This is a genomic window from Mycobacterium shottsii (assembly GCF_010728525.1).
Classification (GTDB): Bacteria; Actinomycetota; Actinomycetes; order Mycobacteriales; family Mycobacteriaceae; genus Mycobacterium; species Mycobacterium marinum.
The window spans coordinates 346027-403697 of the sequence record NZ_AP022572.1 but is presented as its reverse complement, the minus strand read 5'-3'; the positions used below and the strand labels follow the sequence as shown (position 1 = coordinate 403697).

Here is a 57671-nt window from a genome sequence, read left to right as displayed (position 1 = left end):
CCGGCATCACCGACGCCACCGGCGGGTACATCCCGGCGGACGCGAATTGGTCGCTGTTCACCCGGCTGATGCCGATTCTGCCGACCACCGAGACCTCCAGTGGCGCCGGAATGGCCGATCCCTCCGTCGTGGCGGGCGTGATCGCGATGTTGGTATCCGAGGATGGCGCCTTCATCACCGGCACCGGGATCCGCATCGATGGCGGAACTCACGCCTGACTCGGGCTTGGGCGTGTCTGCTTAATGTGAATGGTGTTTTGGCTGATGCTGTTTGGGTGATGCGGACGCATGCGATTTCTGATGATTTGTGGTCGCTGATCGTGGCGGTGTTGCCTGCGGGGCGGCGGCGTGGCCGGCCGTGGAACGATCATCGACGTACTCTGGAGGGCATTATCTGGCGTTACCGTACGGGATCTCCGTGGTGTGACCTGCCCGAGCACTTCGGTCCCTGGCAATCGGTGGCCGAGAGGCATCTACGCTGGTCGGTCGATGGCATCTACGCGCGGATCTTCGCGGCGATCGCCTCTGACCTCGACGCCGAGGACGCCGACCTGGGCGCACTGTTGTCGGTCGATTCGACCAGTGTGCGCGCCCACCGACACGCAGCCGGAGCGCGCTCCGGGCGCCGCACAGGGGGATCTGTCGAATTACAAGAAATATCTCGATGAGCCCGATGACCACGCCATTGGGCGTTCCCGCGGCGGGCTGACTACCAAGATCCACGCCTTGACCGACCAGCTGTGCAGTCCGGTCACCCTGGCACTGTCGGCCGGTCAAGCCGGTGATAATCCGATGCTTTGGCCATTGCTGGCCGCCCGGTGCAGCAACTCATACGCCCCGTTTCACCTGCTGGCGGACAAGGCGTACTCCTATGACTCGACGCGGGCACAGCTGCGCCGGCTCAAGATCGCCCATACCATCCCCGAGCGCAGCGACCAGATCACCCGCCGCAAAGCCAAAGGCCGCAACAGAGGACGGCCTCCGGGGTTCTCAGGCCGAATCTACAAGCACCGCAACACCGTCGAGCGAAGCTTCAACCGGCTCAAACACTGGCGCGCGGTCGCCACCTGCTACGACAAATACGCCCTGACCTACCTCGGCGGTGTCACCCTGGCCGCCATCATCACCTACCACCGCGTCCGCAATTAGCAGACAGGACCTAGTTGACGCAGGGAACTCCGCCGCCGTCGATCGGCTGTCCGTGGTCTGGCGCCGGATAGCTGGAGCTGTCGTCGCCCCCGTTGTAGTACGCGTTGGGCTTGGGGTAGGTGGTTGTGTCGTCGTCGGAATCGTCGGGCGCCGGCATCGAGAAGTTGGTGTCCACCGTTACCTGGATATGTCCGGGTTCGATGCTGGCATCCGGTTGCTTCGGGGCGTCGATACCCAACAGGGTGCCCAGGTTCATCGCGTCGGCCTGCGCACCGGGGCCGTACTTGATCGTGGTGGCCGCCGGGTCTCCGGACTTGCGGTCGCGGACCTGATCGGTGGTATAGCCGCGCTTGCGCAGTGCGTTGGACACCTGGCTGGCCAACCCGCTTATGCTGCCCGCGTTGACCACGTCAACGACGGTGGACGGGCTGGGTTTGGCCGGCGTCGTGGTCGCCGTGGCGGCGGTTGATGTGCTGCCGATGGCTGCTGCTACCTCGGCCTTGATCGCCGCGGGATCGACGATGTTGACGTCCTGGCCGTCGATGTTGTCGTACCGCACCACCGGTAGCGTCCGGAACTCGATGTCGGCTCCGGCCAGCTCACCCATGCGGCGAATCAGGTCCTCATCCCAGCCCCCGGACAACACGAGGTCTTTGCGTGCCACCGCCATCAGGCTGTCCAGCCGGTCCAGGTTGGTGAAGGTGCCCGAATCCTGCAGATCGCGCATGACCGACGATAGGAAAGCCTGCTGGCGGTGGGTGCGATCCAGGTCCCCGTTGTCTAGACCGTGGCGCTGGCGCACAAAGGCCAGTGCCTGGGCGGCATCCAAGCGCTGGCGGCCGGCGGGGAAGTCGGCTCCCGAGTAGGAGTCGTCAACGGCATGGTTCAGGCAGACTTCCACGCCGCCCAGGGCTTGGGCGAGGTCATAGAAGCCCGCCAAATTGACCTCGGCGAAGTAGTCGATGGGAACACCGGTCAGAGCGCGCACCGCACGCAAAGTTGCGGCCCGGCCGGCTTCGCGGCCGCGGGTCTCGAGTTCGCGCTGGCTGGTCACGCCCTGATCGATCAGCTCCTGCGCGACGTACTGCTTGGTGAGTCCGTAAGCCTCTTTGATCTTGATGTGGTTGTAGCCGGGAACGCCGGTGAACGGCACCCAGTCGTCACGCGGGATCGAGAAGGCGACAACTTTTCCATCGGCGCTGACATGCACCAGGATCAGCGTGTTGGTGTTGTAACCACCTTGATCCGAATCACCCGCGTGCAGGTGCTTCAGGATCGACCACGGCAGGTCGTTGCCTTCTTGGTCCTTACGGGAGTCCAGCCCGATCAGCAGGATGTTCATGTTGTTGCCGGTGGATCGCGGATCCTCGGCGGTCAGGGCCTGGGAGATGGTGATGCCGGTCAGCGCGCCGTGAGCCACCCAATATCCGGCCCCGGTCATTCCCAGCGCGACCACCGACACCAGGGTCATCAGGGTGCGCGACACCCGCCGGCGGATCGGTGACGGTTTTCGAACAGCGCGATGCCGGGCTTTGGTACGTCCCATTACGAGCCTTAGTCCGCTACCGGCCCACCGACCGGCGCTTGGCCAGCGGTTTGCGGGGACATCGCTCGATGCATGCCGTCCAGTATGCGGCAGATTGCTGTGTGGACCCTACTCTAGAAGCTCTGATGTGGGCAGATTCACCCCCGGCGTGGCGCTGATTTCACGGCCGCGACATTTCCCCTAACTGCATGTTCGGGCTACAATTCGCCAAATTCGGAAGTACCGTACAGGTGTCTGGAGGGTATTGGGGGGGGACCCCGGGAAATATGGCTTCTGGCGAGATCGACCCCAACTGGCCGCCACCGGTCTATCAGCCGTCCGACAACGTCGACACCACGCCAACGTCGTCGCAACCTGGAGTGCGGGGCGGATCCGGCCGGGTGATCTGGCTGGTCGTAGCCCTGGTCGACGCCGTGTGCGTCGGCGCGGTGGCGATCATCGCGTACTCGGCCAGGCCCCAGCCGGCCGCGAGTCCGCCGGCCACCACAGCGGCCACCGCACCGGCAACGACGTCGGCCACGACGCCGGTCGCGACGTCGCCCACCAGCGCGCCGCCCGGGTCATGCGGCCCGGATGAGGCGGCGGCGGTGGCGGCGGCGCTGGCCACGCTGCCCCCGGATAAAAAGACCGGTAGGCCGTGGAACCCCACCCCGGAATTCAGCGACTACGACCCCTGCGCGGACCTATCCGCGGTGGTGGTGACGGTGGTCGATGCGACTCGCAGCTCGCCAGACGAGGCGCTGATGTTTCATCGCGGGCAGTTCGTCGGGACGGCGACACCCGAGGCATACCCGTTCACCCAGTTGGAAGCTCCGGCATCCACCGACGATCTGGTGGTCCTCACGTATCGGTCCAGGCAGAGCTGTGACGCTTGCGAGGATGGCGTGCTGACCGTCGTCGGGTTTCAGTGGCAGGGTGACCACGTGCAGATGCTTGATCCGCCGCCAGAGCCATGGGATTCGCCACCGTGATCTGGCCGGCCGACGCGGTTTGAGCTGACCAGTTCCTGACGTTTGAATCGATTGAATGGAGCGTGTGGGTGCCGACTTCACCGCCGGCGGGATGGTATGCCGACCCCGGCGGTTCCGGGGGACGACGATATTGGGACGGTGAGCGCTGGACTGAGCACTGTCGGGCAGCTGCTGGGATAGCGCGCTCGCCGCTGGCGGCCGTTGTCGACGGTGTGCGCCGGGGATGGTCGGCGATGCCGCTGGCGCTGCGGTTGCTGTTGCCCATCGCCTTCGTGCTGATCTCGGCGGGAATCGGCGTTGCGTTTTGGCTGCAATCGCCGCCCGACAACTGGGCGCGACTGCCCAATCATCTCGAATGCCGCATACAGGAGGGGCCAAAGCCGCCGGACCAGATCATCGTGGCCGCGGTGCAGGTCGAACATCCCAGCGCGGGCGTACTCGAGCTGGTGATTCGGTTCGCCGAACCGTTGCCGCAGTCACCCAGCGGTAGTCATGCGTCCGGGTTCGTGGGCTATGTGCTGACATTCAGCGTTGCCAACAACGGCCGCAAGTTCGTCGAGCTGGGTCCCGAAGAGGACACCGACGACCTCGCCATCACCGCCACCCTGACGTCCAACGGGAATGACGTGACCATGCGGCCGGATCGAGACACCAATGCCCGTAGAACCGCGCCCGACACCATTGAAATCAACCTCGACCTCAAGCGACTGGGAATCGAAAACCAACTAGTGGTTCCCACGCTGACCGTCGACTCACAATTCAACACACCGTCGACCACCACGGTGGAGTTCGCGTCGCAAGTTTGTACCTAGTGAATCCGTTGTGGTCGGCAAGCATTCGTGACCGACGTCGAGCCTCGAGCGAGGGCTATTGGACCCTCACGATTTCTTCTCCCGACGTGTAGTAGAAGGGGATATTCGAGCCCGTTGCGCGTTCAATGAGAAAAATGATGAATGGTTCGACTTCGTAGTAACGGTGAACACAGCCACGTGCGTCTACTGCGGTAGCGCACCTGCGGCCCGGTGCGCCGCACCGTTGCTTGATAGGCATGGCGAACGCGGCAACCAAAGGCACGACGGCAATGCAGACCGCAACCGGGACTCTGTTCAATGCGAACCTTTCGCCGGAGCATCACTGCAGGCAGTGTCTTCGGCTCGCGCTCAACCCTCACGCACCACGGTCGTGGCGGCAATTTGCCCTACGCAGTCCGGCCGGCCGGCGGTTTGGCCGCCCGTACCGGCCGCCGCCGCACGGGCGCGCAAGTTGCGGCGCCGCGCGGCGCCGAAGCGAACTCGGCACTAGGTTTCTCTGGCCTGACCCCGATCGGTTGATCCACGGCTTGTGAGAGTCTTGTGGCCCACGTTGTGGGCAGGAAGGCTCGACAAGATCATGGCGACGAGGAAACGGCACAGTCCGGAGCAGATTGTGCGCAAGCTGATGACCGCGGACGGGCTGTTGGCCGAGTGCAAGGACACCGCGGCGGTCTGCCGCGAGCTGGGGGTCTCTGAGGCTACCTACCACCGGTGGCGCAACCAGTTCGGCGGCCTGAAGGCCGAGGACGCTAAACGGCTCAAGGACCTCGAACGCGAGAACGCCGCACTCAAAAGGTTGTTGGCCGATGCCGAGTTGGAGAAGGACGCGCTGTGGGAGATCGCCCGGGGAAACTTTTAGGCCCGGAGCGCCGGCGGGCGGCCGTTCGTCATCTCCAGCGCGTGCTGGGGTCAGCGAGCGGTTTGCCTGCCGCGTCACCGGGCAGCACCGCGCCACCCAACGCCACGAACCGGTTGCGGGCACGCCGGCCGATCCGGACGCCGCTCTGAGGGAGTGGCTACGCGACTACGCCAACAAGCATCCTCGTCGCGGGTTCCGACCGGCCTACCACGATGCCCGCGGCGAAGGCTGGGAAGTGAACCATAAGAAGGTGCAACGGCTTTGGCGTGAGGAAGGACTGCGGGTCCCGCAGCGTCGCAAGTGCAAACGGCACGGCACCTCCACCGCCCCGCCAGAGGTAGTCGCCGATGCACCCGATCGGGTGTGGGCGGTGGACTTCCAGTTCGACGTGACCACCGATGGGCGGCCGATCAAGATCGTGTCGATCATCGACGAGCACACCCGCCAATGCCTCGGCGGTATGGTCGAGCGCAGCATCACCGGTGATCACCTCACCGAGGAGTTGGGCCGCATAGCCGCCGGGCGCGGGCCTTACCCGCGGTGCTGCGGTGTGACAACGGACCCGAATTGGCTTGCAGCGCAATGGCAGACTGGGCCGAGGGCCAGGTCGGACTCCACTTCATCCCGCCCGGCGAGCCATGGCGCAACGGCTATGTTGAGTCGTTCAACTCCCGCATCCGCGACGAGTGCCTCAACATCAATAGCTTCTGGTCGCTGGCCCAGGCCCGTGTCGTCATCGGCGACTGGAAGCACGAGTACAACCATCATCGGCGGCATTCATCGCTGGGCTACCTACCGCCTGCCCGCTATGCTGCCGCCTGTACCCACCGATGAATGACTCTCGTTCGCCGCGGACCAGTTCACGGGGTCAGGCCATCTCAGCTATGGCCGTTACAAATTCGCCCGGTACGCCGTCGCCGCATACTCGCGTCGAGGTGCTGGGCAACATCGGGCCCAACTGGTTTGCCTCGGTCATGGGTACCGGAATCGTGGCCGTCGCCGGCGCGACCCTGCCCGTCCACCTGGTGGGGCTGCGGGCCTTCACCCAAGTCGTCTGGGTGATCGCCGCGGCGCTGCTTCTCGCGCTGATCGTCCTGGTCGGCGGCCACTGGCTGCGACACCCCACCGTCGCGCGCAGTCACGCCCGCAATCCGCAGATGGCGCACTTTTACGGAGCTGCCCCCATGGCGCTCATGACGGTCGGTGCCGGCGCGGTTCTGGCGGGCGGGCCCCTCATCGGCGAGCGACTCGCCGTCGACCTGGATTGGGTGTTGTGGACCGCGGGCACCATCGGCGGCCTGTTCACCGCGGTGAGCATTCCGTTCCTCATGTTCACCCCGCACCGTGTCGAGCCCGATGCGGCATTCGGTGGGTGGCTCATGCCGGTGGTCCCGCCGATGGTGTCGGCCGCGACCGGCGCATTGCTGCTACCGCATATGCCGGCCGGATCCGGCCGCGAAACCATGCTCTACGGCTGCTACGCGATGTTCGGATTGTCGTTTGTGGCGTCGCTGAACATCATCGCGATGATCTGGAGCCGGCTGGTGTTGTACGGCACCTCGGGCACCGCGCGAGTACCCACGTTGTGGATCGTGTTGGGACCCCTGGGGCAATCCATCACCGCCGCCGGACTTTTGGGGGCGGCCGCCGCGACCGGCGCGGTGGACCACGAATTGGCGGAGACCATGCAGGCGTTCGCAATCGTCTTCGGCGTCCCGGTGTGGGGCTTCGCGATGTTGTGGATAGCGCTGTCCACCGCGCTGACGGTGCGCACGCTGCGCCGGGGCATGCCGTTCGCCCTGACGTGGTGGAGCCTGACCTTTCCGGTCGGCACCTTTGTCACCGGCACGTCGCAGCTGGCTCTCCATACGCATTTGCCGGCATTCCGGGTCGCCGCTGCCGCTGCCTACGCCGGCCTGCTGGCCACCTGGGTGCTGGTGGCCATCCGGACCGTGCGCGGGAGTCTGCGTGGCAACCTGCTCAACCTGCCGCCCAGCTCTGCGCCGGTCAAGGCCAGCAAGGATCCGGTTCCTTGAACGAATTCTGTTGTCGCCGGCTTGAGGTTTGGCGTGAATATCGGGGGGCCGGGCGCGTTGTCATGGTCGGTGCGTCCGGTCGATGCGAAAATTGCTGCCCGTGACAGGAAATTCCGGCTCAGTGCTGGCCAGCCTCGTTCCCCTCGCGCTGGTGATCGCGGTCTCGCCAATAACCATCATTCCGGCGGTATTGGTGCTACATGCGCCGCGCCCCCGGCCGACGGGGCTGGCGTTCCTGGGCGGCTGGGTGCTGGGGCTGATAGCGGTGACGGCGATGTTTGTCGCCGGGTCGGAACTGTTCGGTGGTCTGCGTAGGTCCCCACCCGCCTGGGCATCCTGGGCTCGCATCGTCGTCGGGTCGTTGCTCATCTTGTTCGGCATCTACCGCTGGTTGAACCGGCACGGGGAGGTCGAATCACCACGGTGGATGCGGTCGTTCGCCACCATCACGCCACGGAGTGCCGGGATAACCGCGGCCGTGTTGGTGCTGGTGCGCCCCGAGGTGGTGATCATTTGCCTGGCGGCTGGACTGGCGATCGGCACCGGTGGGCTCGGTGTCGCGATGAGATGGATCTGCGGTGCGATTTTCGTCGCCATCTCGGCATCGACGTTGGCCGGTCCGATCCTGGCCTTCGTGGGTGCGGGTGACCGTCTGGAGGATTCGCTGGACCGGCTCAAGGAATGGATGGAAAAGAACCACGCGGGGATGCTCGCGGCCGTCTTGATCCTGATCGGTGTGATGGTGCTCTACAACGGAATTCACGCGCTGTAAGGGATCCGCCCTGGCCACGCGGGTGGGTGTGTGGCTTGCTCGGGGAGCCTCGAGAGCTCGGACTCGGACTCGGACTCGGACTCGGACTCGGACTCGGACTCGGACTCGGACTCGGACTCGGACTCGGACTCGGACTCGGACTCGGACTCGACGTTAGAGCATCTTAGTATCAGCTGTTGGCGACAGCACCCGAGCGGTTCTCGGTTCAGGGGCCCGATGGCGTTCGCATCGTGGCAGATCGCTGCGGTGACCCGCGAGGACGTGCCGTGGTGTTCTTGCACGGCGGCGGACAGACTCGGCGCTCGTGGGGCCGAGTGGCCGCCGTCGTGGCCGAGCGGGGTTGGCAATCGGTCACCGTGGACTTGCGTGGGCATGGTGAATCCGACTGGTCACCGCACGGGGACTATCGCGTTGTCAGCTTCGCCGCGGATATTCAAGAGGTGCTACGAGGCCTGCCCCCGCAACCGGTTCTGGTGGGCGCGTCGTTGGGCGGGTTCACGTCGATGCTGCTGGCCGGGGAACTTTCGCCGGGCATTGCCAGTGCCGTCGTTCTGGTGGACATCGTGCCGAACATGGATCCCTCCGGAGCCAGTCGGATACATGCGTTCATGGTCGAGCGGGTGGAATCGGGGTTCGGCTCGCTGGATGAGGTGGCCGATATGATCGCCGCCTACAACCGCCATCGGCCCAGGCCAACCGACTTGGAGGGCCTGACCACCAACCTGCGCCGTCGCGGCGATCGGTGGTATTGGCACTGGGATCCGCGGTTCATCAGCGGCTCCGCCGCCTTTCCCCCCATCGAAGTCACCGAGCCTCATCGGCTGTACGCCGCCGTCGACACGATCCTGCGCGGCGGCGTTCCCATGTTGCTCATTCGGGGGCAAATGAGCGACCTGGTCAGTCAGGAGCGAGCCGAGGAATTTCTTGCCCGCTTCCCGAATATCGAGTTCACCGATGTCCGCGGCGCCGGGCACATGGTCGCCGGCGACCGCAACGACATCTTCGCAGCGGCCGTGTTGGACTTTCTGAGCCGCCATCTCGACGCTGGGTGATCGATCCCTGGCTACTCGGGAGCGGTTGGCCAACAGGCCCGCGGCAGACCGGAAATGAGGTCAGCCTGCTAGCCCTGGGTCAGCATCTTCTTGATCTCCGCAACGGATGCTTCCAGCTTGCGGATGCGCTCGTTGGAGTCCTCGGCGGTGCCGCGCATGTCGCCGCCGTATGCCCTGAGTACGTCGGCGAGCATCTGCTGGGTTTGGCCAAAAGCCTTGATCGCGTCGACTATTTCCTCGTAGCTGGTCCGCGACGCTTCCAAGGCAGCGATGCGGGCCTTGAGGTCGCGCAGCGTGCTGTCGAGCGCTTCAGATGCTTCAGGTAGGGCCACTCTGAAAATCCTAGGTGTTTTTCCAGCCGAACCGTCTAATTTTTTTGTGGCAATGACGACCTTTTGGTCGACCTCGTGCCAGTACGGGTCTGGCACCGAACCTGCGGGTTCGTTGGCTAGTCAGCTGGGAATGCCGGCATTGACCAAAGTCTGTACGCCGCTGGCGCAACCACGCAGGAAGTCGGGGGCGTAGACGTCCCGGACCTGCTGCACGGCCGCCAGCTGGTTGGCGCAGACCTTGTGCACCTGGCCGGAGACGATGATCGAGTCGGTCGGGAACCCCATTGCCTGCATCCGGCTGATCGTGAAGCGGCCGTCTTTCACGGCCTTGTCGTAGCCGAGTCGGTAGGACGGGCCCGTCGTTTCACCGGCGTCCGCGTATGCGGGTGCAGAGGCGATCAGCGTCACTCCAGCCGCGATACCGACGACGACTCGCGACAGCCGCCCACTGGACAGGCACTGCCTTGCCGGCAGTGGGTGGCTGTAGGTCGCTGCGGCGTCCGTCATGAGATTGGCCCCGATCTGTCGTTTCAGGATCCCACTTCCTGTGGCGGTCTTCTGTGCCGCAATGGACCCTCGCGTCGCTACTGTATGAAATTGGTTCCAAAAAAGGAAGCACCGATCGAAAACGGGCAAATCGTGCCTGGTGTTGGAATGCAGGCTCAGATTTTCGCCAAAGTTGACTCATTCCAAAACAAGCCATACATTGGTGGGGTGCCGAGGTTGAATCCCGCAGGTAAGGACCTTGGCCGCGTCCTAGAGTGGCTGTTGAACCGGGACGTTCCAGATAGTGAAATCGGTTCCGCGCTCAACTTGCCCAAGGCGACCTATTCACGGCGTAAGGATGCTGACGATTTCCCCAGCTACGCGGAGTTGATCGCGGTGGGGGAGTACTTCGACGTCTCCTCGCGCGTACTACAGATTGCGTTCGGCTGGCGCGGGCAGGATGAGTTGATCCTGCTCGACATCGAAGAGATGCGCCAGTACATGGAACAGGCGGGGGCCTCGTTTTTCGGTAATGAACGAATACGTCGCTACATCGAGGAGCGCGAGGGCGCTGACTACCCGTTGGCCGCGGCAATCCTGAAAATGACGGAGCCCCCGGAGTCCGGGGCTAGCTGATTCCCTCGGCCCTCGGCCCTCGGGCCGCGCCGGCCCCACGGTGGCGCGCTATGGCTCAACCTGCAACAACTCGATCCGCGGGGCGGGGCGCTTGGGTAGGAACCACGCCGGAATGGCTGTTGTCGCGACCACGATCATTCCGAGCAAGAAGACCCCGGCGTAGGCCAGCGACAAGTCTTTGGTGAGGTGCTCGGCAAACCCCGGGGTTCGAATCCGCGGCGGCAGGTTGGACACATCCAGTGGCAGATGCTGCCGGAGCGCCTGTTCGCGGATCTCATCCGCGCGGTTGGCCGCCGCGATGTCAGCGCTGCCGTTGAATCGGCTGGTGAGTACGACCGACATCAGCGCCGCGTCCACCGACGCCGCGACGTTGTGGTTGACGTTGAATAGCGTTGAGCCGTGCGCGACTTCGCTGGAATTCAGCATGTGCACGGCCGACCAGGACACCGGAACCATCATGGCGGCGGTACCCACCCCGAACGTGCCGAGCCCGATCAGCAGCGCCGGAAGATGCACGTGCTCACGGCTCATGCCGTAGATAAAGATGCCCATGCCGACCACGGTCAACGCGGTCCCCATCAACACCACATCGCGCGGGCCCCGCTTCTCCATCAGCCGCCCCACGATCGGCATAACCGCGGCAGCGGCCAGCGTCTGGGGGATGAGCAGCAGCCCGGACTGCAGCGGTGTTTTTCCGAGCACCTGCTGGAAGTACGCCGGAAACAACAGGCAGCTGCCGAAAAAGGTGACGGCGAACATGAATCGGGTGGCGTTGGCCGCCGCGACGGCCCGGTTCTTGAGCAGTCGCAGATCGATCAGCGCGTGGTCGCCACGGTGCAGGGCGTGCAGCGCGAAACCGCCGATCAGGATCAAGCCGACCGTGGTCGGCAGCCAGACTTGCGGGTCGCCGATGGTGCCGCGCGCCGGCAGCGCTGATAGCCCGTAGAGCAGCAGCACCAGCGCCGGGGACAGCAGCGCCATGCCCACGAGGTCCAGCGACTCCGCGGGCAGAGAATCGTCACCGGGCAGCACCAACCCGGCCAGTATCAAGGTCAGGGCTCCGATCGGCAGGTTGATCAAGAAGATCCACTGCCAGCCAAACGCGTCGATCAACCAGCCGCCCAGAATGGGCCCGGCGATCGGGGCCATCAACACCGAGATCATGCTGATCGTCAGTACCCGGCCCAAGCGGGCCGGACCCGCCGCGCGCGCCAGAATGATGAGCTGCAGCGGTATGAGTATTCCGCCGCCAAGGCCCTGCGCCGCGCGGAAGGCCACCAGCAGGGTAATGCTCGATGCCATCGCGCACAGCAACGATCCCAGCGTGAACAGCAGCACCGAACCCATGACCAGGCGCTTGGTGCCGAGCCGATTCGCCGCCCAGCCGGTCAGCGGGATCACCGAGGCCAGCGACAAGGTGTAGCCGGTCGATGTCCACGCGACCACCGCCTGGGTGGACGAGAACTCTTCGATGAACGTTCGCTGAGCCACGTTGACGACCGTGGTATCCAGGGTGACCATCACCGGGAGCATCAGGCACGTCGCCGTGGTCATCAGAAGTTCGGCGTCCAGCCTGACGGGATGGTCGTCGGGGCGAGGGTCATCGCCCAGACGCGACTCGCCCGCGGCGTGCGTGCTGGCACCGATCTCTGGCTCGCGCGGCAACCGACCCACCCGGCGGCGCATCGGTTCACTGTATCCGCCGAACTGCCGACCCAACGTCGAAATTATCTGGTCGCCAGTGCGCTGACACCGATGATTTGCGCCGCCCAGGTGGGCTACGGTCGAAATCTGGAAAGGCTGTGTGTCGCCGCCAAACCATCCGACCGGCCCACACATCACGACGGCCCTCGGCAGCCGGCCTTGCCGGAGCGCCAACCAAGCGAGGAGTGATCGGTGAGCAAGACCGCCAAGCGGCTGGGCCCGCAAGACATGTTTTTTCTCTACTCCGAGTCGCCGAGCACCATGATGCACGTCGGTGCCCTGATGCCCTTCACACCACCGGATGACGCGCCCGCGGATTTCTTGCGACAACTCGTCGATGAGAGCAAGGCCAACGAGGTTGTGGAACCGTGGAACCTGAAGCTGAGCCACCCGGACTTGCTCTACAGCCCCACCCAATCGTGGGTTTACGACGAAAACTTTGACCTGGACTACCACGTGCGGCGCTCCGCCCTGGCCAGCCCGGGCGACGAGCGTGAACTCGGAATCCTGGTGTCGCGGTTGCACAGTCACGCGCTGGACCTGAGGCGTCCACCGTGGGAGATGCACTTCATCGAAGGCCTCGAAGGCGGTCGGTTCGCGATCTACATCAAGATGCATCACTCGTTGATCGACGGCTACACCGGCCAGAAAATGCTGGCCCGCAGTTTGTCCGCCGACCCACACGACACCACGCACCCGTTGTTCTTCAACATCCCCACCCCCGGCCCGGCGCCCGCCGACACCGAAGAGTCCGCCGGCGGCGGCCTGATCGGTGGGGCGGGCAATGTGCTCAGCGGGTTGGGCGACGTGGTCAAGGGCCTGGGGGGCATGGTCAGCGGGGTGGGTAGCGTGCTCGGTTCGGTGGCCAGCGCGGGACGATCCTCGCTCGACCTCACCATGGCGCTGGTCAACTCCCAGCTGCGCAGCGACAACGAGTACCGCGACCTGGTCAGCTCGGTGCAGGCTCCGCACTGCATTCTCAACACCCGGATCAGCCGCAACCGCCGGTTCGCCACCCAGCAGTACCCGCTGGCGCGGATGAAAGCGATTGGGGCTCAATATGATGCGACGGTCAACGATGTCGCGATGGCGATCATCGGGGGCGGCTTGCGGCGCTTCCTCGACGAACTTGGCGAGCTGCCCGACAAGCCGCTGATCGCCGTGTTACCGGTCAACGTGCGGCCCAAGGACGACGAAGGGGGCGGCAACGCTGTCGCGACCATCCTGGCCACGCTGGGCACCGACATCGCCGATCCCGCGGAGCGGCTGCGGGCGGTCACCGCGTCCACCCGGATGGCAAAGGCTCAGCTGAAGAACATGGACCGCGACGCGATCCTGGCCTACAGCGCGGCCCTGATGGTGCCCTATGGTATCCAGCTGGCCAGCACCCTCACCGGGGTGAAGCCGCCGTTGCCCTACACCTTCAACCTTTGTGTCAGCAACGTTCCCGGGCCGCAGGAAGTGCTCTACCTGTGGGGTAGCCGGATGGAGGCGTCCATCCGGTCTCCCTGGTGGCACACAGCCAAGCGCTCAACGTCACCTTGCAGAGTTATGCCGGGACACTGAACTTCGGGTTCATCGGTTGCCACGACACGTTGCCACATTTGCAGCGGCTTGCCGTCTATACCGGGGAAGCGCTCGACGAGCTGGATGAACCCGCGGCGTCGTCCGCGGTGAACTGACGCGCCCGGCGCGCCGACACCTAGCCGGCGGGCGGTGTCGCCGGATGCCGGTGCGCCCAGGGACGGGCCTCTTCGAGTTGGGCTGCCAGCGCCAAGAGGTCGCCATCGCTGCCCAGGCCTCCGACGAACTGCACACCCAACGGCAGGCCGGCCGGTGTCCAGTGCAGCGGCACGCTGATGGCGGGTCGTCCGGTCAGATTGGCCAGCTGGGTGTAGGGCACCCAGCCCAGGCTCTCTTGAATGAGATCGTCCATGATCCCGCTGAGCGAGAGCACCTTTCCGGCACGCAACTTGCTCATCAGCCGCGCCGCCGTCTGCAGGCGTGGTGGCGTGGTTGTCTCGCCGACGGCCGGTGGCGGAGTCGCCAGGCTGGGAGTCAGGAAGTAGTCGTAACTCTCATGGAAACTCGCCAGGGACTGGATGTAGTTGTTGCGGTTGTCCAGCGCAAGCAGCGGCGCCAGCACACCGGTGGATCGGCCGAGTTCGGCCATCGCTAGTGTGTCCGCTTTCAAAGTCGCTGTCGCGGGCCCCAATCCGCTTTCGGATATCGGCGACTTGGCAGTGCAGCTGCGCGAACCAGATGGTCAGGAAATCGCGGGCCAGCGCGTCGTCGTCGTAGGGGGGATCGACTTGCTCGACGTGGTGGCCCAGGTCTTCGAGCAGACTCGCCGCGGCCTCGACTGCCGTGACGGCCTCGCGGTCAGGCGCGGCGTTGATCGCAGACGACGCCGAGTACCCGATCTTGAGCGCGCCCGGACGGTTCTTGATGTGTTCGACGAAGGTGGTGTCGGGAAGGGCGACCTGGTAGGCGGCGCGTGGATTGGGCCCGACGATCGCATCGAAGATGGCGGCGCTGTCGCGAACGGTGCGCGAAACCACCCCCTGAGTAACCATGCCGAACAGCGGCTCGCCGGCCTGCGGGCCATAGGGCGACAATCCCCGGCCGAGCTTGAGCCCGACCAGCCCGTTGCAGGCCGCGGGAATGCGGATCGATCCGCCACCGTCGTTGGCACCGGCCACCGGAACGATCCCGGCGGCAACCGCGGCCCCCGATCCGCCCGAGGAGCAGCCCGGGGTGTGCTGCGGATTCCACGGGTTGCGGGCCGGCCCCCAGTAATCGGGTTCGGTGATGCCCTTGGCCCCGAACTCGGGTGTATTGGTCATGCCGAAGACGACCAGGCCCGCGTCCAGGAATCGTTGGGTGACCAGGGCGTGCTGTTTGGCGACATCGTTGGCCAGCGACCGAGATCCACACGAGCTGGGAAAGCCGCGATATTCCTGATCGAGGTCCTTGATCAGGAAGGGGACGCCGGCAAGCGGTCCACGTAGCTCCGGATCAGCGGCCCGTTCCTCGGCGAGGGCATCGATACGACGGATGATCGCGTTCAACCTCGGGTTGACCGCGTCGGCGCGCTGACGCGCCAAAGCAAGTAGCTCGGTAGCGCGGACTTGCTTGCTCGCCACCAGCTCGGCCAGGCCAGTCGCATCCAGCGACATGTACTCGTCAAGATGCATTGGCCGATCTTATGATTGCGGCCCTTGGCCGGCGGGGAAAGGTAGTCATCTTCTTACCGGCCGTGCTCGCGTTGTTTGCCGGGGTTGCGCCGATCTCAGTGCGGGTGGACCGCAAACCCGGATCCGCACTCGCAATTTTTTCTTCGATGTGCGCATCTTTTTCGGCGTTGCCCACCATGATGGCTAGTACGCGACAACACGAGGGGTAGGCGATGTCTTTTGTGCTCGTGGCGCCAGACATGTTGGCGACGGCAGCGGCGGATGTGGTGCAAATTGGGTCAGCCGTTAGTGCCGGCAATCTGGCGGCGGCGATTCCGACGACTGAGGTGATGGCGGCGGCCGCCGATGAGGTGTCTGGGGCCATTGCGGCGCTGTTCGGCGCCAATGCCCAGGAATATCAGGAGGCGGCGGCCCAGGCCGCGACGTTCCACGAGCAGTTTGTCCGTGCCTTGAGTGAGGCGGGGGCGTCGTATGCCAGCGCCGAGGCGACCATCGTCACCGGCTTGAGTTCGGCGGTTGCGGACGGGTTTCAGACCGCGGTCTACGGTCCGATACGCGCGGCCGGCCAGGCGTGGATCAGTAGCCCGGCCGGCGAGGTTATTGATCCGGTCATCAATGCGCCCACCGAAGCCCTGTTCGGGCGTGGCCTGATCAGCAACGGTGCCGCCGGAACGGCCGCACACCCCAATGGTGGCGCCGGCGGGATCCTGTTCGGCGACGGCGGCCCCGGCTACACCCCGACCGGCGGGATGGGCGCCGTCGCGGGCGGTATCGGCGGAGATGCCGGGCTGATCGGCAACGGTGGCCTCGGCGGTAACGGCTTCGGCGGCGGTCCCGGCGGCATGGGCGGTACCGGCGGCTGGCTGATGGGCAACGGCGGGGGCGGCCGGGTCGGCGGGGTCGGCGGTGTTGGTGGCCAAGCCTTGTTCTTCGGCAATGGCGGCGCCGGTGGGGGCAGCGCGCTGGGTGGCCGTGCCGGGCTGTTCATCGGGGAGCCGGGCACCGGCTGGGTTGCTGACCCCGGCAACGGCCAGTCGATCGTGATCGACTTCGTCCGGCACGGGCAGACGGCGAGCAACGTTGCGGAGCTGATCGACACCAACGTGCCCGGCCCGCCGCTGACAGCGGAGGGCCACCTACAGGCGGACATCATTGCCGGCAAGCTTTTCGCGAAGGGCCCCTACGCGGGGATCTTCGACTCGGAGTTGCTCCGTACCCAGCAAACCGCCGCGCCGTTGGCTGCCCTGTATGGGATAACCGACGTTCCGGCGCTGTCCGGACTCAACGAGATCAGTGCCGGCATCTTCGATGGTCTACAGCAGATCACGCCCGCAGGCCTGCTGTATCTGATCGGCCCGATGGCCTGGACGCTCGGATACCCCATCGTGCCGATGCTGACCCCGGGCTCGCTGGACTTCAACGGCGTGGTTTTCAACCAGGACTTCACCCACGCGATGGACACCATGTACAGCGCCGCCTTGGCGAACCCGGTCTTGGCCGCCAACGGCAAGATCACCGACGTCGCCTACTCGAGCGCATTCACCATCGGGGTCGGGACAATGATGAACGTCGACAACCCCGATCCACTCCTGCTGCTCACCCACCCGCTGCCCAACACCGGCGTGGTCGAGGTGCAGGGCAGTCCCGCCAACGGCTGGACGATGGTCAGTTGGGACGGGATTCCTGTCGCACCGGCGACATTGCCGACCCAGCTATTCGTCGACGTGCGGAACCTGATCACCGCGCCGCAATATGCGGGCTGGGACATTTTCTATTCATTGTTCACCGGCAATCCGACGACCATCCTGACCGCGGTGCGCGACGGCATCGAGGAGGTCGGCAGCGCGGTGATCAACTTCCCGATCGAGGTGACCGAGGACGTCGTCAACGCTATCTGCGGCGCGACCGACGGCCTGACGGCGGGCGTGCCCAGCCTGGTCGTATAAGTGTGGGCCACGACAACCACAGCGCATGGAGACGACGGAGAGCCGGTTCGTCAACCTCGGTCGTGACGGCGGCGTGGCCACCGTCGAACTGATCGATTCGGGACCGCTGAACATTGTCGGAACCGCGGCTACCACGGCCCTTACCAATGCATTTCGCAGCATCAACCAAGACAGCGGCGTGCGGGTCGTGGTACTGCGCGCCGCGGGCGAGAAGGCGTTCATCGGTGGCGCCGACATCAAGGAAATGGTCACCCTGGACCGCCTCAGCGCCCAGGCCTTCATCCGCCGACTGGCGGGCCTGTGCGAGTCGATTCGACAGTGCCCCGTTCCGGTCATCGCCCGAATCGCGGGTTGGTGTCTGGGCGGGGGCCTGGAAATCGCGGCGTGCTGCGATCTGCGGATCGCCGAATCCGGCGCCCGATTCGGCATGCCCGAAGTGGCGGTGGGAATCCCGTCGGTGATCCATTCGGCGTTGCTGCCGGCGCTGGTCGGGGCCTCGCGGACAACTTGGCTGCTGCTGACTGGTGAAACCATCGACGCCGACACGGCCGCAAGCTGGGCACTGGTGCACGAGGTCGTCGCGCCCGACGCGCTGGACCTGCGGATCGCCGCACTCGCAACAAAACTTGCCGGATTCGGCCCGCAGGCCCTTCAGCAGCAAAAACGCCTACTGGCCAAGTGGCCCGACATGACGGTGCAGGCGGCGATCGAGGACAGCATCGAGCAATTCGGCCTTGCGTTCCAGACCGGTGAGCCGCAACAGCACATGCAGGCGTTCCTATCTTGCAAGGGCCGCAAAGCAGGAAGCGGCCCGCAAGCCCCGGAGGAGTAGCCGGCCAGGATCACAGGTCGCCACTGCTGCCCTGGGTCACGGCGCGCGTGGCGGGCAATAGTGCGAGCGCGACCGACAGATCAAGGGTGCCGATGTCGATCGTGCGGCCAAGCAATTCCTCGGCCTGGTGGACCCGATAGCTGACCGTGTTGGGATGCACCCCAAGTCGTTGCGCGGCCTTGGCCGGGCTGCGGTTTTCCTCGAGATACACCGCAAGCGTGGTGGCAATCCGATACGTCCCCTCATCGTTGGCGGCCAAAGGCCCCAGGACGCGTCTGACGAATGCCACCGCGTGCCCGCGGTCCGTGCCGGCCAGGGCTGCTACCGCAACGTTGCGGTAGCAGGTCACCACCTCAACGCGAACCCCGAGCAATGAGACGAACCGTTGCGCGTGCGACGCCTCGATATGGGTGCGACGGAAACCGCTTATCCCCCAACCCGGTTCACCGATGGCGACCCGGACGTCCTGCGGTAGGTGGATGCCGCTACCGATGTTGGCCACATCCAGCTCCGCAGCGGTGAATGCCTGCGGCCGGCTCAGCCAGCCGGCAATGGCCTTCGAGCCGGCCGGATGGGCCAGGACGCTTTGGGCCGCGATGGCACGAGTCAGCTGCGTCAGTGCCTGGGTGAGTGTCACTTGGCCAGCGCAGGCGTCCTGGGTCACGTCGCGCCACACGCTGACGCCGACATGGTGTCGGTTGACGTCGTAACGCAGCCGGGTGGAAGCCCGCTGCGCATCGTCTTCACGTTCGGTGAGGATGTCCTCGACCGCCGCCGCGCGTGCGGCGGCCGCACCGGTCAACCAGGCCTCGCGTTCGACTTCGTAGAGCCGTTCGGCCCGAATCAGGACGACGTCGACAGAACCGAACAGCCAGTTGGTGGCCAGGTCGAGCGCCCGGTCGTGGTCGGCCGCTGCCGAACTCGCGGTGATCCGGTCGAACAGCCATTGCCACGTTCGCTCCTGGGCCATCCGTACCGAGCGGAAGAGGTCATTGAGCGCAATGTTTCGTTGCACTCCAGAGCGACCGATCGCGGCGGTGGCCGGCGTCAGGTCGAGCAGCCGCGGCCCCTCCCCGGAGTCGATGCACTCGGCGATTTGGCGGACACTGGCTTCGACGCTGGCAAGCTGTTCGGCCACCGCCGGCGGATCGGGAACGATGCTCGGCAACTCGGACTGGTATCGGTCAACGATGTCACGCGCCAGCTGGGTTGCGCACGTTTGCATTTCGGCGGCTACCGGTCTGAGCACCTGGTGCCATACCCGGCGAGCGCTCGGCTCTTGAAAAGGTGGCCACCTGGGCTCCATGTCGACGAAATCTAATCTCGTCGTGCTCCTGGCACAACGTCCCAGCAAACCGAACTGGCGATAACAGTCCCCGCTCGATGGGGTCGTGGCAGGGTAGTGAGGCAGCGGCTGCGCGAGTTAGCAAGGCAGTAAAGCCAATTGACAAGGAGTTCATGATGGCCAAGGCGGCGAAGAATACCCCAGCCAAGAAATCGTCGACCGGGGCCGCCTCAGACGCGCACCGCGAGCCGCATCTGGCCCGTGAGCACCTGCCCATCCCCGACCCCAAGCACGTGGGATTGACCACCTACGACGCCAAGGACCCCAACACCAAATACCCACCGATCAAGCAGCTGCGCCCGCCGCAGGGGGCGCCGAACGTGCTCATCGTCTTGATCGACGATGTCGGGTTCGGCGCGGCGTCGGCGTTCGGCGGACCGTGTCGCACCCCGGTGGCCGAACGGCTGGCGGCCGGCGGGCTCAAACTCAACCGGTTCCACACCACCGCGCTGTGTTCACCCACCCGGCAAGCACTGTTGACCGGGCGCAACCACCACTCGGTGGGCATGGGCGCGATCACCGAGATGGCCACCTCGGCGCCCGGCAACAACAGCATCAGGCCCAAGGAGAAGGCACCGCTGGCCGAGACCTTGAAGCTCAACGGCTATTCCACCGCACAGTTCGGCAAGTGTCACGAGGTGCCGGGGCGGGAGGTCACCCCGATGGGGCCGTTCCACCAGTGGCCGACGGGTTCGGGGTTCGAGTACTTCTACGGCTTCGTCGGCGGCGAGGCCAATCAGTACTACCCGGGTCTGTACGAGGGCACCACGGCGGTGGAACCGCCCAAGACTCCGGAGCAGGGCTACACGCTGACCGAGGATCTGGCGGATCGGGCGCTCACCTGGGTACGCCAGCAAAAGGCGCTGATGCCCGACAAGCCGTTCTTCATGTATTTCGCGCCCGGTGCGACCCACGCCCCGCATCACGTGCCCAAAGTGTGGTCGGACAAGTACCGGGGCAAGTTCGACGACGGGTGGGACGCGCTGCGGGAGAAGACCCTCAACCGGCAGAAGGAACTCGGGGTGGTGCCCGATGACGCTGAGCTGACCAAGCGCCATGACGAGATCCCGGCCTGGGACGACATGCCCGACGAGCTCAAGCCGGTATTGGCCAGGCAGATGGAGATCTACGCCGGGTTCCTCGAGCAGACCGACCATGAGGTGGGTCGCCTCGTCGATGCCATCGATGACCTCGGTGTCCTCGACGACACGCTGATCTACTACATCATCGGCGACAACGGAGCCTCGGCCGAGGGCGCCATCAACGGGTGCTTCAACGAGATGACCACGCTCAACGGGTTACCCGGGATCGAGACGACGGAGTTCCTGCTATCCAAGACCGACGATTTCGGCACCCCGGATGCCTACAACCACTACGCCGTCGGCTGGGCGCATGCCCTCTGCGCGCCCTACCAGTGGACCAAGCAGGTCGCCTCGCACTGGGGCGGCACCCGCAACGGCACCGTCGTGCACTGGCCCAACGGCCTCACCGCCCAAGGGGGAATGCGCGACCAGTTCCACCACGTGATCGACGTGGCGCCGACCATCCTGGAGGCGGCCGGTTTGCCGGCGCCGCACTCGGTCAATGGAATAGCCCAGGCGCCCCTCGAAGGCGTCAGCATGATGTCGACGCTGCGCGATGCCGCGGCGCCTGAAACCCACGAGGTCCAATATTTCGAGATGATGGGCAACCGCGGCATCTACTTCCAGGGCTGGACCGCGGTGACCAAACACCGCACCCCGTGGAAAGCCGACGCCCCACCGCCGTTCGACGACGACGTATGGGAGCTGTATGCCCCCGGTGACTGGACCCAGGCGCACGATCTGGCCACGCAGAACCCGGCCAAGCTCGCCGAGCTGCAGCGGCTTTGGCTCATCGAGGCCACCAAGTACAACGTTGTGCCGCTCGATGACCGCGGCTTCGAGCGGATCAACCCCGATATCGCCGGCCGTCCGCAATTGGTGCGGGGCAACAGCCAGCTGTTGTTCGACGGGATGCGCGTCAGCGAATGGTGCGTCTTGACGATCAAGAACAAATCGCACTCGGTGACCGCCGAAGTCGAGGTGCCAACAGGCGGGGCCAGCGGAGTGCTCATCACCCAGGGCGGCAGCGCCGGGGGCTGGACGCTGTACGCCCACGAGGGCAGGCTCAAGTACTGCTACAACTTCCTCGGCATTGACCACTACATGGTGGCCGCGACCAAGCCGATCCCCGCCGGCAAGCACCAGCTCCGGATGTAATTCGGCTACGACGGCGGCGGGTTGGGCAGGGGCGGCGATGTCACGCTTTTCTACGACGGCAAAGCGGTGGGCCAGGGACGGGTCGAACGCACCCAACCCATGGCGTTTTCCGCCGATGAGGCCTGTGACGTCGGGTGCGACACCGGATCGCCCGCCTCGCCCGATTACGGCCCCACCGGCAACGCATTCAGCGGCACCATCGCCTGGGTGCAGATCGATCTCGGTGCAGACAGCCATGACCATCTGATCACCGCCGAAGACCGGTTCAACATTGCCATGGCCAAGCAGTGACCTGCCGCAGATGCCCCAATTAGCACGGTTACCGGCATTTCGACGTGCGCGAGCGACGGATCTCAAGGATTCTCTATGGCATGTCGGCTCCCCCCACAAGCCCGGTCAGACGTGTTCATCCGGTCGACGAGGTACTGCTGATCCCCAAGTTGGCGACCTACGGCTTTCAGCACGTCGTAGCGTTCTACGCCGGGGCGGTCGTGGTGCCGATCATCATTGCCAACGCGATCGACCTGCCGCACCAGGACCTGGTCAAGCTGATCACCGCGGACCTGTTCACCTGTGGCGTCGCCTCGATCATCCAGTCCGTTGGCTTCTGGAAGATCGGGGTGCGGCTGCCCTTGCTGCAGGGCGTGGCGTTCGCTGGGGTGTCGCCGGTTATCGCCATCGGACTTTCTCATGGCGGCGGAACGCCTAGCCTGCTCTACGTCTACCGCGCGGTGATCGTCGCCGGTTTGTTCACCATCCTGATCGCCCCGATCTTCACCAAGCTACTGCGATTTTTTCCCCCGGTGGTCACCGGCACGCTGATCACCATCATCGGGCTGTGCCTGGTGCCGGTGGGCGCCGGCGACGCGGTGACCAATCCGCGCACCGGCGAGCACGACCCGACCAACATTCGCTGGCTGCTCTACGCGCTGGGAACGATCGCGATCATCGTGGCGATCCAGCGGGTGTTCAGTGGTTTCATGGCCACCATCGCGGTGTTGATCGGCTTGGTCGTGGGCTGCGTGGTCGCCTACGGTCTGGGCGACATGAGCTTCGCCAAGGTGGACGAGGCGTCGGTTATCGGATTCACCGAGCCGTTCGCGTTCGGTATGCCCAAATTCGACTTCGTGGCATGCCTGACGATGGTCATCGTGCTGATGATCACCTCGGTGGAGTCGACCGGCTCGACGCTGGCCACCGGCGAGATCGTCGGCAAGCGCATCAAGGCCGCCCAAATCGGCAACGTGCTGCGCGCCGACGGCCTGGCCACCGTGATCGGCGGAATCTTCAACTCCTTTCCTTACACCGCGTTCTCCGAGAACGTCGGGCTGGTGCGGCTCACGCGGGTCAAGAGTCGCTGGGTGGTGGCCGCCGCCGGGGTGGTGATGATCGTGCTCGGGTTCCTGCCCAAGGTCGCCGCGGTCGTCTCGGCGGTCCCCAGCCCGGTCCTCGGCGGGGCGGCGTTGACGCTGTTTGCCACCGTCGCCGTGGTGGGCATCCAGACGCTGGGCAAGGTCGACTTCACCGACCACCGAAACCTCATCATCGTGACTACCAGCCTGGCGCTGGCGTTGTGGGTGATGTCCTATCCCGACGTCGCCGAGTCGATGCCGTCGGGCGTGGACCTGATCTTCGGCAGCGGCATCAGCATCGGTGCCGTCGCCGCGATCGTGCTCAACATCGTGTTCTTTCACACCGGCTCGCATGGGCCACGGGTGGCCGGCGGCGGCTCGATTACCCTCCATGAGGTCAACGCGATGACCCGCGAGCGATTCACCGAAGTGTTCGGCCATGTCGTGCAGGACGTCCCCTGGGTGATCGACCGTGCCTACGAGCACCGGCCGTTCGCCGACACCGCCGCGCTTCGCGAGGCGTTCCAGGACGCGGTGCTCACCGGGTCCTCCGAGCAGCAGATGGAGCTACTCAATGCGTTTCACGATCTGGGTGCCGAGGACGAGACCGGACGCGCCCTGGCCGTCGACCACGTGTCGCTATCCAATCTCGACGAGCGGGATCACAACGTAGTGGTGGAGCTTGCCAGCGCCTACCGCGAACACTTCGGCTTCCCGCTGATCATCTGCGCCCGCGAGACCGAGCGCTTCGACCGGGTGCTCAAGAACGGCTGGTCGCGGATGGACAATTCCCCCGCCACCGAGAGGGCGTACGCCCTCATCGAGGCGGCCAAGATCGCCAACTACCGGTTCAGCGATCTGGTCGCCGACGCGAACCCGATTGCGTCGGCCAGGCTCAGCCGACTCAACGAGCTGCACTAGATGACCAAGCCTGCCCTGGGCCTTGATGGCTTCAATCGCCTCACAGATCGCCAACGCATGCACCTGCTGTTCGGCGTGTGCTCGACGACGATCTGGGCGCGCCGGGTGCTGGCCGGCGCGCCGTTCGATGATGTCGATGCGCTGCTGGACCGCGCGGACCGGGTACTGGCCCAGCTGCCCGAGGCCGAGATCGACGCCGCGCTGGACGGCCACCCTCGCATCGGTGCCAGGGCCGACAACGCGTCCTCGGCGCGTCAGCAGGCCCTGGTTGCCGGGGCCGGCGAGGCCGTGCGCGCCGAACTCGCCGAAAAAAATCGCAAGTACGAGGACAAGTTCGGTTACGTCTACTTGGTGTGCGCCACCGGACGATCCGCCGAGGACTTGCTCGAGACGCTCACCGACCGGCTCGACAACGACCCGGAAACCGAACGCCGGGTGATGCGCAACGAACTGGCCAGGATCAACCGGCTGCGGCTGCAGCGGCTGCTGCGTGAGCCCGCGTGAGCGCCGCGCGTGGCTACCGGCCTGGCATGGTGAACCCATGAGCCTTTCGACACATGTGCTGGACGCCGTGAGCGGTCGACCCGCGGCCGGAGTTGCCGTGGAACTCACCGACGCCGCCGGAACACCTCTTGCCAGCGGCCGCACCGACGATGACGGCCGGATCAAGTCGCTCGGTGCGACACTGGCCGCCGGGATCTACCGGCTGCGCTTCGATACCGGCGAATATTTCGACGCGAGCGGCACCGCCGGGTTCTACCCCGAGGTCGTCATCGCCTTCGACCTCACTGACGTCGACGCCAACTACCACGTGCCGCTGTTGTTGTCGCCGTACGCGTATTCGACATACCGGGGGAGTTAATGGATCTCAACTCCGTAGAAATCGTCAATACCCCCAGCCGCCGCGACGAACTCTGGCCGCTGGAGCCCACCGACGCCATTCTCGCCGGCGGGACCTGGCTGTTCTCCGAACCGAACTCACACAAACGCCGCCTGGTCGACATCACCGGCCTGGGCTGGCAGCCGATAGCGTTCGGCGACAACGGTATTGACCTGGCCGCAACGTGCACACTTGCCGAGATCTCGACGCTGTCGGGGCGGCTGCCCGCCGACTGGACGGCCGGTGCGCTGCTGTATCAGTGCTGCACCGCAATGCTGGCGTCGGCCAAGATCTGGCGCACCGCCACCATCGGCGGCAATGTGTGCCTGTCCTTTCCGGCCGGCGCCATGATTTCGCTGCTGTCCGCGTTGGATGCGCGCGTGACGGTTTGGTGCGCCGATGGCAACGACTACACGCTGCCGGTCGCCGAGTTCGTCACCGGACAGGCCGCCAACGTGCTCGTGCCCGGCGACGTGCTGCGCTCCTTTCACCTGCCGGCCGCCGCGCTGCGGGCCCGGACCGCCTTCCGCAAGCTCGCCCCGTCCGCGCTGGGGCGCTCCGGCATCGTGGTGATCGGCCGCCGTGGCGCCGAGTCCGACGGCGGCGGCTTCGTGCTGTCGATCACGGCGGCCACCCTGCGCCCCTTCGTGTTTGAGTTCCCCACCCTGCCCGGCACCGACGAGCTGCGCGCCGCCCACGCCGGCATACCCGATGGCGCCTGGACCCGCGACGCACACGGCGATCCCGATTGGCGGGCAGCGGTGAGCCTGGTGCTGGCCGAGCAGATCCTGGCCGAGCTGGCATGAGGTTCACCGTCAACGGAGCTGACCTGGACGCCACCCCGGCGGCCGGGCAATGCCTGCGCACCTTCCTGCGCGAGCACGGCCACTTCGAAGTCAAGATGGGCTGCGATGCCGGTGACTGCGGCGCTTGCTCGGTCTTGGTCGACGGCGCCGCGGTGCACTCGTGCGTGTTCCCGGCATTTCGCGCGGCGGGCCGCACCGTCACGACGGTGGCCGGGCTGGGCACCCCCGATGACCTGCACCCGATGCAGCGCCGTTTCGCCGAGGCGGCCGCCTTCCAGTGCTGGTTTTGCACGGCCGGTCTGGTGGTCACCGCGTCGACCTTCGGCGATGACGAATTGGCCAATCTGCCACAGCATCTCAAGGGCAACCTGTGCCGGTGCACCGGCTACCGGGCGATCCTGGACGCGCTGGAGGGCAAGGTCAATGTCGAGAAGCCCAGCGGATCCGACGCCGGGCGCTCGATCGGCGCACCGGCGGCATTGCGGGTGGTGACCGGCACCGAGCCCTACACCACAGACGACGCGCCGGCCGGCCTGCTGCACCTGGCCGTGCTCGGCAGCCCGCTCGCGCACGCCCGTATCACCTCGATCGACACCACGGCGGCCGCGGCGATACCGGGTGTCCACCTGATCCTCACCCACCACGACAGCCCACCCGTTGCGTTCTCCACCGCGCGCCACGAGATGCGCACCGAAGACCCCGACGACACCTATGTGTTGGACCGCACCGTGTGCTTCATCGGACAGCGGGTTGCGGCGGTGGTCGCCGACAGCGTGGCGGTCGCCGAAAAAGCTTGCCGGGCGATCCAGATCGAGTACGAGGAACTGCCGGCCGTGTTCGATCCGGAGCAGGCCCGGGCGCCAGGCGCGGTGCTCTTGCACGCCGACAAGGGCGGCCAGGCCCGCATCGCCGACCCGGCGCGCAACCTGGTCGCCGAATTACATGGCGGCACCGGCGATGTCGAAGCCGGCATTGCCGCCGCACAGGCCTCCGGCGGAGCGGTGGTGCGCGGACGGTGGCAGACCGCCCGAGTGCAGCCGGCCCACCTCGAAACCCATGGCTGCACCGGGTGGCGGGACAGCCGCGGGCGACTGGTGATTCGCACCAGCTCCCAGACACCGTTTCTGGTCCGCGACGAACTGTGTCACGTCTTCGGGCTGGACCGCGACCAGGTCCACGTTTTCACCAAGCGGGTCGGCGGCGGATTCGGCGGCAAACAGGAGATGCTCACCGAGGACCTGGTGACGTTGGCCGTGCTGAGACTGGGCCGGCCGGTGCGCTACGAGTTCACCCGTGTCGACGAGTTCGTCCGGGCGACGTGCCGCCACCCCTACCGCATCGACGTCACCGTGGCCGCCGACGGGGATGGGGTGCTGACCGCGCTGGCGGTCGATGCCCTGATGGATGCCGGGGCGTACGGAAACCACACTCGGGGTGTGCTGTTTCACGGTTGCGGCGAGTCGGTGTCGGTGTACCGCTGTGCGAACAAGCGCATCGACGCCGAGGCCGTGTACATCAATAACGTGCCGTCGGGGGCGTTCCGCGGCTACGGCGTGGGCCAGATGGTCTTCGCGGTGGAGTCGGCACTCGACGACCTGGCACAACGACTGGGCATCGACGCGTTCGAGTTCCGGCGCCGAAACATGGTGGTGCCCGGCGACCCGTTCGTCGATGCCCATGCCGGCGAGAATGATCTGACGTTCGGCAGCTACGGGCTGGATCAATGCCTGGACCTGGCTCAGGACGCTTTGCGCCGCGGTGGCAGACCGGCTCCCGACGGCGCGGGCTGGCGAGTCGGGGAGGGCATGGCCCTGGCGATGATCGCGACGCTGCCCCCGGGCGGGCATTTCGGGTCCGCCGAGATCTCGGTCGACGACGCCGGCGTCTACACGCTGTGCGTCGGCACCTCGGAGTTCGGCAACGGCACCACCACCGTGCACGCGCAGCTGACCGCCACGGCGTTGGGCACCACCAGCGACCGGATCGTGATCCGCCAGTCCGACACCGACGTGGTCGAGCACGACACCGGGGCGTTCGGCTCGGCCGGAACCGTGATCGCCGGACGTGCGGCGCTGGCCGCGGCCCAACGGTTGCGCAGCCGGATCATCGCCGCCGCGGCCGAGGTGGCCGGCGCGTCGCCGGCCGACTGCGTGCTGGGCCCGCACGGCGTGCAGTGCGGGCAGCAGCTGGTCGGGTTCGGCCAATTGCCGACGCCGTTGACCGGGCAGGGAAGCCAGGACGGGACACCGCGGTCGGTGTCGTTCAACGTGCACGCCTTCCGGGTCGCGGTCAACACCGACACCGGCCAGGTGGAGATCTTGCAGTCGGTTCAGGCCGCCGACGCCGGGGTGGTGCTGAACCCGGAGCAGTGCCGCGGGCAGGTGGAGGGCAGCGTGGCGCAGGCGATCGGTTCCGCGCTGTATGAGGACCTGAAGATCGGCCCCGACGGCAGGGTGCTCACCCAGACGCTGCGCGACTATCACATTCCGCAGTTCGTCGACGTGCCCCTCACCGAGGTGTACTTCGCCGACACCTTCGACGAGCTCGGTCCGCTGGGCGCGAAATCGATGGCCGAATCGCCCTACAACCCGGTGGCGCCGGCTCTGGCCAACGCGATCGCCCGGGCCTGCGCTGCGCGGGTCACCCGGCTGCCGATGACCGCGGCCCGAGTGTGGCGGGCGATCAACTCAGCGGAGTGAGCGGCCCACCCATGATGTTGGCGACGAGCCCGCGAATGATGTTGGTGCCGTCTTCGTTTCGCAGCTCCTTATACCAGGCTGCGGTGGTATCGGGGTCCTTGGCGTGGATGACGTCGCAGCGCTTACGGGCCCGCAACACCAGATCGTCGGCCCGTTCGGTGCGGCTGGCCTGATAGGCGGCCAGCGCGGCCGCAACGTCGGTGGGGTTGTCCTTGAGCGCCCATTGCAGTGTCACCGCGTCTTCCATCGCCGAGCATCCGCCCTGCCCGATGTCGGGCGTGGTGTTGTGGGCGGCATCGCCAAGCACGGCGATGCGCCCCTTGACCCAGGTGTGGAACGGGTCCAGGTCGAGGATCTCGACGCGGTTGGTGGTCGTCGGGTCGAGCTTGTCGATCAAGGCCTGCACGCCCGGTGCCCAACCGGCGAACTGCTCGCGCAGCACCTCTCGCGCGGTGCCTTTCTCGAAGGGCAGGCCCTCGGGCTCGACCACGTCGAAGAAGAAGTAGAACCTGTCATCGGCGACCGGCATCGCCGACACCCGCTTGCCGTTGCCGACATACATGGTCCACTCGTTGGCGGGGCTGATGGCTTCGTCGACCTCCACCAGCCCGTTTTAGTTGACGTAGCCGGCGTAGCGCCGGGTGACCGGCCCGCCCAGTACGTATTCCCGGGTGATCGAGTTTGCGCCGTCGGCGCCGATGAGGATGTCGGCACTCGCGATGGTGCCGTCGGCGAACGTCGCGGTGGCGGCGCCGTCGCGGTTGGCGACCTCGACCATCTTCATGCCGAAATGGATCTCGTCGATCCCGTAGGCCTCCATCAGCATTTGCTGCAGCTCGGCGCGGGCGATCGGGTACGGGCGCTGACCGACCTGCTCGATGAGCGGCTGCATCGAGATCCGGCACATGGTCTGGCCGGAGTGGGCCTCGGCGTAGCTCATCGTCTCGACGATCCCGCCCAGCCGTGCCGTCTGCTGCTCGAGTCCCAGTTAGTTGAGGCATTTCACCCCGTTGGACCACACCGAGATGGCGGCGCCGACCGGCTTGTTCTCGGTGACACGCTCATAGACCTCGGTGTCAATGTCGATCTGGCGCAGGGCAATCGCGGCACTCATGCCGCCGATGCCCGCACCGATGATCACCGCTTTCACCGGTGTTACCTACTTTGCTCTCCGGGTGCCGTGCGTCGACCGTATGACGGCTGGCCCCGTTTCGCGCGTCGAAGCGGTGCCGGGCGGCTGGGTTGCCGACAACTGGGCAATGGGTTGGATCGCCATGGCGCGCTCGCCAATGGACCCTACCCGGCCATCGAGGCTGGTGCTGCCCCCACGGCGGTTGCTGCCGGGCGCCAGGTGGAGCCCCCTGTCAGGATTGAACTGACGACCGCTCGCTTACAAGGCGAGTGCTCTACCACTGAGCTAAGGAGGCCGGTAAGACCGCTGCCAGCCTAACCCCTCACTCGTCGGCGTCGACCACTCGCTGGGAGCGCACCGGGCGCGAGGACGAACGGCGCGCGGGACGCCGGCCCGGCAGCGGGATGCGCTCGGCGATGCTGCTCAGCGGGTTGACCACCATGGTGAGCGCGACGACGGCGTCTTGCAGGGTCTCGATCGCCGGCTCCAGCGCCTCCATGCCGGGGGCCAGCCGGGCCAGGGTGTCGGCCACATCGGCGAGCTGTTCGAGGGGCCCGTTCTTGGCGGTGAGCTTGTCGACCAGACCACCTTCGGACAGCAGCCGATCGGCCAGCCCGTCCTCGGAAAGGACCCGTTCGATCAAGCCGTCCTCGGCGACCAGTTGATCGGCCAGCCCGCCCGGCTGCAGCGCGCGATGCATCGCGCCGCCCTCGGCGGTCACGCGGTCGATCAAACCACCGGGCGCGGTCAGCAGGTCGACCACCCCGCCCGGGCGCAGCATCCGGTCCATCGGGCCGTTGGGCGCGATCGCCCGCCCCAACGGCGCATCCTCGTCGAGCAGCTTGGCCAGCCGGTTGGCGCGCACGATCGCGTCCTCGATGCCGAGCACGCTGGCCATGGCGTTTTTGCCGGCATCGGTGCTGGTTTCGCCGAGCGCTTGCTTGGCCAGGCCGACGGCGGCTCCCGCGAGGTTGAGGCTGGCCTCAGCGGCGGCGAGACCGGCGCGGGCGGGGGCGGTGGCAAAGGCCACCAGGCTTTGGCCGACGTTCATTCTGTGAGTCTATTCACGACGCGCCGCAATAATTGCGTCCGGGTTCGGGCAGGCACGACTATTCCTGGCAGACTATTAGCAGTTGACTGTCAACGAGCTTTCAGGAAGTACACAATGAACGTTAAGCAAGCTTTCAGCTGCATGTTGCAGGAATTAATGTCATGATAGCCACAACCCCGGGCGAGGCCACCAAACCAGAAGCACGCATCCTCGTTGTCGACGACGAGGACAACATCGTCGAGCTGCTCTCGGTCAGTCTGAAGTTTCAGGGATTCGAGGTGCACACGGCGACCAACGGCGCGCAGGCGTTGGATCGGGCCAGGGAAACCCGCCCGGACGCGGTGATTCTCGATGTGATGATGCCTGGGATGGAGGGCTTCGGCGTGCTGCGGCGGCTGCGCGCCGACGGCATCGATGCACCCGCACTGTTCTTGACCGCCCGGGACTCGCTGCAGGACAAGATCGCGGGGCTGACCCTGGGCGGCGATGACTACGTGACAAAGCCCTTCAGCCTGGAAGAGGTCGTTGCCCGGTTGCGGGTAATTCTGCGCCGCGTCGGCAAGGGCAGCGCAGAGCCGCGCAATTCCCGCCTTACGTTCGCCGATATCGAGCTCGATGAGGAAACCCACGAAGTGTGGAAGGCCGGCCAGCCGGTGTCGCTATCGCCCACCGAGTTCACCTTGTTGCGTTATTTCGTGATCAATGCGGGCACGGTGCTGAGCAAGCCGAAAATTCTCGACCATGTGTGGCGCTACGACTTCGGTGGCGACGTCAACGTCGTCGAGTCCTACGTGTCGTATCTGCGGCGCAAGATCGATACCGGCGACAAGCGGCTGCTGCACACCTTGCGTGGGGTCGGCTATGTGCTGCGGGAGCCGCGATGAGCGTGCTCCCTAGCCCGGCAGGTTAGGGAGGAGCGCCGCGATGGCCGAACGTCTTCCGCGCGCAGTGCCGCTCCGGGTGGGTCTGGTCGCGGCCACCCTCGCCCTGGTGTTGTGTGGCCTGCTGACCTCGGGCGTGGCGGTCACCTCGATCCTGCGACACAGCCTGGTCAGCAGGATCGACTCGACGCTGCTGGAAGCCTCGCGCACCTGGGCGCAAGCCTCCTGGCGGCATTCGATGCCCAGCGTTGAAGGCCCCGACCCGGCCCGGCCTCCGTCGAAGTTCTACGTGCGCAGCATCAGTCCCGACGGTCGGGCCATGACGGCCATCAACGACCGCAACGCCGAGCCGGCGCTGCCCGCCGACAACGACGTGGGTTCGGATCCGACGACGCTGCCCTCGGTGAACGGCTCGAACATCGAGTGGCGGGCGGTCTCGGTGCACGGGCCGCAGGGCGGCCTGACGACGGTGGCCATCGATCTGTCCGACGTTCAGCACACGGTGCGGTCGCTGGTCTGGCTGCAGATCGGCATTGGGGCCGGGCTACTTGTGGTGGTCGGCCTGGCCGGCTTCGCGGTGGTGCAACGCAGCCTGCGGCCGCTGTCCGAAGTCGAGCAGACCGCCGCGGCCATCGCTTCGGGTCAGCTGGATCGCCGGGTGCCAGAACGTGATCCCCGAACCGAGGTGGGCCAGCTTTCGCTCGCCATGAATGGAATGCTGTCCCAGATCCAAGTAGCGCTGGCGGCGTCGGAGGATTCGGCGGAAAAGGCGCGCAGTTCCGAAGAACGGATGCTGCGTTTCATCACCGATGCCAGCCACGAACTACGTACCCCGCTGACCACGATCCGCGGCTTCGCCGAGCTGTATCGCCAGGGCGCGGCGCGCGATGTGGCCATGTTGCTGTCGCGGATCGAGAGCGAAGCCAGCCGGATGGGTCTGTTGGTGGACGATTTGCTGACGCTGGCCCGCCTGGACGTGCAACGGCCGCTGGAGCGCAACCGGGTGGACTTGCTGGTTCTTGCCGCCGATGCGGTGCACGATGCGCGGGCGATCGACCGGAAGCGCGCCATCACCGTCGAAGTCCTGGAGGGCCCGGGCACACCGGAGGTGCTCGGCGACGAGCCCCGGTTGCGCCAGGTGCTCAGCAACCTCGTCGGCAACGCGCTGCAGCACACGCCCGACAGCGCCGACGTCACGGTGCGGGTCGGCACGGCTGGCCAGAACGCGGTCCTGGAAGTGGCAGACAAAGGTCCCGGGATGCCCGCGGAGGACGCGGCCAGGGTATTCGAGCGGTTCTACCGGACCGACTCTTCCCGCGCCCGCGCCAGTGGTGGGACCGGGCTTGGTCTGTCGATCGTCCACTCCCTGGTGAAGGCGCACGGCGGCGATGTCACGCTGACGACCGCGCCGGGGGAGGGGTGTTGCTTTCGCGTCACGCTGCCGCGCGTCAGCGAGGCGGCGGTGGAACTCACCGAGCCGGTCAGTTAGACCGATTCAGGTCAGCTCCGATAGCGCCTTTTTGATTTTGGCTTGCGCTTCGTCCAGTGATTCCGGTGACGGATTGCGGTCGACGGTGGCGAAACCGAAGTCGCTCAAGTGGCGGGTGGGGAACACGTGGATGTGCAGGTGTGGGACCTCTAACCCGGCGATGATGACGCCGGCGCGTTCGGTGCCAAACGCCTTGCACACCGCCTTGCCGATCAGCTGACTGACTTCCATCACCCGGCCGAATACCGCGCCGTCCACGGTCTGCCACTGATCGATTTCGGCGCGCGGGACCACCAACGTGTGGCCCTGGGTCATCGGCTCAATCGTCAAGAACGCGACGACGTCATCGTCCTCGTAGACAAAGCGGCCGGGCAGTTCACGGTTGATGATCTTGGTGAAGATCGACGCCATTGGTTCAGCATATGTGTGCCGTCACTGACCCCAGCGCTGGCCATGGCCAGGACCCCAGCACATCGGCCGCGCTGGGCAGACCGACCAGCGCTCCTTGCGAGAAGTACGGGCCGGCGTTGGGAGTCAGCGAGGAGTATCCGTCGTTGACGATCGGTGCCAGCACCGAGTTGAGGCCCGCGACGATCGGCGCCGGGACACCGATCTGCTCGAGCGGTAATAGCATCGGCAACGTCGGGGACGGGATCAGGTACGTCGTGATCGTGCCTCCCAGCGAGGTGGTCACGCTGGACACTTCGACCGCGTCCGACAGCGAGGCAAACGATGACGTGTTGTGGTAGTAGGCGGCCCCGAACAGGGAGTTCACCCAGGCCGGGAGATTCCATGGCCGGTCGGGCGGATTGCCCCAGAAGTCGTATTGGCCATTGACCACGCTGACGTCGTATTGGGTGTTGGCCAGGCCATGCACCGTGTAGTTGATCAACGGCACGGTCAGGCCATCGGGCAAGTAGATGTGCGCCAAACCGAGCTCAGGGCTGCCGAACAAGGCGAACTCCAGGGCATGGGCCGGTGGCGCGTTGGGGTCGGTTGCCAGGTAAGCCAACTCGCGGTTGGCGACGATGGTGCCCTGTGACAGTGCGGCCACGTGCACCGGCAACCCGCTGCTATTGGTCACCGCGCTCATGATCTGCTCATGGAGCATCCGCGTTCCGATGGCGACGGCCGTGTTGGTGTCGGGGGCGGTCAGACTGCCGCTGAGGATGCCGATGCTGGCCGGATAGTTGATGACCGAAGCGATGGTGTCGGGGAACCAGTTTTCGCCGATCGCATGGTTGATCAAGTCATATCCCTGCAGGATCGACGCCGAACTGGGCCCCGGAATGCCCAGCAGGAGTGCCTGTCCCAGATAGGGCAGCTCGGTGAGGAATCTCGGGTAGTAAAGCGGTCCGGCCCCCGGGACCGTAATCCTGGTGCCTGCCGCCGCGGGCGCCATCGAGGCGCCCCCGGCGGGCGTGGCTGCGGTGCTGGCCGAGGCCGTCGGGTCGGCGCCGAGCAGCGGGTGCTCGAGCAGCGCCGTGGCCGGGGCGTTGATCGCGCCGGCCAGACATCGCTGCGCGTTGGCGATCTCGGTGGTCAGATACGTGTTGGCGTCGGCCGCCAAGGTGAGCACGAACAGCTCGTGAAACTCCGCCGCTTGGGCACTGGCCAGCTGATACTGCAGGCCGTGCGTGCTGAACAACGCCGCAATGTGGGTGGAGACGTCGTCGGCGCCCGCGGCCAGCAGCAGGGTTGTGGATCGGGCGGCCGCTGCGGTGGCCGTGCTGACCGCCGACCCCATCGCGGCCAAATCCTCGGCCGCGGTGCTCAGAAAATCGGGCGCTGCAACGACATGCGACACGGGTCTCTCCTCGAGAGCACGAGGGAGGCGTGCCGATCGTCGGCCCTCGCGCAATCTGTGGCCATGAGGTTACTCGCAGGCCGGACCCTGGCGCCGACTTTTGGGCAGGACTGCCGGGACTTCATAGCCTTGTAGTCCGTCATCGGGTCGGTGCGTCATCGGCTCTCCCGGCCGGATCCAGGGCGCCAAGGGGCACATCTCATTCGTTCTGGCCTGATGGGATTGCCGTGGCGCGCGGCATTCGGAGCGCCGAACCTACCCGGTCGAAATATCCGAAATTACAGTCGCACAGTGATTTTCGGACAACTCAACCATCATGTTACTGGTCACAAGTCTTTTCGAGACAAAATCGTTAACCCGATGTGGCCGTGTCGTTTTCCGCGTTCGTCAAGATCCTCTGTGACCCAATACACGGGAGGGGACCTACGTGCGGTTTCCTGCGGCAGTGCTCGCCATACCCACGGCATTGCTTACCGCGTGTGCCATTTCGGCGCTGCCCGCCGTCTTCCCGCCCGCCACGCACGCCGCCGCCCCATTCGGTCCGCTGGCCCCGCCCAACCCGTTCATGGCGCCGAATGGATTGGCGTCCATGCACAATGACGCCGGATCGGCAGACGCGGGCCCGCTCCCCGGCCCCGGTGCGCGGCTGGCGCCGATCTTTGCCTACCCGCTGCTGGCCGCCTGTCCGAGCATCACCCAGGGGACTGACGGATTGGTGTTGGCCCTGTGCACCAACGACATCACCCAGGCCCCCATCGTCTATCTGATCGATCCCGGCGGCCTGGTTCCACATGTCATACCGCTGGCGAGCCTCGACGTCGCCAAAGGAGGTCTGCTCGGCGGCGTGTATGCCTACCTGGACAACAACAACCAGCTGGTGATGATCGACGGGACCAACCACCTACTGCGTATCGCTCATGCCAAGGACAGCAAGGGCTGCTGGCAATTGAGCATCACCGAGTCCACCGACGTGTCCAGTGCCATCCCGGCCGGCGATCAGTCCGTGGGTGTGGTCCCCGACTACCTGGGAAATGTGTGGTTCGCCACCGGCAGCGGCGTGGTCGGAGTGGCCAAGGTGGGCGGTGGTGTCGCCAGCGTTCAGTTGGACCCCGGTGAGCAAGTCGCCAACAGCATCTCGGCCTCGCCGGCCAACCGCGTCGGCGTGGCCACCACCGCCGCTCTCTACGAGCTCAACCTGGACGGCGTCGGCAATCCGCAGGTGCTGTGGCGGCAGCCCTACGATCGCGGCCCGGCTCGCAAGCCGGGACAACTCAGCTGGGGCACCGGTTCCACCCCAACCTATTTCGGGCCCACCGGTGCGGACTACCTGACCATCGTCGACAACGCTGACCCGCTGGTGCACGCGTTGATCTACGAGTCCGGAACGGGCAACCTGATCTGCCATCAGCCGGTGCTGACTCAAGGCGGGCCGGGCAGTGAGAACTCGCCCATCGGCGCCGGGACGTCCATGTTCATCGCCAGCACCTACGGCTACCCGTATCCGGCGGTGCCGGCGGGCGCGGGCCCCGCGGTGCCCCCGACCGCGCCGTTCGTCGGGGGAATGACTCGGGTCGACGTCGAGCCCACCGGATGTCGCACCGTGTGGGACAGCAGGACTCGCAGTGCGGCGTTGCCCCACCTGTCTATTTCCGACGGCCTGATCTACACCATCACGCGGATCGGCCTGGACAACACCACACCGCTGGACGTCTTCGCGTTTGCCGTCATCGATCCGAACAACGGTCGAGTGCTGCTGCAGCAACCGAAATCGGCCACCATCCTCAGTGATCCGATCCAAACGGCCTGCATGGTCCTGATGGACAACAAGATCATGCAGGCAACATCACCGGAATCGGCCGTATCGGATGAGTTATTCCTGGTTGCCGAACTTCATCATCTCCAGGTTCCAGTATCCGCGCATGTTGGTCATGAGCCCCTCGTCGTTGACGCGATAGGTGAACACGCCGCGGACCTCGCTGGTGAAGCCGCCGTCAAACCTGCTGCGCAGCACCAGGATATGGGCGATCTCGTTGGGCGAACTCGACGGAAAGGTCTCCTCGCAGGTGATCGACAGCTGGTTGGCCGCAATGTTGGTGTCATAGAAGTTCGCCACACCATCTTTGCCCCGCACCCCGGTGCCGTCCGGGTTGGTCACGGACTTGCCGATCGGATCCTCGATGACGATGTCGTCGGCCATCAAGGCGAGCCACCCCTGGCGGTCGTGGGCTTGAACGCAGCGCCATGACGCCTGCGAGGCCGCCAATGCGGGGGACTGGGTGGCTTGGGTCATCGCTATCTCCTGTCGTCAAATGGCGCGCGCGGCGCGTGCACCGCCGCGTCGGTGGCCAGATGCAGGCCACCGGGAGTCTCGGGTGCCGGTGATCAACCCTGTTGGCACCCATCGTGATCAGACCCACGCCACCTCTGGCGCGAGCCGCGAAACAGTCACGGGTGCGCTGGGCTGGCCGCCCGTCGGTGGTGTCGAACCTCGTCTCCATCGCAGACATCACCGGCCGGTTGCGCGGCGCCATGGCGCCGATTCGCCTCGGCGCCAACAGGTGCGGAAAGCGGGTCACCCAGGCCCACGCGCCTCGTGCCGAGCGGCCTACCGGTCGGCGTCGGTGAAGCGGATGACGCCGCGAATGTTCTTGCCGTCAATCATGTCCTGGTAGCCCTCGTTGATCTGTTCCAGCCGGTACTGGCGGGTGATCATGTCGTCGATGTTGAGCTTGCGCGCCTTGTACATCGACAGCAGTTGCGGAATGTCGTATTGCGGGTTACCGCCGCCGAAGATGGTGCCCTGCAAGTTCTTCTGCATCAGGGTCAGCATTGCCAGGTTCAGGTTGACCTGAGTGTCCAGCAGGCTGCCGATCGCGGTGACCACGCAGGTACCGCCCTTTGAGGTGATCGCCAAGTAGGTGTCGATGTCGGAGCCCTGCAGCTCGCCGACGGTGATCACCACTTTCTTGGCCATCAGCCCGTAGGTGACTTCGGCGATCCCCATGAGCGCCGCCTCCATGTCGGGGTAGACATGGGTGGCGCCGAACTTGAGCGCCTGGTCGCGTTTCCACTCCACCGGCTCGACGGCGAAGATGTAGCGGGCGCCGGCGGTCACCGCGCCCTGCAGCGCCGCCATGCCGACCCCGCCAAAACCGACGATGGCGACGTCGTCGCCGGGGCGGATGTCGGCGGTACGAACTGCCGAGCCGTAGCCGGTGGTGACGCCGCAACCCACCAGGGCGGCGACCTCGAAAGGAATGGCCGGGTCGATCTTCACCACCGAGCTGCGGTGTACCACCATGTACGGCGAGAAGGTGCCCAACAGGGTCATGGGGTAGACGTTCTGGCCGCGGGCCTGGATGCGGAAGGTGCCGTCGGACACCGCGGCGCCGGCCAGCAGCCCCGCCCCCAGGTCGCAGAGATTGCGCAGGCCGGCCTGACAGGTCGGGCATCTGCCGCAGGACGGGATGAAGGACAACACCACGTGGTCGCCGGGGGCGATGTCGTCCACACCGGGGCCGACATCGGTGACGACACCGGCGCCCTCATGTCCGCCCAGGACCGGGAAGCCCGCCATCGGAATGCCGCCGGTGACCAGGTGGTTGTCGGAGCGGCACATGCCCGCCGCTTCCATCTGAATCTTGACCTCGTCTTTGACCGGATCGCCGATTTCGATGTCCTCGACCGACCACGGCTGGTTGAACTCCCAGATCAGAGCGCCTTTTGTCTTCACGTTGGACCTGACCTCATTTCGCCATTGAATTGATCAGAACTGCCGGACGCGGGCGCCCAGGCAGTAGTGACGAGTGCCACAGGACACTCTTTTCGGCCAGCATAGCGCGCGCAACAAAACAAATGCTTGGTTGGGTGCATGGAGCGGCTGGCCGTACCCGGGTCACCAGATCGGGACGGGCGTCTTACCCAGCGCGTAGTAGCCGGGAAGCCGCTCACCGGCGAGGCTGCGCTCGATGCGCCGCTGCATGCCCGCGGACAGCTTCCCGGCCTTCATCAGATCCAGGTACAGCGCCTGCACGTGTCCGAAGTCGAAGAAGTCGCGCTGCCACTCGATGAGTTTGTCCGCGTTGAGCCGGAACCAGCTGCCGCCGATGCCGTAGATCTCCTGTCGGCCGCCGTCGCCGTCGGTGACGACCTGCTTCCAGAAGCCGACGATCTCGCCCTGCCGGTCATCGATGATGACCTTCTGATAGGGGTACTGCCAGTTCTGAAGGCCCTCCATCTCGTACCCGAGCGCGACGTCGCGGATCTCGTCGATCCCGACGCACATCACGTCTTCCTTCGGGCCGATGTTCCATCCGTAGGTGGCATCGGGGGCGTAGAAGTCGGCCAGTGGCTTCCAGTCGCCCGCAGCCTCGCAGTCCCTGTTGGCCTGAAGCCAGGACTGCACCCACTGTTCAAGTTCGCTACGTTCGAACGACGCCATTGTCCTCAGTCTTCTTTCGCTTTGATCGATAGTGCTTGGGTTGGACACATTCGCACCGCCTGCTCTATCTCTGGGCGGGCTTGCTCGGGGGGCTCGGGATCGATGATCTCGACCTTGCCTCGCTTGGGCACCCGGAAGTAGTCCGGTGCCTCCAATTCGCACATGGCGTGGCCCTGGCACAGATCCAGGTCGGCCTCAATCCGGTAGCTCATCAGTGGCCCCGGTTGTCGCTCATTTTTCTGCGGCGGTAGCGCACCCTGGCGTGGCGCGCCAACTGAACCACCATCTTGGAGTGGTCGTTGCGATAGCTGTCGGCGGGCTACGCAATCTCGAACTCGTACTCGCGCAGCAATACCGAGAAGATCGCCTTGATTTGCATGGTGGCGAATGCCGCACCCACGCAGCGATGCCGTCCGGCGCCGAACGGGATCCAGGTCCAGCGGTTGATCAAATCCTCTTGCCGCGGCTCCTGGTAGAGCTCGGGCACAAACTCATCCGGATCGGGGAAGTCCTCGGCAATCCGGTTGGAGATCGCCGGTGAAGCCGCAACCAGTTCACCTTCGTGAATCGGGTAACCCTCGACCTGGAATTCGCCCTTGGCCACCCGCATCAGGATGATCAACGGCGGGTGTAGCCGCAGCGTCTCCTTCAACACGTTCTCCAGCCGTGGAATCTGGCGCAACGCGTGGAAACTCATCGGCTGGCCGTTGGCGTAGAGCTCGTCGAGCTCATCGATCACGGCGGCATACGCGTCGGGGTGGCGCAGCAGCTCGATCAGCGTCCAGGCCGAGGTACCCGAACTGGTGTGGTGCCCGGCGAACATCAACGAGATGAACATGCCGGTCACCTCATCGGCGCAGAACCGCGGATTGCCTTGCTCATCGGTGATCGACACCAGCACGTCGAGCATGTCGCGGTCACGCTTGTCGGTCGGCGGGTTGGCGACCCGCTGGTGCATGATCTCCTGGACCAACGCCACCACGCCTTTTCGGGCCTCGTCTCGCCGACGGAAACTTTCGATCGGCAGATACGGATCCACGTAGCACAGCGGGTCGGTGCCGCGCTCGAGCTCGTGATAGAAGTGCGCGAACCGGGAGTCGAGCTGGTTGTGGAACTTCGTACCGATCAGACACGAGGTCGAGGTGTAGATGGTCAGTTCGGCAAAGAACTCCAGCAGGCCGATTTCGCCTTCCTGGCCCCAATTCTCGATCATCCGATGCACTTCGCGTTCGATGGTCGTGGCATGCCCTTTCATGTGCTCGCCACGCAATGCCGAGTTGTGCAGCATCTCCTTGCGCCGCTCGGGGCTGGCGTCGAACACCACCCCTTTGCCGAAGATCGGGGTCATGAAGGGGTAGGCCTCGGCCTGGTCGAGTTCTTCATCGCTGGAGCGGGAAAAGAACTCATTGGCCTTAGCGCCAGAGAGCAGGACAACGTGCTTGTTGGCCAACTGGAACCAGCCCACGTCGCCACATTCGTCGCACACCCGCTGCATCAACCCGATCGGATCGGTGCGGAACTCCTCGAGATGTCCGTGTTCCTCTTCGCCGCCGGACACTCGCGGCACGATCGCTGTCGTCATGAATCCTTGGCCTTCTCATCGACTTTGAGTTGCTGACGGTTCGTGGTGGCGGCCAACGGGGCTTCCGGCTGCAACTCCATGTTGGCCACGAACCCACCCCTGGGTGTTTCCGCCACGAATGTGATGGCCCGGGCGATATCGGATGCTCGCAGGAAGTAGTCGTGGCGCGCCTGACCCCATTTGGCCCAGTCTTCGAGTGCCGGGCCGATCGACTCGACCGGCAGGCTCCAGCCCATCGCCGTCTTGGTCGGGCCGGGATGCACGATCGACGCACGCAGGCCGGTGCCCTCCAATTCCATCTGCAGGTTGGTGACCATTGCCACCAGCGCGGCCTTGGCCGCGCCGTAGGCACCCATGTGCGGGCGCTGGCGCAGCGCCACATCCGAACCCACTAAGATCAGGTCCCCGCGTTGGCGTTCGAGCATGCCCGGAAGAACCGCGGTGGCCAGCCGGTTTGCCCCGATCAGATGGATCTGGACCTGCGATTCGAAAGTCTCGGTGTCGATTTCGTAGAGTCGACCGAAGTAGGTGTCGCCGGCGCCGGCGACCAGCACCTCGATGTCGCCGAGCCGCTCGGTGGCCTGATGCACGAAATCCTTGACCGAATCTGCGTCAGTGACATCGAGGGCCAGCGCGACGGCATCGCCGCCATCGGCGCGAATCTTCTCGACGATCTCTTCACACTTCTGCACCCGCCGCGCGCCCAGCGCAACCGGAAAGCCATGGGCGGCCAGCTCGACCGCGGTGGCGGCGCCGATTCCCGATGACGCGCCGGCGACGATCGCGGGCCGGCGATCCGGGTGGGGCTGGAAGCGCGGCATCAGGCGACCTCCACGGTGATCGGCAGGTGAGCGAATCCGCGGACGTTGCTGGAGTGGACCCGCACGGCGTTGCCCTCGTCGACCTGGTAGCCACGGATTCGTTTGAACAGTTCGGTCAGTGCCACCCGGGCTTCCATCCGAGCCAGATTTGCTCCCAGACAGAAGTGCGCGCCACTACCGAAACTCAGCAACTTCGAGCCGATCTCGCGCCCGATCAGGTACTCGTCGGGATCCCGGAATGCCCGCTCGTCACGGTGGGCCGAGCCCGGCAACAGGAGCACCACGTCCCCCTCGGGGATCGTGGTGTCGTAGAGGGTGAGTTCACCGACGACGGTGCGGGCCAGGATCTGGCTCGAGGTGTCAGAGCGCAGGGTTTCCTCGACCCACAGCGGCACTCGAGACAGATCGGCGTAGATCGGTGTCAGTTGATCGGTGTTCTTGTGGCCCCAAAACGCGGCATTGGCGAGAAGTTTGGTCGTCGTCTCATTTCCGGCGATCACCATCAAGAACATGAAACCGAGCACTTCTTCGTCGGTGAGGCGGTCGCCGTCGACGTCGGCGGCCAGCAGCGCGGAGGTCAGATCGTCGGAGGGTTTCTTACGTCGCTCGGCGATCATCTGCTGGTAGTAGACGATGAGGTTGATCGATGCCTCGATGCCTCGATGCCTCGATGGCCGACGCCGGCACATCCGTGACACCGTCCTCGCGGTGCATCACCCCGTCTGCCATCGCCCGGATCTGATCGCGATCGGCGACCGGAACGCCCATCAGCTCGGAGATCACATCCATCGGCAGCTTGCCGGCGAATTCGGCCACATAGTCGACCGTCTGGGAGCCGCCGGCCATGTCCAGCATGGTGTCCAGGTGCGCCACGGCCAGCTCGGTCACCCGCGGCTCCAGCTCGCGAATCCGCCTTGGCGTAAAGCCTTTCGAGACCAGCGTGCGCAGCCGTAGATGGGCCGGGTCGTCCATCGCCAAGAATGACATCGTCTTGGTGGCATGGGGCCCGCGTGACACCGGATCCAGCGAAACTCCGTCGCGGTTGGAAAGCGTGGTGCTGTTGCGGAATCCCTGGTGCACGTCGCGGTGCCGGGACAGCGCCCAGAACCCGAGTTCCTGGTTGTGATAGAGGGGGGCCTCGTCGCGCAGCCGCCGATAGTACGGATACGGATCCTCGTGGAAGTCGTAGTCATAGGGATCGAGGACCAGCTCGGGTCCCCCCACGTGCACGCTCATGCGTCCTCGCCCGCCTTGGCGGCTGGCTCTGCCAAATCGTCGCCGGGGGCCGCCTGCCCCGCGCCGACCAGGATCAGTACCGCGACGTCTGCCAACCGGTCGGCAACTTCGTGATAGGTGAATTCCCCACTGCCGGCGTGTACCAGCGCGCCGAAAAATGCCATTTCGAGCGCCGCGATGGTGCCGGGTTGCGCCCCAGGACCGATGGCCGAGGCGATCCGGCGATGGATCTCGGCGCCGATCTGATCGCGCACGGTGCGCACCGCGGGGTCGGCGCCGCCGCCCAGTAGCGCCGCCGTGCACGCGGCCCCCACCTCGGGTTCATCCGCTACCACCAGGGCCAGGTGGCGCAGCGCCTGTACCACCCGATCGCGCATCGCGACGTTGACGTCGGTGAAGAAGGGGACCTTGCGCACCAGGTCGAGATAGACCTCGGCGATCAGGTGGTTCTTCGACGAAAAGTAGGTATATGCGGTGGCCGGGGACACCCCGGCGCGGGCCGCCACCATCCGGACTGTCAGGTCCGGGTAGGAGCTCGCCCGCAAGGTGTCCATGCCAGCTGCCAGCACCCGGGGAAAGGTCTCCTCCTGGCGACGGTTGCGCCGCCGATCTCCGGACTCGTGCTGTTGCTGGTCGGTGACCGTAACCAGTGCATCGCTGGACACATGTCCAAGCTAGAGGATGGTTGCGAGGCGAGGCAACACCTGTGCCTGAAAATGCTGGCTTAACACCTATAATCGGGGAGATTGGCGGTCGCCGGCGGGGTCGGACCTTGCACCGTCGCCGCGCTTGAAGCTATGGTTGGCCCATCGATATCGGACAACTGTCCATTGGATTGGTCCTTCATCAGCACGGAGGCGGGAGCGGTAGATGGCCCTGTTGGCCGACGGAGTCAGCTCACTGTTCATCGATGGCAAGCGCTGCGAGGGTGGGGCGGGTACTTTTGCGACCGTCAACCCGGCCACCGAGGAAACGCTCGGCGTGGCGGCCGATGCCGATGCGGGTGATATGGACCGGGCGATCGAGGCCGCGCGCCGCGCATTCGACGACACCGATTGGTCGCGCAACACCGAATTGCGGGTGCGATGCGTGCGGCATCTGCGTGACGCGATGCGTGAACACATCGAGGAGCTGCGCGCGGTGACCATCTCCGAAGTCGGGGCGCCGCGGATGCTCACCGCCGCCGCTCAATTGGAGGGTCCGGTCAATGACCTGGCCTTTTCTGCCGACACCGCCGAATCCTATTCCTGGAAGCAGGATCTCGGTGCGGCGGCGCCCATGGGCATCCCGACGCGGCGCACCGTCGTTCGCGAGGCGGTGGGCGTCGTCGGCGCCATCACGCCGTGGAACTTCCCGCACCAGATCAACCTCGCCAAGCTGGGCCCCGCGCTGGCCGCGGGCAATACCGTCGTGCTGAAACCGGCACCGGACACACCGTGGTGCGCGGCGGTGCTCGGCGAATTGATCGCCGATTGCACCGATATCCCACCCGGCGTCGTCAACATCGTCACCTCCAGCGAACACGGCCTGGGCGCTCTGTTGGCCAAAGACCCTCGCGTGGACATGGTTTCGTTCACCGGATCCACCGCGACCGGCCGCAGTGTGATGGCCGATGGGGCGGCCACCATCAAGAGAATGTTCTTGGAGCTGGGTGGCAAATCGGCCTTCATCGTGCTCGATGACGCCGACCTGGCCGCGGCGAGCTCGGTATCGGCCTTCACCGCAAGCATGCATGCCGGGCAGGGGTGTGCGATCACCACCAGGCTGGTGGTGCCGCGTGCCCGCTACGACGAGGCCGTCGCAATAGCTGCGGGGACCATGTCGTCGATCAAGCCCGGCGATCCTGATGATGCCAGAACGGTTTGTGGTCCTTTGATTTCGCAACGGCAGCGGGACCGGGTACAGGGTTATCTCGACTTGGCGATCGCCGAAGGCGGAACCTTCGCTTGCGGCGGCGGGAGGCCGGCCGGCCGGCAGGTCGGTTACTTCATCGAGCCCACGGTGATCGCGGGTCTGACCAACGATGCCCGGCCCGCGCGCGAAGAGATCTTCGGTCCGGTGCTCACGGTGCTTGCTCACGACGGTGACGATGACGCCGTGCGCATCGCCAACGATTCACCGTATGGCTTGTCGGGCACGGTTTATGGCGGTGACCCGCAGCGAGCCGCCGACGTCGCCGCGCGGCTGCGGGTGGGCACCGTGAACGTCAACGGCGGGGTTTGGTATTGCGCTGATGCGCCGTTCGGAGGATACAAGCAATCCGGGATCGGGCGTGAGATGGGCCTCGCCGGATTCGAGGAGTATCTGTAAACCAAGCTGATTGCGACTGCGGCGAATTAGAGGAGAACGCGTGGGACGGTTCGAGAAGAAGGTGGCGATCGTCACCGGGGCGGCGCAGGGTATTGGCCAGGCGTATGCGGACGCCCTGGCTCGCGAGGGTGCGCGCGTGGTCGTCGCCGACATCAATGCCGAGGCTGCCGAGAAGACCGCAAAGCAGATTGTCGCCGACGGTGGCACGGCAATTCATGTGCCCGTGGATGTTTCCGATGAGGAGTCGGCCAGGGCGATGGCCGATCGTACGGTCAGCGAGTTCGGCGGCATCGACTACCTGGTGAACAACGCCGCGATCTACGGCGGCATGAAGCTCGACCTACTGCTGACGGTGCCGTTGGACTACTACAAGAAGTTCATGAGCGTCAACCACGACGGGGTGCTGGTGTGCACGCGCGCCGTGTACAAGCACATGGCCAAACGCGGTGGCGGGGCAATCGTGAACCAGTCGTCGACGGCGGCGTGGCTGTACTCGAACTTCTATGGTTTGGCCAAAGTCGGGGTCAACGGGCTTACCCAACAGCTTTCCCGTGAGCTTGGCGGAATGAAGATCCGGATCAATGCGATCGCGCCGGGACCGATCGACACCGAAGCCACCAGAACCGTCACGCCCGGCGAGTTCGTCAAGGACATGGTCAAGCAGATCCCGTTGAGTCGGATGGGGACTCCCGAGGACCTGGTGGGGATGTGCCTGTTCTTGCTCGGCGACCAGGCCTCCTGGATTACCGGGCAGATCTTCAATGTCGATGGCGGCCAGATCATCCGCTCGTAGCCACCGGAGACGATGCAAAGCCAAGCGATGACAAGGAGCGGCGCACATGTCTGAGCACCCGAAACTCGGGTACATCGGTCTGGGCAACCAGGGTGCCCCGATGGCCAAACGCCTGCTCGACTGGCCCGGCGGCCTAGTGGTTTACGACGTCCGGGCCAAGGCGATGACGCCGTTGGCCGAAGCCGGCGCCAGCGCCGCCGCCAGCGTCGCCGAGGTCGCCGGCGCCGACATCATCAGCGTGACAGTGCTCAACGACGCCCAGGTGCGTGAGGTGATCACCGGTGCGAACGGTCTGGCGGCACACGCGCGCGCGGGCACCATCATTGCGATTCACTCCACGATCAGCGACACCACCGCCGAAGAACTCGCGCGGGAACTGCGCTCGCGCGGGATTCACGTCATTGACGCGCCGGTCAGCGGTGGTGCGGGAGCCGCTAGCAAGGGCCAACTGGCCACCATGGTGGGGGCCGGCGACGACGTCTTTGCCCGGGTCAAAGAGCCGTTCTCTTGCTGGGCATCGCTGGTGGTACATGCCGGCCCGCCCGGTGCGGGCACCCGAATGAAGCTGGCCCGCAACATGCTGACCTTCACCTTTTATGCGGCCGTCGGCGAGGCCTGGAAGCTGGCCGAGGCAAGTGGGGTGAACCTGCAGGATCTGGGCAACGTGGTGCGCCACACGGACAAACTGACCAGCGGCGCCGGGTCGATCATGTTCCGTGATAACACGAAAGACCTTGAGCCTGGCCATTTCCTGTACGACGGATTTGTGCACGCCCGCGATCTTGGTGAGAAGGATCTGGGGCTGGCGCTGGCGTTGGGCGAGGCGCTGTCAGTCGATCTGCCGCTGGCTAGGCTCGCGTTGGAGCGGCTTGCGCCCGGTCTTGGGGTACCGCACACACAGAAGGACGCGTAATGGACGAACTGCGCCGCAAGGGCCTGGACAAGATGAACGAGGTCTACGGCTGGGAGATGCCCAACATCGAGGTTGACGCGTACTTCGACCTGACCGTTGATCACCTCTTCGGCACGATCTGGACCCGGCCGGGGCTGTCGATGCGCGACAGACGTCTCATGACGCTGACGGCGGTGACGGCGATCGGAAATCGCGACCTGGCCGAGATCCAGATCAACGCCGCGCTGCTCAACGGGGAACTCACCGAGGCCGAACTGAAGGAAATGGCGGTCTTTCTCACCCACTACCTCGGGTTTCCGCTGGGTTCGGCGCTCAATGGTGCGGTCGACGCGGTCCTGGCGCGGCGTAAGAAGGCCGCGGCGAAGGGCGCCGGCGAGGACAAGAAGGGCAACGTCGACGACGCGTTGAAGATGCACTCGGGCGGCAAGCCGGACTGAGACGGTGCCGGGCCGGGTGAGCCCGCTAGGCTTGCCCCGTGCGCGTCCTGGTGATCGGTTCCGGTGCCCGTGAACATGCTCTACTGCTGGCACTCGCCCGCGACCCGCAGGTCAGCGGGCTAGTTGTTGCTCCCGGGAACGCGGGCACCGCCCGGCTGGCCGAGCAACACGATGTCGATATCACCTCCGGTGACGACGTCGTCGCGCTGGCCCGCGAGGTGCGCGCCGACCTGGTGGTTATCGGCCCGGAGGTGCCACTGGTCCTCGGGGTGGCCGACGCCGTTCGCGCGGCCGGAATCGTGTGTTTCGGCCCCAGCAAGGACGCGGCGCGCATCGAGGGATCCAAGGCGTTCGCCAAAGAGGTGATGGCCGCGGCCGGGGTACGCACCGCCAGCAGCGAGATCGTCGATAACCCCGCGCGCTTGGACGCCGCTCTCGATCGATTCGGACCGCCCGCCGGTGACCCGGCCTGGGTGGTGAAAGACGACCACCTGGCCGCGGGCAAGGGGGTGGTGGTCACACCGGAGCGTGATGCCGCCCGGGCACACGCTGCCGGGCTGCTGGAAGCGGGGCACCCGGTGCTGCTGGAGTCGTATCTGGACGGCCCCGAGGTATCGCTGTTCTGCGTGATCGACGGTGAGACCGTGGTGCCGCTGCTACCGGCGCAGGACTTCAAGCGGGTCGGAGAAGGTGATACCGGCCCCAACACCGGAGGAATGGGCGCCTACGCGCCGCTGCCCTGGCTGCCAGACGGCAGCTACCGGCAAGTCGTCACCGAGATCATCGAACCCGTTGCGGCCGAGCTAGTTCGGCGTGGTTGCCCGTTCTCCGGATTGCTCTACGCCGGCCTGGCGATCACCGCGAAGGGGCCGGCGGTGGTCGAATTCAATTGCCGTTTCGGTGATCCGGAGACCCAGGCGGTGCTGGCGTTGCTGGACTCACCGCTCGGTCAGTTGCTGCACGCCGCCGGTAGCGGAAAGCTGGCCGACTTCGGCGAACTGCGCTGGCGCGAGGGTGCCGCGGTGGCGGTGGTACTGGCCGCGGAGAACTATCCCGGACGGCCCCGCCTTGGCGACGTCATCGTCGGCGCCGAGGCTGACGGGATCTTGCATGCGGGCACGGCACGCCGCGACGACGGGGCGATCGTGTCATCCGGGGGCAGGGTGCTCTCGGCGGTGGGAACCGGTGCTGACCTGGCCGCGGCGCGCGCGGACGCGTACCGCATTCTGGGGTCGATTCGTCTGCCGGGCAGTCATTTCCGCAATGACATTGGGTTGCTCGCCGCGCAGGGCAGGGTCGGCGGCTAACCCACCTCCCGAGCGGGCGATGCCCCTTTGGCGGCTTTCCTACCCCTGGTACTGCGGGCAGTAGGCGGTGATCGCCGCGTTGATTCCGGCGGACGCCTGTGCGGGCGTGATTCCGGTGTTGTTCACGGTCGCGGCGGCGGCATTATGGGGGGTTCCCCCGTTTTGCAGGCTGGTGCATACGGCACGGCCGGTGGCGGCCGCGGTTGCGGGGTCGGTGACGGTGATACCGGGAATCTCTGACACCAGGGACAGGAAACTCTGGTCGGGGCTGGGGGGATGTGGTGGTGCCGGCGGCGTCACAACGGGCGCGGGAATTCTGGAAAACTTTGGCGCGGAGATGATCTGGGTTTCGTCCGGTCGCTGTGGTGGCGGCGCGACTCGGTGCGGGGCCGGCACGGGTGGCGTGGGCCGCGGCGGTGGCGGGTGTTGTGCCACCGGTTGGGTCGGCGACGGCGGAGGGCCTTGTTCCGGGGATGCGGCCAGCGTCCTGTGCGCAGAGGCAGTGGTGTCATTGGAGATCGAGTAGCCACTGGCGCCGACGGCAGTGAGCGCTAGCACCGTCGATGCTGCCGCGAAGATGCGCCACCTACCGCGTCGTTGCGGCGTTTCGCGGTCAGCCAAGGTTCGAGGCGCCGGGGTGGCCTTGGCCGGCCTGCTCGCCAGAGGTGCCGGCATGGTCGAAGCCGAGGACTTCGGGTGCCGGCCACAGCGGGCGGCCCGCGCGAACGCGTGCGCGAAATCTGTGCATCGGGCGTATCGATCGGCGGGATTCTTCGCCAGTGCCACGGCCAGCACCGGGTCGAAGGCCGCGAGTTCGGGGCGCGTCTGGGCCAGCGCCGGTGGCGGGGTGGACAGGTGGCGGCTGATCACCACGGCCGGGTTGGTGTGCGGGAACAATGTTGTCCCGGTCAGCAGGTGGTAGACGGTGGCGGCGAGCGCGTACTGATCGGCACGTCCGTCGATCGGTTCGTCCGTCAGCTGTTCGGGCGCGGCGTAGGGGAACGTTCCGATGGTCATGTTGGTGGCGGTCAGACCACTGGCGTCGCCGATGTTGCGCGCTATTCCGAAGTCGCCCAACAGGATTCTCTGGCCGTCTTCGCCGGGGTCGCTGAGCAAGATGTTCGCCGGGCTGACGTCGCGGTGCAGCAGATCATGGTGCTGATGCGCGTAGTCGAGCGCGCTGGCGATCGCCGCGATGATTGTCGACACCTGATCTGCCGGCATGCCAACCGGGTAGTGGTCCCGTAGCAGGCTGGCCGCGTCGGTTCCCTCGACGTAGTCCATCGAGATCCAGAGCCCGCCGGCATGTTCGCCCCGGTCGTTCACCCGGACGATGTTCGGATGCCACAGCGCGGCGGCAACGTCGGCCTCCCTGATGAAGCGACGACGATAGTCGTCGTCGGCACAGACGCCGGCGCCGAGGACCTTGAGCGCTTCGTGGCGGGGCAACCGTGGGTGCTTGGCTAGGTAGACCTCGCCCATGCCGCCGGAACCCAGCAACCGGAGGATGGTGTATCCGGCAAATACTTCTCCGGCAGTCAACCCGATGCCGGGGTCTTGATGAACTAGCCCAACCATCACGCCGTCCATTGCAGTGTTGCCGGCGCCGGCTCAGCGCTGGCCTGGGATTAGTCTAGGGAGTTCACGTTCCGTTTACCATGAAGCCATCACCGGTTCATTGAAAAGTCTTACCTGATGGCCGGGTGCCGCCGCCAGCCGGACGACCAGCGAGCAACATCGTGGCGCTGGTTCGCGGCACCGTTGTCACGCGGTGTGCCGGCATCGCGGGGCCGAAGTGAAAGGTCGTTTGGTCCCTAATGGTTGGGACGAATGCCTCCTGACGACCGCGCCACCGGGTTCTAGCGTCGAACCTAGGCAGCGGAGCTTCCAAGGGATGAGGCGGCGGAATGGGCGGCGAGGTAGTGGATCCGGGAATCGTCATCGGCATCGACGGCTCGCCCGGCTCCGATGCGGCGCTGAAATGGGCCGTCCAGGAGGCCACGATGCGCAACGTGGCACTGACCGTGGTGCATGCTGCGGCCTACGTGCCGGACGCTGCGCCCAAGGCCGAATGGTTCGGTGACCCGGCTCCCGATGAACTTCTGCAGCAACTGGACACGCGGGCCCAGCAGGTTCTGGCCGACGCGGTGCAGATCGTCAAGGACGCCACCGACGACCATCGTCTGCGCATCATCCATGAGCTCAGTTCGCAGTCACCCGTTCCAGCGCTCGTCGAGCTGTCCAGGAAAGCCGACCTGGTGGTGGTGGGCAGTCGCGGTCAGGGGTTGGTGAAGCGCATGCTGCTGGGCTCGGTCAGCACCGGGCTGGTCCATCACGCCCACTGCCCGGTCGCGGTGGTACCCAGCGAAGTCCCGCCACCGGTTGAGGGGCCGGTTGTGGTCGGCATCGATGGCTCGCCGGCGTCGTAGCTTGCCACCGCCATCGCTTTCGACGAGGCCTCCTGGCGGGGTGCGGAACTGGTCGCGCTACACGCCTGGACCGATGCCGAGGTCCCCGCGGCGGCGAATCGGGACTGGACCGGCACCACCAGGACGTCGTGGTCGGAGCTGCAAGCGGCGGCCGACGAAACGCTGGCCGAGCGATTGGTCGGCTGGCGGGAACGCTATCCAGACGTGGTGGTCCGTCGAGTCGTCGTGGTCAACCGTGCCACCCAGCACCTGATCGAGCACGCGGAGTCCGCCCAGCTTGTGGTTGTCGGCAGCCATGGGCGCGGAGGATTCTCCGGGATGTTGCTCGGGTCGGTCAGCACGGCGGTGGTACACGCGGTCCGCGCACCCGTGATCGTCGCCAGGCAGGGCTAGCACCCGGCGCAAGAATCGCTGGTCGAAACTAGCCCGAGCCCGTCATCGCTGCGGCCGAAACGGTGCCCAGGCCGCGCCGCAGACTGCGCACCGATGTTTTCGGGGCATGCGAGAACCTGAACAGCAGCACGTGTGACTCGTCGGCTCTGGTGTGCGTCAGCGCCCGCAGCCGCTCTTGGAGGGAACCCAGGTGCGCGGCGAAATCGGGTGACAACCCACGTAGTTCGTCGTCGTTGCGCGCGTAGAGGAACACCGGAGCCAGGGGCTGCACCGCCAGTCCGAGGTGTTGTGCGGTGATCCACACCGCCTCCATGGCCGAGCCGCCGCGCGCGTAGTCGGCCAGAGTATCGCCTTGAATGGACACCACGCCGAAGCCCGAGCTGGCACAGATGCGGGCGCGCGTGTAGTTGCCGAGGCCCGCGCCGGCCTCCCACTCGGCGAGCTTACGTATCACGTCCGGGCGTCTGGCGATGTGAAAGCCGGTCAGCTCCCAGCGGTCCATCTCCAGGCTGCGCATGTCGATACCCGGCTCCATGGAATCGGTGGTTGGCCAACGGATCTCCGACAACATCTCGGCGTGCATGTGCTGGGTCAGGTACCGAACGCGGTCTGAGGCGGCGAAAATCGACGCCACGTCCGCGATCTCGTCTGCACCGGTCAACAACTGCAGCCGAGCGCCCTCGGCCGTGGCCACCGCCTCCAGGGACGCCACAACCCCGTCCTCGAGTGCGACAGCGGCACCCCGATGACGATTGGTTTCCCGCAGCCACATCGGCTCATAGAGGCGGGCCAGGTTGGGGTCGCCGCCGTCGGCAAGCTTGACCACGGCCGACAGCCGATGCCCGTGCCCGGCGATGTCGGCAGGTCCAAGTACTCCGTGTTTGGCCGCGGCAACTCGGGCGTTGAACCACGCGGCGCCGACGGCGACGGCGCTAGCGCGGTAGTCGACGTCCAACGTCGCGACGTGCTCGGTCGAGAGCTCGATGGTCACCGAATTCGGGTCGGTCTCGATATGCCAGGGCTGATTATTGGCGGCCGACGGCGCCCGATTGGCCGCGGCCGCGACGATGAGGTGCGCGGCTGACTCCGGTGGTTCGGCGGCCATCGCACAGTCCGCGCCCGACGGGCTGGATTCGTCATGCGGGGCGGGTTCGGCAACCCGATCGAGCGCCTGCCCGACGTCGATGCGCACCCGGCCCGATGCAAGCGGCTCGTTCAACCCGATGCGGCGCACGGCTTCACAGACCGCGGTCGCCCCGAGCGAGACCTCGCTGGCCAACTGCGGCCAGGTTGCCAGGGTTTGCTCGATCTCGACCAGCGAGGCCGCGGACCGGGTGGATAGTCCCTGGATGTCGAACAGCCGGAGGATATAGGGGAGCTTCTCTCGATTGGACAAGCCCGGCAGCTCGTCGAGGTCGATATCGCCCAACAGTCCGTGCAGGATGGGGCGCGACGGATCCATGTCGAACCGTTCGATGTCCACCAGGCCCCGGTCGCTGGTTGCCATCAGCACCGGAATGTGTCGTGCCCGGGCGGCGAGGCGGACCCCAAACTTCATGTCGAGCGAGTCGCATTCCTCGACGAGTATGTCGAGGCCGTCCAGGAACGCGTCCATGGCCTCGGCGGACAGCCCGGACGTGTTGACCTCCACGGGGAGGTAGGGATCGAGTTCGGCGATGCGCCGAGCCGCCACCGTCGCCTTGTTCACTCCCAGGTCGAAAACCGTTGCCGGTACCCGGTTGAGGTTGGAAACCTCGAGGGTGTCGAAGTCGGCAAGCCGCAGCGTGCCGCACAGTCCTTGGGTGGCCAGCATGTGTGCGACGGCATGCCCCACGCTCAGGCCCACCACGCCGATCTTGAGCCGCCCGAGTCGATCCTGTTCGGAGCCGGTGATCAGGTTCCGGTTGCGATCCAGCCGCAGCGCCCGAAAAGATCTGGGGCCGAGGATGCTGACCACCGTTTTGCGCCAGGGATAAAACGCCCATCGCTTGGATTCGGCCATAATTTCCGGGGCCAGCGGGGGTAGCACACTTTGGGCATTGGCCTTCTGCTCGTCCCATCTGTCGATCACCTCGATATGTGGATCGGCGCGCAACTCCGCCAACGTACGCCGATCGCTAGCATCGGACTCATCGAGGATCACTGGGCGATTCACCGGCTCAGAGTAGCAACGGTCATCTTTTGGGGCGCGCTTGACTGGTGGTGTTGGAATCGCGACAAATGGCGGCTGGTCGCTCGCTGCCGGATGTTTGCCAGTCGTCGGCCAGATGCGTCGGCGCCGCCGCCGTGAATCAACCGCGATCCTGCTGCGCGCCTGGTCCGGGCCCGGTTGACCGTCCGCATGCGGCTTGTCCGCGGACCGATTGCTGGTTGGGATGGAAAAGAATCGGCATTCGGTCTCGAGATCGCGCCAATCCGGCCTCCTTCTCGGCCGAAAAAACATCCCAGCTAACGACATTTGCTGTCGGCAAGATTGGTTTAGGGCGAGATGGTGGTTTCTAATTTTTGGTGCGAGTTGCTCGGACCAAACCAAGATCGGACGACATTTCGATTGGACGTGCGCCAGTGAATGTGGAATGACGATGCAAATCGACGGCCGTGGTCAGAAGGCGGCGGCCTGACCGTCTCGGCGTGGGTCACTGGCGGCCAGGTAGCCATGCTCGAGCCGCCAAATCGCTTGGCAGCTACCGAACTCGTTGTAGTCCTCGACGGTAACCAGATCGTGGCCACGCCGGCGCAACTCGTCCAGCGTCGACGGTGGAAAGCCCTTCTCGCAGCTGACTTTCAATCCCTGGACCCATCGGAATCGGGGACCGTCACATGCCGCTTGCGGATTCTGGCCGTAGTCGGCGATGCGGACCATCATCTGTACATGTCCTTGGGGCTGCATTTGGGCGCCCATCACGCCGAAGCTGAGTACCGGGGCGCCGTCCTTGGTGACAAAACCGGGAATGATGGTTTGGTAGGGGCGTTTTCGGGGTCCGACCTGGTTCGGGTGTCCTGGTGTTGCAACAAAACCCGATCCCCTGTTTTGCAGTGATATCCCTGTTCCGGGCACCACCACGCCGGAACCGAACCCCATATAGTTCGACTGGATCATCGATACCATCAAGCCGTCGGCATCGGCTGCCGTGAGATAGATGGTCCCCCCTTTGGGGGTCCCGGCCGAAGCTGGCTTTGCCTGTTTGAGGTCGATCAGTGCCGCCCGCCCTCTGAGGTATTCCTTGTCGAGGAGCTGCTCGGGCCCCACCGTCATGTGGTCGATATCGGCCAGCTGGTGCTGGGCATCGCTGAAAGCCAGCTTCAGCGCCTCGATCTGCAGGTGCACGCTGTCGGCGGAATCGACTGGATAACAGGATATGTCGAACTGGTCGAGGATCCCGAGCGCGATCAGTGCCACGATGCCCTGGCCGTTGGGCGGAATCTCGTGGATGGTGTAGTGGCGATAGTTGGTGCTGATGGTGCCGACCCAGTCGGTGCGGTGCGCGGCCAGATCGCTGGCGCGCAGCGCTGCGTCATTGGCCCTCGCGTGCGCTTCCATCTTGTCGGCCAGCTCGCCTCGGTAAAACGCTGCCCCCGTGCTGGCGGCGATCTTCTCGAGTGTGTCCGCGTGGTCGGGAAAGGTGAACAGCTCGCCGGGCTTCGGCGCTCGACCGCCGGGCAGGAACGCCTCAGCGAATCCGGGCTGGTCCGCGAACAGGGCCACTTGAGCCTGCCATTGTGCGGATACCTTTGGTGATACCAGAAAGCCGTTGCGGCCATAGGTGATAGCGGGACCGAAGAGCCGTTCAAAGGGCAGCTTGCCGAACTTGGTGTGCAGGTCCACCCATGCCGATACGGCGCCCGGAACGGTCACCGAATTCCAGCCGAGTATCGGAACGTCCTTGCCGCAGAAGTATTCTGGCGTCCACGCCGCAGGCGAGCGGCCCGATGCGTTGAGCCCATGCAGCTGTTGGCCGTCCCAGACGATGGCGAAGGCGTCCGAGCCGATGCCGTTGGACACCGGTTCCACCAGGGTGAGGGTGATGGCGGTGGCGATAGCGGCGTCGACGGCGTTCCCGCCTTCGGCAAGCATCCGAAGACCGGCTTGGGCGGCCAGCGGCTGTGAGGTGCACACGGCGTTGGCGGCCAGGATGGGCGTGTGCGGCCATGCGTACGGAAAGGTCCAGCCGAAGGGGGAGGCGGATCCGGCAGATGAGGTCATCGCCGGATCGTTGCACGTAGCTGCGGCGGGCTCAATTGAGGTGGCCGGCTCCCGGCGGGCGCCGGGGCTACGCCACCAGCAGTGGCGCCATCCAGGTTAGCTCCGCGGGCAATTGCGAGCTCCAGAATCCGCCGTTGTGCCCGCCCGGGGAGAATCCGCCCGCGGGCGGATTCGGAAGTTGAGCGATGAACTGCTTGGTAGCGCTGTAGAACGGATCGCTGTCGCCACAATCCACTCGGATCGGGATCGAGCCGAGTGCCGGCATGCCCCATACCGAGTTGGCCGCGTAGTCGGCGGCCCCGTCGAAGGCTCCCGGTGCGGCCGCGCCGGCCGAGGTCCACAGCGCCGGGCTCACCGCACAGATCGCCGCGGTGCGGGCCGGGCCGAGCCGTCCGCCCAGTAGCAATGCGCCGTAGCCGCCCATCGACCAGCCGAGGAAGGCCACCCGTGAGGTGCCCAGGCGCTGGGAATCCAGCATCGGGATGAGTTCGTCGAGCACCATGGCACCGGAGTCCTCCCCGGACGCTCGCTTGTGCCAGTAGCTACCCCCGCCGTCGACGGCCACCACCGCGAACGGCGGCAACCCGGCGTTGACGGCCTGGGCGAGCCCCTGCTCGACCCCGCCGGCCATCACGGTGGCCGCGTCACTGCCCTTACCGTGCAGCGCGAGCACCGGCCGCAGCGGCTGGGTCTGACCGGGCGGGCGGGCGATCGCCCAGTTCGTCGTGATCCCGCCTCGAGCCGCTGACACAAACGAGCCGGTGGTCATCGTCGGAGCCGCCTGCGCGGGCTGGGGCGGATCGAGCGGCCGTGCCGGAGCCAATGGAACGTTTGTGCCAATCGGCGGCGCGGGCGCGGCACGCGAAGTCCGCGGCAAAAGCGCCATGTCGAGTGCATATGCGCCGACCGCGCCAAGGGTAGCGCTGGCGCTGAGACCGAGCACGGCGCGGCGGCTGAGGTCTGGCATGCGGGCCATCATGCCATGGACGTTTGGCGAAAATGGCAATGCAGTACCACTTTTGCTGGCAGCATGTGTGGGCGTGACGGCAGCTGTTACTCCAAAAGGAGAACGTCGGCGGTATGCGTTGGTAAGTGCCGCCGCCGAGCTGCTTGGCGAGGGTGGGTTCGAAGCGGTGCGCCACCGGGCGGTCGCGCGGCGGGCTGGACTGCCGCTGGCGTCGACCACTTACTACTTCTCTTCCCTGGACGATTTGATCGCCCGGGCGGTCGAACACGTCGGGATGATCGAGGTGGCGCAATTACGGGCCAGGGTCAACGCGCTGTCGCGGCGGCGTCGGGGCCCTGAAACCACCGCTGACGTGCTTGCTGACCTCCTGGTGGGGGATGTCTCCAGTCCTGGGCTCGCTGAGCAGCTGATATCGCGATATGAGCGCAATATCGCTTGTACCCGCCTGCCGGCGTTGCGCGAAAGCATGCGTCGCAGCTTGCGTCAGCGTGCTGAGGCGGTCGCCGAGGCCATCGAACGATCCGGGCGTTCCGTGCGCATCGAACTGGTGTGCACATTGATCTGCGCGGTCGACGGCTCGGTGGTGTCCGCCCTGGTAGAGGGGCGGGATCCGCGTGCCGCGGCGCTGGCGACGGTGGTCGATCTGATCGACGTGCTGGCGCCGGTCGATCAGCGGCCGGTTCAGGTCTAGCGCCTGGCTGTAGGCGCCGGGGTCAGGCCGGCCGGCAGGGTCGGCGTCAGGATGTAACCGCTGGTGAGGTCTCCGTAGACGGTGATGTCGGCGGGGCGTCGTTCGGCGTACAACGCCACATAGGCGCACACGACGGCATCGACCGGGTCTTCGGCGCGGCGCAGCTCGCACTTGCGCTGCGCGGTCACCACCTGCCGGCGCAACGAGAGCCAGTC

Annotated in this window: 42 protein-coding genes, 1 tRNA gene and 9 pseudogenes (2 of these 52 only partly in view); 27 read left to right on the top strand and 25 right to left on the bottom strand. The window is 65.7% G+C overall.

Features of this window, described 5'->3' with window-relative positions; genetic code table 11:
- Both G6N41_RS01885 and G6N41_RS01880 read left to right on the top strand, forming a co-directional pair.
- Window positions 1–218, top strand: partial view of an SDR family NAD(P)-dependent oxidoreductase gene (locus G6N41_RS01885; protein WP_198966425.1) — the 3' end only. Its footprint begins 574 nt before the window's first position; the window shows 218 of its 792 coding nt (coding positions 575–792); its start codon lies off the left edge, out of view; the stop codon is at window positions 216–218.
- Between the two features lie 56 nt (window positions 219–274).
- Window positions 275–1148: pseudogene (locus G6N41_RS01880) on the top strand (IS5 family transposase).
- 10 nt (window positions 1149–1158) lie between these two features.
- On the opposite strand, the gene G6N41_RS01875 reads toward G6N41_RS01880, so the two are convergent.
- Complete coding sequence (locus tag G6N41_RS01875; protein WP_015357337.1) at window positions 1159–2694, bottom strand: LCP family protein; 1536 nt, start codon at window positions 2692–2694, stop codon at window positions 1159–1161.
- A gap of 266 nt (window positions 2695–2960) precedes the next feature.
- Here G6N41_RS01875 and G6N41_RS01870 point away from each other — a divergent pair, with 266 nt between their 5' ends.
- Together G6N41_RS01870 and G6N41_RS01865 are read left to right on the top strand one after the other, a co-directional pair.
- Window positions 2961–3665 carry an LppP/LprE family lipoprotein gene (locus G6N41_RS01870; RefSeq protein WP_198966424.1) on the top strand — a complete coding sequence of 235 codons (705 nt, stop codon included), beginning with the start codon at window positions 2961–2963 and terminating at the stop codon, window positions 3663–3665.
- A 68-nt stretch (window positions 3666–3733) separates the two neighbouring features.
- Window positions 3734–4477, top strand: a complete 744-nt coding sequence (locus G6N41_RS01865) for a DUF2510 domain-containing protein (RefSeq protein WP_036457040.1) — start codon at window positions 3734–3736, stop codon at window positions 4475–4477.
- 55 nt (window positions 4478–4532) lie between these two features.
- Here G6N41_RS01865 and G6N41_RS27720 read toward each other — a convergent pair whose 3' ends face one another.
- Window positions 4533–4775 (bottom strand): hypothetical protein, encoded by a 243-nt coding sequence (locus G6N41_RS27720; RefSeq protein ID WP_231608780.1) that lies wholly within the window; start codon window positions 4773–4775, stop codon window positions 4533–4535.
- A 279-nt stretch (window positions 4776–5054) separates the two neighbouring features.
- On the opposite strand from G6N41_RS27720, the pseudogene G6N41_RS01860 reads away from it, so the two are divergent.
- The 4 genes and pseudogenes from G6N41_RS01860 to G6N41_RS01845 all read left to right on the top strand — a co-directional run bounded on the left by G6N41_RS01860 (window position 5055) and on the right by G6N41_RS01845 (window position 9196).
- Window positions 5055–6170, top strand: a pseudogene (locus tag G6N41_RS01860) (IS3 family transposase).
- Window positions 6171–6220: 50 nt separating this feature from the next.
- Window positions 6221–7372, top strand: coding sequence for a TDT family transporter (locus G6N41_RS01855; RefSeq protein ID WP_198966423.1), 1152 nt, complete (start codon window positions 6221–6223; stop codon window positions 7370–7372).
- Between the two features lie 82 nt (window positions 7373–7454).
- The gene (locus tag G6N41_RS01850; protein WP_198966422.1) at window positions 7455–8144 is read left to right on the top strand and encodes a GAP family protein; all 690 of its coding nucleotides are present in this window, start codon (window positions 7455–7457) and stop codon (window positions 8142–8144) included.
- Window positions 8145–8320: 176 nt separating this feature from the next.
- Window positions 8321–9196, top strand: a complete 876-nt coding sequence (locus tag G6N41_RS01845; RefSeq protein WP_198966421.1) for an alpha/beta fold hydrolase — start codon at window positions 8321–8323, stop codon at window positions 9194–9196.
- Window positions 9197–9264: 68 nt separating this feature from the next.
- Here the strand turns inward: G6N41_RS01845 and G6N41_RS01840 are convergent, their stop codons facing one another.
- Together G6N41_RS01840 and G6N41_RS01835 are read right to left on the bottom strand one after the other, a co-directional pair.
- Entirely contained in the window at window positions 9265–9624 is a 360-nt protein-coding gene (locus G6N41_RS01840) for a hypothetical protein (protein ID WP_231608779.1), read from the bottom strand.
- A 24-nt stretch (window positions 9625–9648) separates the two neighbouring features.
- Entirely contained in the window at window positions 9649–10035 is a 387-nt protein-coding gene (locus tag G6N41_RS01835) for a hypothetical protein (RefSeq protein ID WP_198966420.1), read from the bottom strand.
- 132 nt (window positions 10036–10167) lie between these two features.
- On the opposite strand from G6N41_RS01835, the gene G6N41_RS01830 reads away from it, so the two are divergent.
- On the top strand, window positions 10168–10650 hold the full coding sequence (locus G6N41_RS01830) for a hypothetical protein (RefSeq protein ID WP_231608778.1): 483 nt from the start codon (window positions 10168–10170) through the stop codon (window positions 10648–10650).
- A gap of 48 nt (window positions 10651–10698) precedes the next feature.
- On the opposite strand, the gene G6N41_RS01825 is transcribed toward G6N41_RS01830, so the two are convergent.
- Window positions 10699–12336, bottom strand: a complete 1638-nt coding sequence (locus G6N41_RS01825) for a DHA2 family efflux MFS transporter permease subunit (RefSeq protein ID WP_198966418.1) — start codon at window positions 12334–12336, stop codon at window positions 10699–10701.
- Window positions 12337–12546: 210 nt separating this feature from the next.
- Between G6N41_RS01825 and G6N41_RS01820 the strand changes: the two are divergent.
- Window positions 12547–14036 (top strand): annotated as a pseudogene (locus tag G6N41_RS01820) (WS/DGAT/MGAT family O-acyltransferase).
- A 20-nt stretch (window positions 14037–14056) separates the two neighbouring features.
- On the opposite strand, the pseudogene G6N41_RS01815 reads toward G6N41_RS01820, so the two are convergent.
- Window positions 14057–15551, bottom strand: a pseudogene (locus tag G6N41_RS01815) (amidase).
- 212 nt (window positions 15552–15763) lie between these two features.
- Between G6N41_RS01815 and G6N41_RS01810 the strand changes: the two are divergent.
- Together G6N41_RS01810 and G6N41_RS01805 are read left to right on the top strand one after the other, a co-directional pair.
- Entirely contained in the window at window positions 15764–17497 is a 1734-nt protein-coding gene (locus G6N41_RS01810) for a PE domain-containing protein (RefSeq protein WP_198966417.1), read from the top strand.
- Window positions 17498–17522: 25 nt separating this feature from the next.
- On the top strand, window positions 17523–18329 hold the full coding sequence (locus G6N41_RS01805) for an enoyl-CoA hydratase (RefSeq protein WP_198966416.1): 807 nt from the start codon (window positions 17523–17525) through the stop codon (window positions 18327–18329).
- Between the two features lie 10 nt (window positions 18330–18339).
- On the opposite strand, the gene G6N41_RS01800 is transcribed toward G6N41_RS01805, so the two are convergent.
- Complete coding sequence (locus G6N41_RS01800; protein WP_231608777.1) at window positions 18340–19554, bottom strand: PucR family transcriptional regulator; 1215 nt, start codon at window positions 19552–19554, stop codon at window positions 18340–18342.
- A gap of 236 nt (window positions 19555–19790) precedes the next feature.
- Here G6N41_RS01800 and G6N41_RS01795 point away from each other — a divergent pair.
- From G6N41_RS01795 to G6N41_RS01770, 6 genes and pseudogenes are all read left to right on the top strand, one after another.
- Window positions 19791–22205: pseudogene (locus G6N41_RS01795) on the top strand (arylsulfatase).
- A gap of 80 nt (window positions 22206–22285) precedes the next feature.
- Window positions 22286–24187, top strand: a complete 1902-nt coding sequence (locus tag G6N41_RS01790; protein ID WP_198966414.1) for a solute carrier family 23 protein — start codon at window positions 22286–22288, stop codon at window positions 24185–24187.
- Window positions 24188–24691, top strand: coding sequence for a 2-oxo-4-hydroxy-4-carboxy-5-ureidoimidazoline decarboxylase (gene uraD, locus G6N41_RS01785; protein WP_198966413.1), 504 nt, complete (start codon window positions 24188–24190; stop codon window positions 24689–24691).
- 37 nt (window positions 24692–24728) lie between these two features.
- Window positions 24729–25049, top strand: a complete 321-nt coding sequence (gene uraH / locus G6N41_RS01780) for a hydroxyisourate hydrolase (protein ID WP_198966412.1) — start codon at window positions 24729–24731, stop codon at window positions 25047–25049.
- The gene (locus tag G6N41_RS01775; RefSeq protein WP_198966411.1) at window positions 25049–25873 is read left to right on the top strand and encodes an FAD binding domain-containing protein; all 825 of its coding nucleotides are present in this window, start codon (window positions 25049–25051) and stop codon (window positions 25871–25873) included. Before uraH ends, G6N41_RS01775 begins: the two co-directional genes overlap by 1 nt.
- The gene (locus G6N41_RS01770) at window positions 25870–28572 is read left to right on the top strand and encodes a molybdopterin-dependent oxidoreductase (protein ID WP_198966410.1); all 2703 of its coding nucleotides are present in this window, start codon (window positions 25870–25872) and stop codon (window positions 28570–28572) included. Before G6N41_RS01775 ends, G6N41_RS01770 begins: the two co-directional genes overlap by 4 nt.
- On the opposite strand, the pseudogene hpxO reads toward G6N41_RS01770, so the two are convergent.
- From hpxO to G6N41_RS01755, 3 genes and pseudogenes are all read right to left on the bottom strand, one after another.
- Window positions 28556–29722: pseudogene (gene hpxO, locus G6N41_RS01765) on the bottom strand (FAD-dependent urate hydroxylase HpxO). The gene G6N41_RS01770 and the pseudogene hpxO sit on opposite strands and share 17 nt — an antisense overlap.
- Before the next feature lie 202 nt (window positions 29723–29924).
- Window positions 29925–29999: transfer RNA gene (locus G6N41_RS01760), tRNA-Thr, on the bottom strand.
- A gap of 27 nt (window positions 30000–30026) precedes the next feature.
- The gene (locus tag G6N41_RS01755; RefSeq protein WP_198966409.1) at window positions 30027–30755 is read right to left on the bottom strand and encodes a hypothetical protein; all 729 of its coding nucleotides are present in this window, start codon (window positions 30753–30755) and stop codon (window positions 30027–30029) included.
- A gap of 161 nt (window positions 30756–30916) precedes the next feature.
- Between G6N41_RS01755 and phoP the strand changes: the two genes are divergently transcribed.
- Window positions 30917–31639: a two-component system response regulator PhoP gene (gene phoP / locus G6N41_RS01750; RefSeq protein WP_198966408.1), complete on the top strand. Its 723-nt coding sequence runs from the start codon at window positions 30917–30919 to the stop codon at window positions 31637–31639.
- Between the two features lie 40 nt (window positions 31640–31679).
- A complete protein-coding gene (locus G6N41_RS01745) occupies window positions 31680–33125 on the top strand; it encodes a sensor histidine kinase (RefSeq protein ID WP_198966407.1) in 1446 nt (481 codons plus the stop codon).
- Between the two features lie 6 nt (window positions 33126–33131).
- Here G6N41_RS01745 and G6N41_RS01740 read toward each other — a convergent pair whose 3' ends face one another.
- From G6N41_RS01740 to G6N41_RS01690, 10 genes and pseudogenes are all read right to left on the bottom strand, one after another.
- Window positions 33132–33536 (bottom strand): HIT family protein, encoded by a 405-nt coding sequence (locus G6N41_RS01740; RefSeq protein ID WP_011738794.1) that lies wholly within the window; start codon window positions 33534–33536, stop codon window positions 33132–33134.
- Between the two features lie 4 nt (window positions 33537–33540).
- Window positions 33541–34932 (bottom strand): PE-PPE domain-containing protein, encoded by a 1392-nt coding sequence (locus tag G6N41_RS01735; RefSeq protein ID WP_198966406.1) that lies wholly within the window; start codon window positions 34930–34932, stop codon window positions 33541–33543.
- A gap of 1870 nt (window positions 34933–36802) precedes the next feature.
- Window positions 36803–37222: a ketosteroid isomerase family protein gene (locus tag G6N41_RS01725; protein ID WP_020730714.1), complete on the bottom strand. Its 420-nt coding sequence runs from the start codon at window positions 37220–37222 to the stop codon at window positions 36803–36805.
- A gap of 315 nt (window positions 37223–37537) precedes the next feature.
- Window positions 37538–38665 (bottom strand): NDMA-dependent alcohol dehydrogenase, encoded by a 1128-nt coding sequence (locus G6N41_RS01720; RefSeq protein ID WP_198966405.1) that lies wholly within the window; start codon window positions 38663–38665, stop codon window positions 37538–37540.
- Window positions 38666–38827: 162 nt separating this feature from the next.
- Complete coding sequence (locus tag G6N41_RS01715; protein ID WP_198966404.1) at window positions 38828–39373, bottom strand: nuclear transport factor 2-like protein; 546 nt, start codon at window positions 39371–39373, stop codon at window positions 38828–38830.
- Between the two features lie 5 nt (window positions 39374–39378).
- Window positions 39379–39585 (bottom strand): ferredoxin, encoded by a 207-nt coding sequence (locus G6N41_RS01710; protein ID WP_011738800.1) that lies wholly within the window; start codon window positions 39583–39585, stop codon window positions 39379–39381.
- Window positions 39585–40955: pseudogene (locus G6N41_RS01705) on the bottom strand (cytochrome P450). The gene G6N41_RS01710 and the pseudogene G6N41_RS01705 overlap by 1 nt, the downstream one beginning before the upstream one ends.
- Window positions 40952–41776, bottom strand: coding sequence for an SDR family oxidoreductase (locus G6N41_RS01700; protein WP_198966403.1), 825 nt, complete (start codon window positions 41774–41776; stop codon window positions 40952–40954). The pseudogene G6N41_RS01705 and the gene G6N41_RS01700 overlap by 4 nt, the downstream one beginning before the upstream one ends.
- Window positions 41776–43012, bottom strand: a pseudogene (locus G6N41_RS01695) (cytochrome P450). Before G6N41_RS01695 ends, G6N41_RS01700 begins: the two are co-directional and overlap by 1 nt.
- A complete protein-coding gene (locus G6N41_RS01690) occupies window positions 43009–43677 on the bottom strand; it encodes a TetR/AcrR family transcriptional regulator (protein ID WP_198966402.1) in 669 nt (222 codons plus the stop codon). The pseudogene G6N41_RS01695 and the gene G6N41_RS01690 overlap by 4 nt, the downstream one beginning before the upstream one ends.
- Window positions 43678–43882: 205 nt before the next feature.
- Here G6N41_RS01690 and G6N41_RS01685 point away from each other — a divergent pair, with 205 nt between their 5' ends.
- From G6N41_RS01685 to purD, 5 genes are read left to right on the top strand one after another with little or no spacing between them, the layout of a single operon-like run.
- A complete protein-coding gene (locus G6N41_RS01685) occupies window positions 43883–45322 on the top strand; it encodes an aldehyde dehydrogenase (protein ID WP_198966401.1) in 1440 nt (479 codons plus the stop codon).
- 40 nt (window positions 45323–45362) lie between these two features.
- Window positions 45363–46115: an SDR family oxidoreductase gene (locus G6N41_RS01680; RefSeq protein ID WP_198966400.1), complete on the top strand. Its 753-nt coding sequence runs from the start codon at window positions 45363–45365 to the stop codon at window positions 46113–46115.
- Between the two features lie 46 nt (window positions 46116–46161).
- Window positions 46162–47028 carry an NAD(P)-dependent oxidoreductase gene (locus G6N41_RS01675; protein ID WP_198966399.1) on the top strand — a complete coding sequence of 289 codons (867 nt, stop codon included), beginning with the start codon at window positions 46162–46164 and terminating at the stop codon, window positions 47026–47028.
- Window positions 47028–47465, top strand: a complete 438-nt coding sequence (locus G6N41_RS01670; RefSeq protein WP_198966398.1) for a carboxymuconolactone decarboxylase family protein — start codon at window positions 47028–47030, stop codon at window positions 47463–47465. Before G6N41_RS01675 ends, G6N41_RS01670 begins: the two co-directional genes overlap by 1 nt.
- Before the next feature lie 38 nt (window positions 47466–47503).
- Window positions 47504–48772 carry a phosphoribosylamine--glycine ligase gene (gene purD, locus G6N41_RS01665; RefSeq protein ID WP_020730725.1) on the top strand — a complete coding sequence of 423 codons (1269 nt, stop codon included), beginning with the start codon at window positions 47504–47506 and terminating at the stop codon, window positions 48770–48772.
- Between the two features lie 39 nt (window positions 48773–48811).
- Here the strand turns inward: purD and G6N41_RS01660 are convergent, their stop codons facing one another.
- Window positions 48812–50350, bottom strand: a complete 1539-nt coding sequence (locus tag G6N41_RS01660) for a serine/threonine-protein kinase (RefSeq protein WP_198966397.1) — start codon at window positions 50348–50350, stop codon at window positions 48812–48814.
- A 329-nt stretch (window positions 50351–50679) separates the two neighbouring features.
- Here G6N41_RS01660 and G6N41_RS01655 point away from each other — a divergent pair.
- Window positions 50680–51594 (top strand): annotated as a pseudogene (locus tag G6N41_RS01655) (universal stress protein).
- 28 nt (window positions 51595–51622) lie between these two features.
- Here G6N41_RS01655 and G6N41_RS01650 read toward each other — a convergent pair.
- From G6N41_RS01650 to G6N41_RS01640, 3 genes are all read right to left on the bottom strand, one after another.
- Entirely contained in the window at window positions 51623–53737 is a 2115-nt protein-coding gene (locus G6N41_RS01650) for an Rv1355c family protein (protein WP_407663766.1), read from the bottom strand.
- Window positions 53738–54196: 459 nt separating this feature from the next.
- Window positions 54197–55798 (bottom strand): gamma-glutamyltransferase family protein, encoded by a 1602-nt coding sequence (locus tag G6N41_RS01645; protein ID WP_198966396.1) that lies wholly within the window; start codon window positions 55796–55798, stop codon window positions 54197–54199.
- Window positions 55799–55865: 67 nt separating this feature from the next.
- On the bottom strand, window positions 55866–56777 hold the full coding sequence (locus G6N41_RS01640) for an alpha/beta hydrolase-fold protein (RefSeq protein ID WP_198966395.1): 912 nt from the start codon (window positions 56775–56777) through the stop codon (window positions 55866–55868).
- Window positions 56778–56832: 55 nt separating this feature from the next.
- On the opposite strand from G6N41_RS01640, the gene G6N41_RS01635 reads away from it, so the two are divergent.
- A complete protein-coding gene (locus G6N41_RS01635) occupies window positions 56833–57456 on the top strand; it encodes a TetR/AcrR family transcriptional regulator (RefSeq protein WP_198967681.1) in 624 nt (207 codons plus the stop codon).
- Here the strand turns inward: G6N41_RS01635 and G6N41_RS01630 are convergent.
- Window positions 57453–57671, bottom strand: partial view of a DUF429 domain-containing protein gene (locus G6N41_RS01630; protein ID WP_198966394.1) — the final stretch only. Its footprint extends 543 nt past the window's final position; 219 of the gene's 762 nt are visible here — the last part of the coding sequence; the start codon falls outside the window, past its right edge; the stop codon is at window positions 57453–57455. The two genes, G6N41_RS01635 and G6N41_RS01630, sit on opposite strands and share 4 nt — an antisense overlap.

Coding starts and splice junctions, on each gene's coding strand:
- G6N41_RS01875 (WP_015357337.1), bottom strand. CDS start 2,694: ATGGGACGTACCAAAGCCCGGCATCGCGCTGTTCGAAAACCGTCACCG.
- G6N41_RS01870 (WP_198966424.1), top strand. CDS start 2,961: ATGGCTTCTGGCGAGATCGACCCCAACTGGCCGCCACCGGTCTATCAG.
- G6N41_RS01855 (WP_198966423.1), top strand. CDS start 6,221: ATGGCCGTTACAAATTCGCCCGGTACGCCGTCGCCGCATACTCGCGTC.
- G6N41_RS01850 (WP_198966422.1), top strand. CDS start 7,455: ATGCGAAAATTGCTGCCCGTGACAGGAAATTCCGGCTCAGTGCTGGCC.
- G6N41_RS01835 (WP_198966420.1), bottom strand. CDS start 10,035: ATGACGGACGCCGCAGCGACCTACAGCCACCCACTGCCGGCAAGGCAG.
- G6N41_RS01825 (WP_198966418.1), bottom strand. CDS start 12,336: ATGCGCCGCCGGGTGGGTCGGTTGCCGCGCGAGCCAGAGATCGGTGCC.
- G6N41_RS01810 (WP_198966417.1), top strand. CDS start 15,764: ATGTCTTTTGTGCTCGTGGCGCCAGACATGTTGGCGACGGCAGCGGCG.
- G6N41_RS01805 (WP_198966416.1), top strand. CDS start 17,523: ATGGAGACGACGGAGAGCCGGTTCGTCAACCTCGGTCGTGACGGCGGC.
- G6N41_RS01800 (WP_231608777.1), bottom strand. CDS start 19,554: ATGCAAACGTGCGCAACCCAGCTGGCGCGTGACATCGTTGACCGATAC.
- G6N41_RS01790 (WP_198966414.1), top strand. CDS start 22,286: ATGTCGGCTCCCCCCACAAGCCCGGTCAGACGTGTTCATCCGGTCGAC.
- uraD (WP_198966413.1), top strand. CDS start 24,188: ATGACCAAGCCTGCCCTGGGCCTTGATGGCTTCAATCGCCTCACAGAT.
- uraH (WP_198966412.1), top strand. CDS start 24,729: ATGAGCCTTTCGACACATGTGCTGGACGCCGTGAGCGGTCGACCCGCG.
- G6N41_RS01775 (WP_198966411.1), top strand. CDS start 25,049: ATGGATCTCAACTCCGTAGAAATCGTCAATACCCCCAGCCGCCGCGAC.
- G6N41_RS01770 (WP_198966410.1), top strand. CDS start 25,870: ATGAGGTTCACCGTCAACGGAGCTGACCTGGACGCCACCCCGGCGGCC.
- G6N41_RS01755 (WP_198966409.1), bottom strand. CDS start 30,755: ATGAACGTCGGCCAAAGCCTGGTGGCCTTTGCCACCGCCCCCGCCCGC.
- phoP (WP_198966408.1), top strand. CDS start 30,917: ATGATAGCCACAACCCCGGGCGAGGCCACCAAACCAGAAGCACGCATC.
- G6N41_RS01745 (WP_198966407.1), top strand. CDS start 31,680: ATGGCCGAACGTCTTCCGCGCGCAGTGCCGCTCCGGGTGGGTCTGGTC.
- G6N41_RS01740 (WP_011738794.1), bottom strand. CDS start 33,536: ATGGCGTCGATCTTCACCAAGATCATCAACCGTGAACTGCCCGGCCGC.
- G6N41_RS01725 (WP_020730714.1), bottom strand. CDS start 37,222: ATGACCCAAGCCACCCAGTCCCCCGCATTGGCGGCCTCGCAGGCGTCA.
- G6N41_RS01715 (WP_198966404.1), bottom strand. CDS start 39,373: ATGGCGTCGTTCGAACGTAGCGAACTTGAACAGTGGGTGCAGTCCTGG.
- G6N41_RS01710 (WP_011738800.1), bottom strand. CDS start 39,585: ATGAGCTACCGGATTGAGGCCGACCTGGATCTGTGCCAGGGCCACGCC.
- G6N41_RS01700 (WP_198966403.1), bottom strand. CDS start 41,776: ATGCCGCGCTTCCAGCCCCACCCGGATCGCCGGCCCGCGATCGTCGCC.
- G6N41_RS01685 (WP_198966401.1), top strand. CDS start 43,883: ATGGCCCTGTTGGCCGACGGAGTCAGCTCACTGTTCATCGATGGCAAG.
- G6N41_RS01675 (WP_198966399.1), top strand. CDS start 46,162: ATGTCTGAGCACCCGAAACTCGGGTACATCGGTCTGGGCAACCAGGGT.
- G6N41_RS01670 (WP_198966398.1), top strand. CDS start 47,028: ATGGACGAACTGCGCCGCAAGGGCCTGGACAAGATGAACGAGGTCTAC.
- G6N41_RS01660 (WP_198966397.1), bottom strand. CDS start 50,350: ATGGTTGGGCTAGTTCATCAAGACCCCGGCATCGGGTTGACTGCCGGA.
- G6N41_RS01645 (WP_198966396.1), bottom strand. CDS start 55,798: ATGACCTCATCTGCCGGATCCGCCTCCCCCTTCGGCTGGACCTTTCCG.
- G6N41_RS01640 (WP_198966395.1), bottom strand. CDS start 56,777: ATGATGGCCCGCATGCCAGACCTCAGCCGCCGCGCCGTGCTCGGTCTC.